47 protein-coding genes and 1 pseudogene are annotated in these 53,973 nt (G+C 29.9%); 40 read left to right on the top strand and 8 right to left on the bottom strand.

The window, feature by feature from the left end:
- Positions 1-354 precede the first annotated feature (354 nt).
- From L1S49_RS18550 to L1S49_RS18500, 11 genes are all read left to right on the top strand, one after another.
- Entirely contained in the window at positions 355-882 is a 528-nt protein-coding gene (locus tag L1S49_RS18550; protein ID WP_238906884.1) for an RNA polymerase sigma factor, read from the top strand.
- On the top strand, positions 869-1,855 hold the full coding sequence (locus tag L1S49_RS18545) for a DUF4179 domain-containing protein (protein ID WP_238906883.1): 987 nt from the start codon (positions 869-871) through the stop codon (positions 1,853-1,855). The genes L1S49_RS18550 and L1S49_RS18545 overlap by 14 nt, the downstream gene beginning before the upstream one ends.
- Positions 1,856-1,961: 106 nt before the next feature.
- Entirely contained in the window at positions 1,962-2,534 is a 573-nt protein-coding gene (locus tag L1S49_RS18540) for a TetR/AcrR family transcriptional regulator (RefSeq protein WP_238906882.1), read from the top strand.
- 131 nt (positions 2,535-2,665) lie between these two features.
- Positions 2,666-3,643: a DUF5692 family protein gene (locus L1S49_RS18535; protein WP_238906881.1), complete on the top strand. Its 978-nt coding sequence runs from the start codon at positions 2,666-2,668 to the stop codon at positions 3,641-3,643.
- A gap of 188 nt (positions 3,644-3,831) precedes the next feature.
- The gene (gene hypB, locus L1S49_RS18530) at positions 3,832-4,503 is read left to right on the top strand and encodes a hydrogenase nickel incorporation protein HypB (RefSeq protein WP_238906880.1); all 672 of its coding nucleotides are present in this window, start codon (positions 3,832-3,834) and stop codon (positions 4,501-4,503) included.
- Positions 4,504-4,527: 24 nt separating this feature from the next.
- On the top strand, positions 4,528-7,209 hold the full coding sequence (locus tag L1S49_RS18525; protein WP_238906879.1) for an FAD-dependent oxidoreductase: 2,682 nt from the start codon (positions 4,528-4,530) through the stop codon (positions 7,207-7,209).
- Between the two features lie 16 nt (positions 7,210-7,225).
- Positions 7,226-7,567, top strand: a complete 342-nt coding sequence (gene hypA / locus L1S49_RS18520; protein WP_238906878.1) for a hydrogenase maturation nickel metallochaperone HypA — start codon at positions 7,226-7,228, stop codon at positions 7,565-7,567.
- A gap of 97 nt (positions 7,568-7,664) precedes the next feature.
- Positions 7,665-8,117 (top strand): pyridoxamine 5'-phosphate oxidase family protein, encoded by a 453-nt coding sequence (locus L1S49_RS18515; RefSeq protein WP_238906877.1) that lies wholly within the window; start codon positions 7,665-7,667, stop codon positions 8,115-8,117.
- A gap of 170 nt (positions 8,118-8,287) precedes the next feature.
- A complete protein-coding gene (locus L1S49_RS18510) occupies positions 8,288-9,088 on the top strand; it encodes an HAD family hydrolase (protein WP_238906876.1) in 801 nt (266 codons plus the stop codon).
- A gap of 161 nt (positions 9,089-9,249) precedes the next feature.
- Positions 9,250-9,804 carry a hypothetical protein gene (locus L1S49_RS18505; protein ID WP_238906875.1) on the top strand — a complete coding sequence of 185 codons (555 nt, stop codon included), beginning with the start codon at positions 9,250-9,252 and terminating at the stop codon, positions 9,802-9,804.
- Positions 9,805-9,943: 139 nt separating this feature from the next.
- Positions 9,944-10,423, top strand: coding sequence for a DUF2798 domain-containing protein (locus L1S49_RS18500; RefSeq protein WP_073016514.1), 480 nt, complete (start codon positions 9,944-9,946; stop codon positions 10,421-10,423).
- A gap of 42 nt (positions 10,424-10,465) precedes the next feature.
- Here L1S49_RS18500 and L1S49_RS18495 read toward each other — a convergent pair whose 3' ends face one another.
- Positions 10,466-11,350, bottom strand: a complete 885-nt coding sequence (locus L1S49_RS18495) for an alpha/beta hydrolase (protein ID WP_238906874.1) — start codon at positions 11,348-11,350, stop codon at positions 10,466-10,468.
- Positions 11,351-11,523: 173 nt separating this feature from the next.
- Here L1S49_RS18495 and L1S49_RS18490 point away from each other — a divergent pair, with 173 nt between their 5' ends.
- The 4 genes from L1S49_RS18490 (at position 11,524) to L1S49_RS18475 (ending at position 14,843) form a co-directional block, all read left to right on the top strand.
- Positions 11,524-11,766 carry a TetR-like C-terminal domain-containing protein gene (locus L1S49_RS18490; protein WP_238906873.1) on the top strand — a complete coding sequence of 81 codons (243 nt, stop codon included), beginning with the start codon at positions 11,524-11,526 and terminating at the stop codon, positions 11,764-11,766.
- A 51-nt stretch (positions 11,767-11,817) separates the two neighbouring features.
- On the top strand, positions 11,818-12,594 hold the full coding sequence (locus tag L1S49_RS18485; RefSeq protein ID WP_238906872.1) for a class I SAM-dependent methyltransferase: 777 nt from the start codon (positions 11,818-11,820) through the stop codon (positions 12,592-12,594).
- Positions 12,595-12,680: 86 nt separating this feature from the next.
- Positions 12,681-13,589, top strand: coding sequence for a LysR family transcriptional regulator (locus tag L1S49_RS18480; protein ID WP_238906871.1), 909 nt, complete (start codon positions 12,681-12,683; stop codon positions 13,587-13,589).
- A 141-nt stretch (positions 13,590-13,730) separates the two neighbouring features.
- On the top strand, positions 13,731-14,843 hold the full coding sequence (locus tag L1S49_RS18475) for a 5-methyltetrahydropteroyltriglutamate--homocysteine S-methyltransferase (RefSeq protein ID WP_238906870.1): 1,113 nt from the start codon (positions 13,731-13,733) through the stop codon (positions 14,841-14,843).
- Positions 14,844-14,932: 89 nt separating this feature from the next.
- Here L1S49_RS18475 and L1S49_RS18470 read toward each other — a convergent pair whose 3' ends face one another.
- Complete coding sequence (locus L1S49_RS18470; RefSeq protein WP_238906869.1) at positions 14,933-15,241, bottom strand: PadR family transcriptional regulator; 309 nt, start codon at positions 15,239-15,241, stop codon at positions 14,933-14,935.
- Between the two features lie 130 nt (positions 15,242-15,371).
- On the opposite strand from L1S49_RS18470, the gene chrA reads away from it, so the two are divergent.
- From chrA to L1S49_RS18450, 4 genes are all read left to right on the top strand, one after another.
- Positions 15,372-16,571: a chromate efflux transporter gene (chrA, locus tag L1S49_RS18465; RefSeq protein ID WP_238906868.1), complete on the top strand. Its 1,200-nt coding sequence runs from the start codon at positions 15,372-15,374 to the stop codon at positions 16,569-16,571.
- A 149-nt stretch (positions 16,572-16,720) separates the two neighbouring features.
- A complete protein-coding gene (locus tag L1S49_RS18460; protein WP_238906867.1) occupies positions 16,721-17,392 on the top strand; it encodes a response regulator transcription factor in 672 nt (223 codons plus the stop codon).
- A gap of 1 nt (position 17,393) precedes the next feature.
- Positions 17,394-18,389: a sensor histidine kinase gene (locus L1S49_RS18455; RefSeq protein WP_238906866.1), complete on the top strand. Its 996-nt coding sequence runs from the start codon at positions 17,394-17,396 to the stop codon at positions 18,387-18,389.
- 150 nt (positions 18,390-18,539) lie between these two features.
- Positions 18,540-18,908, top strand: a complete 369-nt coding sequence (locus L1S49_RS18450) for a helix-turn-helix domain-containing protein (protein ID WP_238906865.1) — start codon at positions 18,540-18,542, stop codon at positions 18,906-18,908.
- Positions 18,909-18,955: 47 nt separating this feature from the next.
- Here L1S49_RS18450 and L1S49_RS18445 read toward each other — a convergent pair whose 3' ends face one another.
- Both L1S49_RS18445 and L1S49_RS18440 read right to left on the bottom strand, forming a co-directional pair.
- Positions 18,956-19,747 carry a 4Fe-4S binding protein gene (locus tag L1S49_RS18445; protein ID WP_238906864.1) on the bottom strand — a complete coding sequence of 264 codons (792 nt, stop codon included), beginning with the start codon at positions 19,745-19,747 and terminating at the stop codon, positions 18,956-18,958.
- Between the two features lie 185 nt (positions 19,748-19,932).
- Positions 19,933-20,484, bottom strand: a complete 552-nt coding sequence (locus L1S49_RS18440) for a TetR/AcrR family transcriptional regulator (protein WP_238906863.1) — start codon at positions 20,482-20,484, stop codon at positions 19,933-19,935.
- A gap of 145 nt (positions 20,485-20,629) precedes the next feature.
- Between L1S49_RS18440 and L1S49_RS18435 the strand changes: the two genes are divergently transcribed.
- The 6 genes from L1S49_RS18435 to L1S49_RS18410 all read left to right on the top strand — a co-directional run bounded on the left by L1S49_RS18435 (position 20,630) and on the right by L1S49_RS18410 (position 25,028).
- Positions 20,630-21,520, top strand: a complete 891-nt coding sequence (locus L1S49_RS18435) for a 2-dehydropantoate 2-reductase N-terminal domain-containing protein (RefSeq protein WP_238906862.1) — start codon at positions 20,630-20,632, stop codon at positions 21,518-21,520.
- Between the two features lie 153 nt (positions 21,521-21,673).
- Complete coding sequence (locus L1S49_RS18430; protein ID WP_238906861.1) at positions 21,674-22,561, top strand: GNAT family N-acetyltransferase; 888 nt, start codon at positions 21,674-21,676, stop codon at positions 22,559-22,561.
- Positions 22,562-22,613: 52 nt separating this feature from the next.
- The gene (locus L1S49_RS18425) at positions 22,614-23,024 is read left to right on the top strand and encodes a peptide deformylase (RefSeq protein ID WP_238906860.1); all 411 of its coding nucleotides are present in this window, start codon (positions 22,614-22,616) and stop codon (positions 23,022-23,024) included.
- Positions 23,025-23,311: 287 nt separating this feature from the next.
- Complete coding sequence (locus L1S49_RS18420) at positions 23,312-23,791, top strand: hypothetical protein (protein ID WP_238906859.1); 480 nt, start codon at positions 23,312-23,314, stop codon at positions 23,789-23,791.
- 28 nt (positions 23,792-23,819) lie between these two features.
- On the top strand, positions 23,820-24,518 hold the full coding sequence (locus tag L1S49_RS18415; RefSeq protein ID WP_238906858.1) for a metallophosphoesterase family protein: 699 nt from the start codon (positions 23,820-23,822) through the stop codon (positions 24,516-24,518).
- Positions 24,519-24,530: 12 nt separating this feature from the next.
- The gene (locus L1S49_RS18410) at positions 24,531-25,028 is read left to right on the top strand and encodes a 2'-5' RNA ligase (protein WP_238906857.1); all 498 of its coding nucleotides are present in this window, start codon (positions 24,531-24,533) and stop codon (positions 25,026-25,028) included.
- Between the two features lie 107 nt (positions 25,029-25,135).
- On the opposite strand, the gene L1S49_RS18405 is transcribed toward L1S49_RS18410, so the two are convergent.
- Positions 25,136-26,569 (bottom strand): PLP-dependent aminotransferase family protein, encoded by a 1,434-nt coding sequence (locus L1S49_RS18405; RefSeq protein WP_238906856.1) that lies wholly within the window; start codon positions 26,567-26,569, stop codon positions 25,136-25,138.
- Between the two features lie 173 nt (positions 26,570-26,742).
- Between L1S49_RS18405 and L1S49_RS18400 the strand changes: the two genes are divergently transcribed.
- Positions 26,743-27,114 carry a pyridoxamine 5'-phosphate oxidase family protein gene (locus tag L1S49_RS18400; protein ID WP_021801885.1) on the top strand — a complete coding sequence of 124 codons (372 nt, stop codon included), beginning with the start codon at positions 26,743-26,745 and terminating at the stop codon, positions 27,112-27,114.
- Positions 27,115-27,192: 78 nt separating this feature from the next.
- Here L1S49_RS18400 and L1S49_RS18395 read toward each other — a convergent pair whose 3' ends face one another.
- Complete coding sequence (locus L1S49_RS18395) at positions 27,193-28,488, bottom strand: MFS transporter (protein WP_238906855.1); 1,296 nt, start codon at positions 28,486-28,488, stop codon at positions 27,193-27,195.
- Positions 28,489-28,691: 203 nt separating this feature from the next.
- Positions 28,692-29,564: a GNAT family N-acetyltransferase gene (locus L1S49_RS18390; RefSeq protein ID WP_238906854.1), complete on the bottom strand. Its 873-nt coding sequence runs from the start codon at positions 29,562-29,564 to the stop codon at positions 28,692-28,694.
- A gap of 121 nt (positions 29,565-29,685) precedes the next feature.
- Between L1S49_RS18390 and L1S49_RS18385 the strand changes: the two genes are divergently transcribed.
- From L1S49_RS18385 to L1S49_RS18325, 13 genes and pseudogenes are all read left to right on the top strand, one after another.
- A complete protein-coding gene (locus tag L1S49_RS18385) occupies positions 29,686-31,059 on the top strand; it encodes a PLP-dependent aminotransferase family protein (RefSeq protein ID WP_238906853.1) in 1,374 nt (457 codons plus the stop codon).
- Positions 31,060-31,229: 170 nt separating this feature from the next.
- Entirely contained in the window at positions 31,230-31,925 is a 696-nt protein-coding gene (locus L1S49_RS18380) for a helix-turn-helix transcriptional regulator (protein ID WP_238906852.1), read from the top strand.
- Positions 31,926-32,223: 298 nt separating this feature from the next.
- Positions 32,224-34,833, top strand: coding sequence for a cation-translocating P-type ATPase (locus L1S49_RS18375; protein ID WP_238906851.1), 2,610 nt, complete (start codon positions 32,224-32,226; stop codon positions 34,831-34,833).
- Positions 34,834-35,557: 724 nt separating this feature from the next.
- Complete coding sequence (locus tag L1S49_RS18370; protein WP_238906850.1) at positions 35,558-37,003, top strand: hypothetical protein; 1,446 nt, start codon at positions 35,558-35,560, stop codon at positions 37,001-37,003.
- Between the two features lie 51 nt (positions 37,004-37,054).
- A complete protein-coding gene (locus L1S49_RS18365) occupies positions 37,055-37,681 on the top strand; it encodes a hypothetical protein (RefSeq protein WP_238906849.1) in 627 nt (208 codons plus the stop codon).
- A gap of 143 nt (positions 37,682-37,824) precedes the next feature.
- A complete protein-coding gene (locus tag L1S49_RS18360) occupies positions 37,825-38,592 on the top strand; it encodes an ABC transporter ATP-binding protein (protein ID WP_238906848.1) in 768 nt (255 codons plus the stop codon).
- Entirely contained in the window at positions 38,585-40,528 is a 1,944-nt protein-coding gene (locus tag L1S49_RS18355) for an ABC transporter permease (protein ID WP_238906847.1), read from the top strand. Before L1S49_RS18360 ends, L1S49_RS18355 begins: the two co-directional genes overlap by 8 nt.
- A gap of 232 nt (positions 40,529-40,760) precedes the next feature.
- Positions 40,761-42,033 (top strand): annotated as a pseudogene (locus L1S49_RS18350) (ammonium transporter).
- 389 nt (positions 42,034-42,422) lie between these two features.
- Positions 42,423-42,878, top strand: coding sequence for a LytTR family DNA-binding domain-containing protein (locus tag L1S49_RS18345; RefSeq protein WP_238906846.1), 456 nt, complete (start codon positions 42,423-42,425; stop codon positions 42,876-42,878).
- Between the two features lies 1 nt (position 42,879).
- Positions 42,880-43,590, top strand: a complete 711-nt coding sequence (locus L1S49_RS18340; protein WP_021801916.1) for a LiaF domain-containing protein — start codon at positions 42,880-42,882, stop codon at positions 43,588-43,590.
- 175 nt (positions 43,591-43,765) lie between these two features.
- Positions 43,766-44,374, top strand: a complete 609-nt coding sequence (locus L1S49_RS18335; RefSeq protein ID WP_238906845.1) for an OB-fold-containig protein — start codon at positions 43,766-43,768, stop codon at positions 44,372-44,374.
- Between the two features lie 5 nt (positions 44,375-44,379).
- Positions 44,380-46,434, top strand: coding sequence for a flotillin family protein (locus L1S49_RS18330; RefSeq protein ID WP_238906844.1), 2,055 nt, complete (start codon positions 44,380-44,382; stop codon positions 46,432-46,434).
- An 11-nt stretch (positions 46,435-46,445) separates the two neighbouring features.
- Entirely contained in the window at positions 46,446-51,365 is a 4,920-nt protein-coding gene (locus L1S49_RS18325; RefSeq protein WP_238906843.1) for a DNA repair ATPase, read from the top strand.
- Positions 51,366-51,418: 53 nt separating this feature from the next.
- Here L1S49_RS18325 and L1S49_RS18320 read toward each other — a convergent pair whose 3' ends face one another.
- Positions 51,419-52,744, bottom strand: a complete 1,326-nt coding sequence (locus L1S49_RS18320; protein ID WP_238906842.1) for a DUF4317 domain-containing protein — start codon at positions 52,742-52,744, stop codon at positions 51,419-51,421.
- Between the two features lie 173 nt (positions 52,745-52,917).
- Between L1S49_RS18320 and L1S49_RS18315 the strand changes: the two genes are divergently transcribed.
- Positions 52,918-53,805 carry a Cof-type HAD-IIB family hydrolase gene (locus L1S49_RS18315; protein WP_238906841.1) on the top strand — a complete coding sequence of 296 codons (888 nt, stop codon included), beginning with the start codon at positions 52,918-52,920 and terminating at the stop codon, positions 53,803-53,805.
- Positions 53,806-53,973 lie beyond the last annotated feature (168 nt).

The raw sequence follows: 53,973 nt of genomic DNA, 5'->3' as shown, positions 1-53,973 counted from the left end.
GCGAGTAGCGCCGCCAGTATCATGCCCTTATAGGGCTTAATCAAGCCTCCGGCTGAGCCGGTGGTACTTGACTCTTTAGGCAATTATAGTTAACTAGAACTGTGGATAACTCTATGAGATGAATTTGTCGTTAGATGTTAATGCTACTTCTAAGAATAAAAAATAGGAATTGAGCGCCTGCCAGATTTTCCTCACATGCGTTTGGAAAGGCAGATGCGCAAAAAAAATCGACGGCTCATAATCGCCTTGACAATTTTTTTATGCAGTTATAAATTTAATAAAATATTTTTTATGTAGGGAACAATTACCCTTTCATGTATGTCTTATTGATGAGATTGGAAAGGAGGGAATTTATTGAATATAGAAAAACTAGTTAAGAAAGCGACTAAAGGAAATAAAGATGCCTTTGTTGAATTGATGAAAATTTATGAAAGAGACATGTACAACCTAACAAGATATATGTTAGGAAATAATGAAGCTACATATGATGTAGTCCAAGATACGATTTTAACTGTTTATGAGAAGATATCCACGCTAAAAAATCCAAGTTCATTTAAAAGCTGGCTATTAAAAATAGTAGTGAATAAAAGCAAAAGTGAACTTTCTAAACAAAACAAGATTATATATTTGGAAAATAGTATTGAAATTCCTATAATTGATAAGGACTTAGAAAAGATTGAGTTAATGAGCTTAGTTTCTGATCTGCCTGATGACTTTAAATCAGTAATAATATTATTTTATTTTAATGATCTTAGTTATAAAGAAATATCTGAAATTTTGGATATTCCAGAAGGTACAGTTAAATCAAGATTATTTAGAGGTAAAGAAATATTACACAAAATTATATATATGGAGGAGGATAAGGCTAATGGAAAAGGATAATTTTCTAGATTTAATTGAAATATCAAAAAATGAAGATATTGATGAAGGATTTCACAAGATATTTGATAAAACCTTAAATAACCTACCAAAGAAGAAAAAGCATACTAAATTATTTAAGATAGCTGCATCAATGGCGTTGGTTGCCATTTTGTCTAGTTATACCATGGCATTTGCAGACAGCCTCCCAATAATAAGTAACATAAAAGATTATTTTTATGCACCAGAAGAGTATGTTAAATATTCAAAAAATATTGATACATCAATTCCATATAAAAGTTATATAGTCGATATCAAAGACGTAATATTCGATAATAACTTTATTATATACTCATATTCAATTACTAGAAAAGATGGAAAAGCATTTGAAGAAATGGAGGAAGAAAAGCTAGAACTTTCAGTTTTAATAGATAAAGAATATTTACCTAAAGATAGTGGATATAGTGGTAGTTGCTTTAACAGAGTAAAAAGTGATACTGAAATATCTTATATAAACTATTATATCGTTAAACCATTAAATCTTCCAGATAAGATAGGAGTTACTTTTAGCCTTTCAGATGAAGGAAAGATAAAAAAATCAGTTAAATATCAACTAGATAAAGGTGAGTTGGCTTCTCAAAATATTGATGTTAAATTGGATAAACAAATTAATACAGAGGAAGGATCAATTTATTACGATTCCATTTCTTTTACACCTTTTGGTGCTGTCTTCTTCTCTCAAAATAGAGGTGGCTGGGACTTCAAAGATAGAGATCCATACTATTTTGCATTATTTGATGAAACAGGTAGACAATTAACCCTACCATCAACTTCTAAGGGATTTGATTATAATAATAAAGTTACTGACATTATTAAAGAACTTACTTCTAGCGAATATAAAGGGCATAAAAGCATAACAATTAAAACCTATGATAGTAGGAATGGAAAAGCAGTTGAGAATTCAGAAGTAACAGTAACTATACCTACAACAAAATAAGGTTCTTATAAGTTTAAGTTTCAATTAATCTAGTTTATTGGTATAATTTTCTATAGTGAATATTCTTTATTATAAAATCTTATATGTTATTTTTATGGAGAAGATTATGAAACAAAACGCCAAAACAGCTATAATTAACTCTTTTAAAGAATTATTGAATAAAAAATCATTAGACAAAATTACGGTTACTGGTATCTGTGAGCATTGTGATGTTAATAGGCAGAGCTTTTATAATTACTTTAGTGATATCATGGATATTTTTAAATGTATATTTTATGATGAATTATCACAAGAAATAGCCCAAAACAGAACCTTTGAAACATGGGGTGGTGGTTTTTTAGCTACCATGCATTATTTTAAGAAAAACTCTAAAATGATTTTACATGTTTATAATTCTTCCTATTGGTCAGAGGCTAATATTTATATATCTGAGCTTTCTAGAAATCTACTTAGTAGTGTTGTTAACGAATGTTCAATTGAGATGGGTGTTAGTTTGAATGAAAATGATCAAAACTTTATAGTTAATTTTTATAGACATGTCTTTAATGGGATCATAGGTGATTGGGTTAGTGAAGGTATGGTGGAAGAACCTGAGATAGTTCTTAAAAAACTTCTTATAATGATAACAGGAAGTATTCCTCGTTCTATAGATATATTTGTAAAAGAAGGATTAAAATAATTAATAGTTTCATATAGTAAGAAAGTGTTTAAAGTAGACACTTTCTTTTTTTTGTCTATTGAAAAACAAATTGCAATAAATGTAAAATTAATACTGAGGGATAATTTTACAAATTATTAGGGGGAGAGATTATGTTTGTTTTTAATTACTCTGAAGGAGCTACTTTTTTAAGTGTATGGGGAGTATGGATATTAATATTTATAGCCCTTTTTGTATTTAACGAAGTTGCTAGAAAAAATAAGTACGTGGGATTATTTTGCTTTGTTGTATTACCAGTAATTATTTCAGTTTTATGGTTTACAGTATTAAGTGATACTACATATACTGACTGGTTTCATCTTGCAAAGGTTTATTCTGCTACAGCTGGATGTATTGGTTTTTGGTGTATAAGACATCTTAAGTTTAAAAATAAGTTTACAGGTAAGGAGTGGAGACTTGCAGATAAAAAATGGGCTTTATGTTTCCCACCACTTATTCTTGCTATAAACATAATGGAAGCTGTTGCCCGTGATTTTCAAGTTGGGTTTCAATATGCTGGTGGCGGTATAGCAGATGGCATGTATGTACTTGGTGGACCATGGAATTTTATGAATGCTATAGCTGGTATTTTAAATATCATAACCATAACTGGATGGCTTGGAATTACTATAAGAAAGAAAACCAAAAATGACAATAGTAGAGACATGCTATGGCCAGATATGCTTTGGTTTTGGATAGTTGCCTATGATCTATGGAATTTTGCATATACCTATAACTGTCTTCCAGGACATTCATGGTATTGTGGTTTTGCTTTACTTTTAGCCCCAACTCTTTGTGCTTTTACATCTGGAAAAGGTGCATGGCTTCAACATCGTGCCCAAACTTTAGCAATATGGTGTATGTTTGCCCAAACCTTCCCATCATTTATAGATAAGGGAGCCTTTGCAGTTGCTTCATCTTATAATCAATTGCCATTAATCACATTTAGTTTAGCATCCTTAGCTGCAAATGTATTGGTATTTATTTATATGATTTATAAGGTTATTAGAACAAAAAGAAATCCTTATCTTGGAGAGTTATATACAGACCTTAGCGAATACAAAGAAATTAAGCAACTTGGGGAATATTAAGTGAAACTTGATTCAGGTGGAGTTTGCTCCCAATCTGAATCTTAGTTGAACTTATCTAGGGTCGTGCCACTGTTATCTCCCGCCTTAATAGAGGATGGGAGTGTTACAGTGGCTAGACATCAGATAAAGTTGTTGTTAATAAATTAAATAACATGAGAGCTTAATAACTAGTAGAGGAGTAAATATTTATGGACGAATATAAAATTCTTGAAATTAAACAAAGTGTTTTTGAAGATAATGATAGACAAGCTGATTTACTTAGAGAAGATTTAAAGAAAGATAAAACCTTTTTATTAAATCTTATGTCCTCACCAGGTTCAGGTAAAACAACTACAGTTTTAAGAACCATTGAAGCCTTAAAAGATGAAATGAGTATAGGAGTTTTAGAAGCAGACATTGATTCAGATGTTGATGCTAACACAGTTTCAAAAACTGGGGTTAAAGTAATACAATTACACACAGGTGGAATGTGCCATCTTGATGCTGATATGACAAAGCAAGGTTTATTAGGACTTGGAACAGAAGGAATTGATTTTGCAATTTTAGAGAATGTAGGAAACCTAGTGTGCCCGGCAGAATTTGATACGGGAGCCTCTAAAAATGCAATGATTTTAAGTGTACCAGAAGGAGATGACAAGCCTCTAAAATATCCTTTAATGTTTTCTATTGTTGATGTTGTTTTAGTAAATAAGATTGATGCTTTAGACTATTTCGATTTTGACTTGGAAGCTGTAAAAGAACGTGTAAAAAAATTAAATCCTAATATTAAGGTTATTCCAATCTCAGCTAAAAAAGGTGAAGGAATGGATGAGTGGATAGAGTGGATACGTAATGAAGTGAAAATGTGGAATGAGAATTAGCAGTTATTTTGGGAGGGTATTAATATGGTAAAGAAAAAAGTACTTGAATTATCTAATAAAATTGCTGCTGGTATTACTGGTGGGTTAGTAAAAGTAAAACCAACAGATCCTGAGTATAGAATTTTAGAACCTGTAACTTCAGATGAGGAAGCTGAAATAGCACTTTATTTAGAAATTCGTAAGCCTAAAACAGTCAAGGAAGTATCAAAACTTTGTGGTAAGCCAGAGAATGAAGTTGAGAAAATTTTATACAAAATGGCTGTAGATGGATCTATTAAGGTTGAAAAAGAAGATGGCGTAGACATGTATAGCCTTGAACTTTTTGTTCCAGGTGTTATGGAGTATATGGTTGACAATAAGGAAAACGTAGAAAAGTATCCAGTAATTGCTGAATGCTTTGAAGAATATACAAGAAAACTTGGGGCCTTAATGGCTGGAAATATTCCAGTAGGTTTAGGTGTAATGAGAGTCATACCTATTCAAAGTGCTATAGATGGAGATACAAGAAAAGCTTCCTATGAAGAAATAGAAACACTTATTGAAAAACATGAGTTATTTGCAGTTACTGATTGTGCTTGTCGTGCTTCTATGAGGGTAATCGGTGAAGGGTGTGGACACACGGTTGAGGACATATGCATACGTCTAGGGTCAGCAGCTGAATATTATATTCGTACAGGAAAAGGTAGAGAAGTTACTAAAGAAGAGGCTAGAGAGATTTGTTTGAAAGCTGAAAAAGAAGGATTGATGCATCAAATTCCTAATCTATCAGGTCCTGGAAATGCTTTAGCTATTTGTAATTGTTGTGGTTGTTCATGTTTTGGGTTAAGAAATGCAAATCTTTATAGAAACCCTGATTGGTCTCGTTCAAATTACGTTTCTCAGGTAGATATAGATAAATGTGTTGCTTGTGGTGAATGCGTTGAGAATTGTCCATCAAATGCACTAACTTTAGGATTAAGTCTTTGCACTAAAGAACCTATTAAAGCTTCAGTTGAAAAAGAAACCCCTTATGATACTCAGTGGGGAAAGGATAGATGGGACTTTAATTATAGAACTAGAAAAGTTGTTGCAGAAAGTGGAACAAGCCCATGTAAATCAGAATGCCCAGCGCATATAGCAGTTCAAGGTTATGTTAAAATGGCATCTTACGGAAAATATAAAGAAGCTTTAGAACTTATAAAAAAGGAAAATCCATTTCCAGCAGTTTGTGGACGTATTTGTCCAAGAAAATGTGAAAGTGCTTGCACTAGATCAGGTGTAGATGAACCACTTGCAATTGATGAAATTAAAAAATTCATAGCTGATCAAGACTTAAAAGCAGAACATCGTTTTGTACCAGATAAAAAAGCAAAAAGAGAAGAAAAGATAGCTATAATAGGTGGTGGTCCAGCTGGATTATCTTGTGCTTACTTCTTAGGTGCTGAAGGTTATAAGGTAACAGTATTTGAGAAGCAAAATAAACTTGGAGGAATGCTTACTCTTGGAATTCCATCATTTAGATTAGGGAAAGAAGTAGTTAATTCTGAAATAGAAGTTTTAAAGGAGTTAGGAGTAGAATTTAAAACTGGAGTAGAAGTAGGCAAAGATATTACTCTTAATGAACTAAGAAATCTTGGTTACAAGGCTTTTTATCTAGCTATTGGTGCTCAAGGTGGAAGGAAATTAGGTCTTGAAGGTGAAGATGCTAAAGGAGTAATAACAGGCGTAGAGTTTTTAAGAAAAGTAAATCTAGGTGAAGAAATAAAATTAGAAGGTGATGCAGTTGTAATTGGTGGCGGAAATGTTGCTATAGATGTTGCTAGAACTGCTGAAAGAATAGGCGCTTCTAATATAAGTATGTATTGTTTAGAAAGTAGAGAAGAAATGCCAGCACTTGAGGAAGAAATAGAAGAGGCTTTATCAGAAGACATTTCAATAAATAATTCTTGGGGTCCTAAAGCAATTATTCAAGAAAATGGTCAAGTAGTTGGAGTTGAATTTAAAAAATGTATTTCTGTATTTGATGAAAATAATAGATTTAATCCTAAGTTTGATGAAAATCAGACTATGTTAGTTAGAACAAATAATGTTCTAATTTCTGTTGGACAAGGTATAGAATGGGGAGATTTATTAAAGGATTCAAAACTTGAGTTAAATCCTAATAAAACTCTAAAAGTTCAGTCTCTAAGTTACCAAACAGGCGAAGAAGATGTTTTTGGAGGAGGAGATGCTGTAACAGGACCTAAATTTGCAATTGATGCTATAGCATTAGGAAAACAAGGAGCAACCTCTATACATCGTTATATTCATGGAGATAATTTAATTATAGGTAGAGAAAGAGAATATCATGCTTTTGATAAAGAAAACCTAGATAAAGATGGATATGATAGTCTACCAAGACAAAGAACTCTTCATGTAGAGGGCAGTAAATCAAAAGAAACCTTTAAAGATTTACGTGTAACATTTACTGAAGATCAAGTAAAAAAAGAAACTGAACGTTGCTTAGGCTGCGGTGCAACTGTTGTTGATCAATATCAATGTGTTGGCTGTGGAATATGCACAACTAAATGTAAGTTTGACGCAATTAGCCTTGTTAGAAAATATGATAGTGCTGGAGTTGAGTTTAAGGATATGAAATCTACTGTCATTAAACATGTTATTAAGCGTCAAGGAAGAATTGCAGTAAAAAAAGTTAAAAAATCTATAGGTTCAGTTTTCTCAAAGTAGAACGAGGTGAGTTTAATTGCATGAAGTTGGAGTTATGATTGAAGTAGTTAAAACTGTAGAAAAGTTTGCAAAACAAAATTCAATAACAAAGATAGAAACCCTAGTACTTCAGATAGGTGAGATTTCATCTATGGTTCCAAGGTATATAAAGGCCTGTTATCCCATGGCATCAGAAGGAACAATATTAGAAAATGCAAAACTTGAAATAGAGGTATTACCCTGTAATGCTATCTGCAAAGAATGCAACAAAGTTTTTAATCTCTTAGAGAGAAACCATAAATGCCCGAAGTGTGGAAATGATGATTTTGATATATTGAGCGGAAGGGAATTTAATATCAAAGAGATAGTTGCTTGTTAAAAAAATTATCTATTCAATTATGTTGAGCTTAACTAAAGTTATATGCTAAAATTACCATTATATAAATATATTTGGAAGTTTAGTGGGAGGTTTTAAAATGACTGATGAGAAAGTAATCTTTGAAAGCAAGGAACTAGTTGAAAATTCAGGAATTGTTATGGTTGGTACAAATGGTGAAGATGGATACCCTAATATAAAATCAATGATGAGACTAAAGTACGATGGGTTAAAGAAGTTTTGGCTTAGCACAAACACATCAACTAAGAGAGTAGAACTTTTAAAAAAAGATAATAAGACATGCTTATATTTTGTTGATGAAAATAAATTTGCTGGACTTATGCTTGTAGGTACAATTGAAATATTACAAGATAGAGAGTCTAAAGAAATGTTATGGTCAGAAGGGTGTGACGTGTATTATCCATTAGGCATAGATGATCCTGACTATACTGTATTATGCTTTACAGCTGAATGGGGTAACTATTACCGTCATCTGAAAAATGTAACTTTCAAAATAGAAGATACTTATAATGTAGTTATAGAAAATATGTAATGTCACTCAAAGGATTAAAAGGCTAAAATTAAGTATAAATCTATATAAATCTACTTCAAAACACTGTAGTATTCAGAAATGAATTTACAGTGTTTTTCATATAAAGAAACGAAATTTTTTATATCTTATGGTAGAATTAATATATATTAACAATGTAGGGGAGTGGCGAAATGGCAAATAAGATAACGTTTTTAGATATTGATGGAACTATGGTGGATGTGCCTTCTGGAATGGTTGAGCCTGCTGAAAGTACTGTTAAAGCATTAAATGAGTTTAGATCTAAAGGAAATTATACTGTTGTAGCAACTGCAAGGTCAAAAGCACCTACAAGTATTTCTAATTTAGATTTTGATGGATATATATTTTGTAATGGAAATTATATAGTCTTTAAAGATGAAGTATTGTATGATAACTGTCTTTCAGTAGAAGATATAAAATATATTATAAATCTTTCTAAAAAATATAATGCTGAATATATATTTAGTGGAATTGATGGTACATGGAGTAATGATTTAGATAATCCTCTGAATATAAAACATAGAGAATTATTTTTAGGTACAAAAGATAAACCTAAAGATGCATTTTTATCATGGGAGATTGAAGATGTACATGCTAACATGTCTACAGTACTATTTGAAACAGAGGAAGACATGCTTTCTTTTAAAGAAGAACTACCAAAAAACTGGAGTGTACATCCTTATGTTGAAGCAAATATCAGAATGGATATCCATCTTCCTGGATTATCAAAAGGCACAGCAGTGGAATTCTTATTTAACAAATTAGGAATTTCAAAAGAAGATACATTTGCCTTTGGAGATGCCCAAAACGATATTGAAATGATTAAGCTTGTAAAACATGGAATAGCAATGGGAAATGGGACAGATGAGATAAAGTCAATAGCTTATTATGTTACTGATGCGGTAAATAATGATGGAATAGCTAAAGCCTTAAAGAAATTTAAGGTAATTTAATAGTTTTTCATAAGTTGATATTTAAGATCACCCCTGATAAGAAATATGAATATATTAAAGTCTTCAAAAATGGACAAGAGTCACATTTTGATTCAGTGGGGGCTTAATGTATTATCATTAAATAAATATTTAGGCGATAATTTTGTTAATGGGGGATGTAGATGAAGCTAGGAATAAATAAGTGGTTTATAATAATAGGAACTGCTATTTTGATATTATTACTTTATTATAACTATAAAACTAAGGTTGATTCTAACGCATATAAAGCACCGACTGATTCACAAGTTCAGGAATTTATAGAAACTAATAATATAAGCTTTTTGGATAAAAAAGATATACACAATGAATATACGATTGTACCATTTTATGATGGCAATCAAGTTGGATTTTATACTTTATATTCAGATCATAAAGGAGAAGTTCAAAGTAGATATATTATGAGTTCTGTTTCTAAAAAAGAAAGTAAAGTTTTTGTTGCTGGAATTTCACCTAAAAATCCATATGCAATCATTATTATAATGGATGAAAGCTTGAAAAAAGAAACTAAAAAAGCAGTAGTTGAATTATCAGAAGGGGTTACTATAGAGGAAAGTGGTGAAAATAAATCAAGCTATATTTTAACTAATAATAAAATAGACGATGAAAAAATCTTTATGGGCGATATAAAATTATATAATTCTTCTAACGAAGTCATTTACTCATTAAATGAGAATTAGAAAAATATAAATTAATTTTCTTGACTTTTTTAAATTTGCATTGATATAATAATCAACGAAACATGTGGTGCTTTGCACGTAAATCTGATTTACGCACAAGCACCACATGTTTTTTATTTTATTATTTAGGAGGGTTAACATGCCAAAAACAAAATTCGAAGAAATAATTTTTACACTAATTATGGTATTTCCAATGGTATATATTATGACTGTTTATAATATTGCTATTGCAACAGGTGGATTACAATATGAAACATTTGTACAAGCTATTCTAGCTATGTGGCCAATATATTTAATAGCTTTTATAGCAGAAAAATTAATAGTAGGAAAATTAGCCAAAAAACTTGCATTTAGAATTGTATCACCAACAGATAAACCAATATTTATAATACTTGCTATATCATCATTTACAGTTTGCATAATGGCTCCTTTAATGAGTTTAGCAGCTACTATTCTCCATAATGGATTAACAATAGATATTCCATTATTATGGTTGACTGCAATAGTTAAAAACTTCCCTATGGCACTATTTTTACAAATTTTCTATGTAGGACCATTAGTGCGTTTGGTTTTTAGAACTATATTTAAGCCTCAAGCTGTAGTTAGGAAAGTAGCTTAAATGCACGCTTACTTCAATTTGATATATAAATAAATTTTATTATCAATTTCGTTCAGAAATAAATGAAGTTATCTTATTTGTATATTCCTCAGGGTTTATAAGTAAGGCAAGATGCCCACCCTCCATGTTACTTATGACAGTTGGGTGTGGCATTAATCTAATTAAAGCATTCTTCAGCTCATCACTAAAGATAGTATCTTCTTCAGAGAAAATAATCATCACTTCATCGTAGAAAGGTTCAAAATCCTCTGGCTTATGAGTTCCATACTCATTCATTAAGTCACCTATTAGTAAATCCATGTGATACCAATATTTTTTTGTTATAGATCCTTTTAATATATCAGCTATACTAGCTAACTTATGTTCAATTTCTTTATTAGGGGCAACCTTTTTAAATGCAAGTTTTAGGAATGGAATTAACAATTTTGTAGGGATACATTTATCTATCATAAGATTCTTTTTTAGTTTTTTGGGATTTATAAATTTCACTATATTAGTAATTCCATTGTACGTCAAATCATTATACATTGAACAAGTACCTGATAATATTAAACCTTTTAATAATCTTGGGTGACGTTTTGCCATAACTTGAGCAAACAAGCCCCCATAGGACTGACCTACCAAATACACATTATGAGCGTCAAGTTGACAAAGTAATTCAGCTAAAGCATCTGCAAGTTTAGCATTTGTATTAAAACCTAGTGGATAGTTAAATGTAAGTAAGCTATATTTACTAATAAATGAACTACAAAGTAGAAAAACTCCATCAGCAAGCCCCGTACCACCAGCTAAAAAAACTAATGTAACATCATTTTCAGGATGTAAATTTTTATAATAACGATATGAAAAATCACTTCCGTTTATATTTGCATTTTGAATTGGCATTACACTATTATATTTTTCAAATTCATTCTTTATATCTATCACAAAATAACCTCCCAATATATTAAATATCCTATGTGCACACTTGTGCCAAGCTCTATAAATGCAGTATAATACTCATAAAGATATTTTACAATATTTAGATAAAAAATGGGCACAATACTTAAAAAGTGTGCCAAAAGGCGTAGAACTTTTTATCGTTACTTTAGAAGTCAAATATGCTATATTTTATTGGGGATAGATTACCTGAATTCATGGTAAAAGTAGCAGTAATGGTAGAACATATTAATCCTGATGAAGTAGCGTTTACAAAAGATAATCAAGATAGTTATTACTATGCTCACTTTTTTAATATTGGTGGTTATTGGAGTATAACAACACGATGGTTAGAAAATGAACATAGAGAGTTACCAGAAGAAATGGCAAAGATAATTGAGGAAATTGTCTATAGAAAACTTTAAGAATATAGTATAATCTTTCTTATAATATAATAATTGATGAGGTACATAAATATGACAATTGAATTAGAGAAACATTATAATAAGTTTTGTGAAGATAAGAGGTTAACTAGAAAATATGCACAAGTAGAGTTTTTAACCTCTATGAAATATATACATGAATATCTAGGGAATAATAAAGAAGCAAAGATTTTAGATGTTGGTGCAGGGACAGGCAGATACTCAGTTGCTTTAGCAAATGAAGGTTACGATGTTACAGCAGTAGAACTTGTTAAACACAATCTTGGTGTTTTAAAGTCAAAAGAAAGTAACGTAAAGGCTTATCAAGGAACAGCATTAAATCTATCAAGGTTTTCAGAAAATACTTTTGATGTGACTTTGGTATTTGGGCCAATGTATCATTTATACACTCATGAAGATAAAGTAAAAGCTCTAGAAGAGGCAAAAAGAGTAACTAAATCTGGAGGAATTATCTTAGTTGCATACATTATGAACGAATATAGTGTAGTTACATATGGCTTTAAGGAAAATAATATTCGTGAAAGCATTAAAAATGGAAAGCTGACTGATGATTTTCATGTTGTAGCTAAACCAGAAGACTTATATGAATATGTAAGAATTGAGGATATTAATAAGATTAATGAAGCTGTTGGTATTCAAAGAGTGAAATTAGTAGCAGCTGATGGACCAGCTAACTATATGAGGTCTACTATAAATGCAATGGATGATGAAACCTTTAAACTTTTTATGGATTATCATTTTTCAACTTGCGAAAGAGCTGATTTACTAGGGGCAAGTGCTCATACTTTAGATATATTAAGAAAAGATTAGAATCTAGAGGAATTTAATGCAACCACTTCATGGTATGCTACAGTAATAAGGTGGACGTTCTAAGAAAAGAATAGGGAGAGAAAAATATGACATTACAGCAGTTAAAATATGTTGTAACGGTTGCGGATAAAGGAACCATTAGTGAAGCTGCTAAGGAGTTGTTTATCTCTCAACCTAGCCTTACTAAGGCTATTAAAGAACTTGAAAATGAAATGCATATTACTATATTTAACAGAACTAATAAAGGAATTGTAGTATCAAATGTTGGGGATGAATTTCTGGCTTATGCAAGACAAGTTCTTGAGCAAGCTAGCCTACTCGAAGAAAGATTTTTGAACCTTAAAAAGCAAAGTCCTAGATTTTCGGTATCTACTCAGCATTACTCTTTTGCGGTAAATGCCTTTGTTGATGTTATTCGAGAATTTGGCGGAAATCAATATGATTTTACCCTTAGAGAAACTCAAACCTATGAGATTATTGAGGATGTAAGCAGATTAAAAAGTGAAATAGGAATTTTATATACTTCTTCTAAAAATCAAGAGGTTATTATGAAACTAATTAAGCAAAACTCACTGGAGTTTCAAGAACTTTTTATAGCAAAACCACATGTATTTATTAGCTCAAAACACCCGCTTTCAGATAGAGAGGTTCTTACTTTAGAAGAATTAGATGACTATCCTTATCTTTCTTTTGAACAAGGGGATTATAATTCTTTTTATTTTTCAGAGGAAATCCTAAGTACCCTTGATCGGAATAGAAATATTAAAGTTAGAGATAGAGCTACCTTGTTTAATCTAGCCATTGGTTTAAATGGGTACACAGTAAGTAGTGGAATAATAAGCAAAGAATTAAATGGAGAAAACATTATAGCTAAACCTCTTATGGTCAATGAGTATATGCGTATAGGAACAATTACTCAAAAGAATATGCCTCTTAGTAGGTATGGAAAGGCATATATGGAGTCTTTAAAAAGACACGTATCTGAATATGTTTAATAGAATATTAATGTGTGCTTGATATAGTTTAAAGCTATAACAAACACACATTTTTTAGTATTTTTAAATATCATAAATATAACTTATACTTATTTTAAAGAGAAAAAACAATTTAATTTAAATAAGTTAGGAGAGGGTAAAATGAGTAATAATGCACCTTTTAAATATGATATTGTAGGAAGTTTTTTAAGACCAGAGGAGTTGAAACAAGCAAGAAGTGAGTTTGCTGAAGGGAAAATAAGTGGAGAAGAATTAAAAAAAGTTGAAGATAAAGCTATTATAGATTTGATAGAAAAACAAAAAGCAGTAGGACTTCAAGTTATAACAGATGGAGAATTTAGAAGAAGTTCATGGCATCTTGATTTTATGTGGGCATTTAATGGAGTTGGACATGCGAAAACTAAAACAGGAATACCATTCCATGGTGAGCCAGCATTAATTGATGACACATTCCTTACTTCAAAATTATCTGTTGAAAATCATCCATTTGTTGAACATTTTAAATTTGTAAAACAATATGAAGATGAGGGTAGAGTTGCACGTCAGACAATACCAGCGCCAGCACAATTTTTATTTCAAATGATAACGGCTGGAAATCAAGAGAGTACTAAAGCTATTTATGAAAATGAAGAAGATTTAATTCAAGATATTGCTGATGGATATAAAAAAGTAATTAAAGAGCTCTATGAAGCAGGTTGTAGAAATATACAATTTGATGATTGTACTTGGGGAGTTTGCGTAGATCCTAATGCTTGTCTAATACTTGGAACTGATGAAGCTGGACTAAAAAAGGTTATTGATAAATTACTGAAGGTTAATAATCTTGCAATTGAAGATAAGCCTGAAGACTTAGTAATTACAACTCATATATGTCGTGGTAACTTCCATTCTACTTGGGCTTGCCAAGGTGGTTATGGGCCTGTAGCAGAAGATCTTTTCCAAAATGAAAATGTTGATGCTTTTTACCTAGAATTTGATGATGAACGTTCAGGTAACTTTGAACCACTTAAATATGTTAACAGTAATAAGAAAGTTGTATTAGGACTTATAACAACAAAATCTCCAGTGCTTGAGGATAAAGAAACTATAATAAACCGTATTAAGGAAGCCTCAAAATATGTTCCATTAGATCGCTTATGCCTAAGCCCACAGTGTGGTTTTGCTTCTACTGAGGAAGGAAACAAAATAACAGAAGAAGAGCAGTGGGCAAAACTTAAATTAATACAAGAAATAGCTAAAGAAGTGTGGAAGTAATTAAAATAATGAATATATAAATTTAGCTATAATAAAATTCCCTATTGGTAATCATATAAGTTATCAATGGGGAATTATTATATTTATGATTACTCTTTTATTTCTTTAAATAACTCATAGGCCTTCTTACGTGCCTCTTGTAATATTTCATCACCTAATTTCGTGCTTTTATAATACTTTCTTATTTTTCCGTCTACCAATTTTTCTTCTTTTTCTAATAATCCTTTTGATTCCATCCCATGAAGTAGAGGGTATAGAGTCCCAGGACTCATATCATAACCATGTTCTCTAAGTTCTTCTATCATCCAAGAGCCATAAAAGGGTTCTTTTTTTGCATGATGAAGAATATGGATTTGAATAAAACCTAAGAAAAATTTTCTTAAAATTTGTTCTTGCATTATATATCACTCCTATGTATAATTTAGATATCGGCACTCGATATCAGTGTCTGATATCATTATATCACTGAGTTATTCTAAATTCAAGTAATATAGAGATACTAAATTAAGATTGGAAGGAGGCTAAATTATGGGATTCAATGAAAATATTAAAAAAGAAAATAGAGTTGGCTGGGGAAGTTTTTTGAAGGATGTATTTATTTGTTCTTTAGGTTCTTATGGAGGCCCAGAAGCTCATTACAGTGTGTTTACAGATCAAATGGTAATAAAGAAAAAGTATTTAAAGGAAGAAGAATTGGTAGAGTTAATTGCTTTATGTAGTATTCTTCCAGGCCCTAGTAGTACACAAACCATTGTAGCTATAGGTTATAAAGTTGGGGGACCATTTTTAGCATTTTTAACAATGTTAGTTTGGGCACTACCAGTAATTACAGTGATGACCTTGCTTTCCTTCATATATCAATTTTTGAATAGCAAAAATATATCTGAAGCTGGACTCCGTTATATTGGTCCAATGGCTGTAGGATTTATTGTGGTAGCAGCATATAGAATTGGTGTAAAAGTTGTAACAGATAAGATTACCATAGGATTATTCCTACTTGGTGCTATAACAACTTATTTTATTCGTGAGGCTTGGGTTTTTCCACTGGTTTTAATTATTGGTGGAGTTGTTAGTATTATAACTTCTAAAGAGAAAAATCTTTGGAATAGAGTTAAAATAAATCCCCCTTGGGTCTATTTAATTGCTTTTGTTGTTATAACATTTGGAAGTATTGCTCTTACATTATTATGGGATAATAAAATAGTTCACTTGTTTGAGAGTTTTTATCGTTATGGTTATTTAGTTTTTGGTGGAGGTCAAGTAGTGGTTCCTGTTATGCATAGTGACCTCGTACAAGTGAATCAATATATGACAAACGAAGAGTTTTTAACTGGTTATGGTCTCGTTCAAGGATTACCTGGTCCAATGTTTAGCTTTAGCGCTTATGCAGGAGGTATGGCAGCACGTGGAGGAAGTGTATTAACTCAAGTTTTAGGAGCTTTAGCAGGGGGAATAGGAATATTTTTACCAGGACTTCTTTTAATCTTCTTTATTTATCCAATATGGGAGAATCTTAAGAAGATTAAAGGAATAAAAGTATCCTTAAAAGGAATAAATGCTGTTGCTGGTGGATTAATTTCAGTAGCTGCCGTAATTTTAATGCAAAAAAGTGGATTAGTAATTGATAATATTATTGTCACACTAATTACCATGGGACTATTAATATCTAAAAAAATACCAGCACCAATTATTGTAGTTTTAGCAATAGTTACAGGATTTATTATATAAATTATGTATCTCGAGAATTTAAAGTCATTACAGGAAATGTTGTAATGACTTTTGGTTATTTTTAGCAAAAAAATCAAGAGAAATTATGTAATGTTATGGTATAATATTATGGAGTTTATATATAATTTATAATTAAACAGGAGTATGGTATGTATAAAATTTTGATTGTTGAAGATGATACGATAATTGCAAAATCAATAAAAAACAGATTAGATCAATGGAGTTACGAAGCAGAAGTTGTTGTTGATTTTAAGGATGTTATCGCTCAATTTATAGAGTTTGATCCACAACTTGTGTTATTAGATATTTCTTTACCTTTTTTCAATGGCTACCATTGGTGTAGTGAAATTCGTAAAATATCAAGTGTACCTATAATTTTTATTTCCTCTATGTCTGATAATATGAATGTTATCATGGCAGTAAATATGGGAGGGGATGACTTTATCTCAAAACCTTTTGATTTAAATATTCTTGTAGCAAAGGTTCAGGCACTTATTAGAAGAACTTATTCCTTTGGTGGAAAAATGGATATCATAGAACACAAGGGAGTAGTTTTAAATCTTAGCAGTACAAGTCTTGAATATAACAATAATAAAATTGAACTTACAAAAAATGAATTTAAAATACTTCAGATTTTATTTGAAAACGTTGGTAAAGCCATTTCTAGAGAAGATATAATGACAAGACTTTGGGAAAGTGATAGTTATATAGATGATAATACCTTAACTGTTAACGTTACTAGACTTAGAAAAAAGCTATCAGATGCTGATATTTTAGATTTTGTTAAAACAAAAAAAGGTATTGGATATATGGTGGAATAAGATGAACATTATATTAGGTTATATTAAAGATCATATAAAAGCACTAATAATTAACTGTATTTTCATTTCTATATTTGTAGTAGTTTTCTATTTATATTCATTACCCTTTGAAACAATTTTCTATGGACTTCTTTTGTCAGCTGTAGTAGGAGCTTTTTTTATTGGTTTCGATTTTAATAGATATTATAAAAAGCATAAAGGGCTAGCTTATATAGAAAAACATGTTAATTTAGGAATCGATAATATGCCTTTAGCTGATAATTTAATAGAAGCTGATTACCAAAATATTTTAAAAAGACTTTATGAGCAAAGTACAGAACTCATCTCAAAAACAGATATTAAACAAAGTGAGATGATTGATTATTATACCCTTTGGGCTCATCAAATAAAAACACCAATAGCAGCAATGAGACTGCTTCTTCAAAGTGATAAGAGAGAAGAAAATAAAGAATTACTAGAACAAACCTTTAAGATTGAACAATATGTAGAAATGGTGCTTAGTTATTTAAAAATAGATGGATCCTATTCTGATTTGGTATTTCAACATTATAAATTATTAAATATAATAAGGCAAAGTGTTAGAAAATATGCTCATATGTTTATAAGAAAAAATATATCACTTGAGTTAATTGATATGGATTGTACAGTACTCACTGATGAAAAGTGGCTTTCATTTGTAATTGAACAGATACTTTCTAACTCTTTAAAATATACAAGAAGCGGCAAAATATCAATTCGTATGCATGAAACCAAAGAAAAAGTTCTTATAATTGAGGATACAGGAATAGGGATAGCTGAAGAAGATTTACCTAGAGTATTTGAAAAAGGATTCACAGGATACAACGGACGGATGGATAAAAAGGCAACTGGAATAGGGCTTTATCTTTGTAAAAAGATTTTAGATAAACTGTCTCATAAAATAACCATTAAATCTAATGTAAATGAGGGGACTATGGTGGAGATAGATCTTTCATCTATAAATACAATAATTGAGTAGATAAATGAATTGAAAATCTTAATGGAGGTAAAAAATGAACAAGGAAATTATTGCGAGAGCAGGAGAGATTATAAGGTATCAATTGAGATGAGAATTTAGTAATAAGATATAAATTAAAAGATAAAGTCAATAAGGAAGAATGATAAATTTATGAAAAATCGAAATATAAAATACCCAATAGAATTGGTGGTTTCATTATTGTGTGATAAGTGGAAATTTATAATTTTGTGTAAGTTAAGAAAGGACAAAAAAAGATTTAGTGAACTCCAAAAAGAAATTGAAAATATAAGTGCGAAAGTTTTGACAACACAATTAAAAGAATTAGAAAGTAATGGATTTATAAGAAGAGATGTTTATTCATCTGAGGTACCAATCAAGGTAGAATACTCGTTAACAGAATTAGGTGAAGGTTTATATCCAGTAATGAAGTCTATGTTTGATTGGGGAATGCAGAACAAAGGTAATTTTACAGAACAGTATAATATTAATATAAATGAGAATTTAAATTTTCCAAAGTAATAAAAAGGTTAATCCGTGCCAAGCTTATAATGGTACAGATTAACCTTTTAAGTTAAGAATAGTTCTGGTTTTCTTGGTTTGTTGGAAAAATTAGCTATAAGCATGTCCTGCATATTTTTATATGCTGTATGTGTCATAGCTTTAGCGTGTAGAGGACACCTCTTTATACAACTATTACATTTTATACATTTAGATGAATCAATAGTTCTGCAGTCAGAAAAATCTATAGCTGAAGTGGGGCAATGTTTTGCACATATACCACATGTAACACACTTTTCATTAGTTTCTGGAACCATTGGTACCATAGGAATATTTTTTATCACAAAAGGTCTATTACCAGGTAATAATAAAGTATCTAAATCTGTTAAAGAATTAATTTCTTTTAATCTTTTTGTAATAGCTAATCCAAAATCAGTTGCAATTTTTAAATCTTCAACATCTGGTCTTCCTGTAGCTAATTTATTTGTTGATGAATGTTCTGTAATAAATGTTGCTGCGCCTAATGCTATAAATCCTTTTGACGTAAAAATATCATATTGTTCTAGAAGTGCATCTTCATAATCTCTATTACCATAAGTAGATATAAATACTCCTAGTGTATTATTAGCAATAATCTTGTCTAAATAATTATGTAGTAATCTTGGAAATCTTCCCGCATAAGTTGGCATACCTATTATAACTAAATCATCACTGGAAAAAGTTATGTTATTAACTCTGTTTTGAGGTAATGTAATATTAAATTCTTCGTAGTTTGAATCTATAGAATTAGCTATAGACTTTACAATTTTTTTAGTTCCATCAGTAGGGCTAAAATATAATACTTTTATATTCTTATCCATGTAAATCATCCCTTCAATTTTGATAAAACTAATATATCAAAGCAATGATAATATAACAATAATGCACTTTAAAGTAAGTTAATTACTTGTTGGTAAGTAGGGTAGTAATTTATAGTATGATTAAATAAAAACAGAGCACTATTAGTTATTATAAGAAACCTCATTTAGCATAGGTTTGTTTCACATCATTTTTTAGAATATGGCGTTATCCCATTTTTATATAGGTTATCTACTAACTTTATCAAATCTTCTTCAGGTAGATCCTTTCCTTGTTGGAGCCAAAGACGAAATAAGGAAAGTGATGTTGATATGTGAAACTCAATCAAGTAGGGGCTTAAAAAATTATATTCTGGTAAGTTCAAGGCTAATCTATCAAATGGAATTTCTTTTTTCAAGCGTGCTAAAAAATGAACACTCCCATAATCACCCAAAAGTGCCTTAAGAGTTGAGATGTGATCACTTTTTTCTAAACAATGCAGTGCATCTTGTATAGGATCAGTAGATGGTTTCTTATTCATAAATTCCTCTTTTATGTAGCTCAATAAATCATTTTCAACAAAGTCTAACAGTTCATAAATATCAGAGAAGTATTGATAAAATGTGCTGCGGTTATATCCTGCCTTGCTTGTAATATCCTTAATAGATATTTTTTCGATAGGCTTTTGACTATATAACTCACAAAAAACATCTATAAAGGTTTGTCTTGTTTTTTCTGTAATTTCGGGTTGCTTTTTCATTTTAGCCTCCTTTAGCAAAAAATCATCCAACAAATAATAAAAATCTGATGGTTGATAAAGCCATAATAAAGATTTACAATCCTATTATACAACGCGTTGTCTGATAGTCAATAGAGAATATTATGAATAAGTAGGAGTGGTTTTTATGTTAGTAAAACAAGATAAAATTTTAATTTTTGGTGCAGGTGTTATAGGAAGCATATACGCAATGAAATTCATTGAAGCAGGGCTTGATGTTACAATTTTTGCACGTTCTAATAGATTTAAATCATTGAAAGAAAATGGTCTACAATATAGTGAAAAAGGTGAGGTTAAATCTATAAAAGTAAATGTCATTGATAAGCTTGAGAATGATGATGTATATGATTTTATTTTCGTTACAGTTCATTACGATCAATCCGAATCAGCTTTATTGGCACTAAAAGACAATCAAAGCAAAAATATAGTTATGATGACAAATTCTTCGATGGGGTTTTCGACCTGGCAAAATATTGTTGGAGATAGGATTTTACCAGCTTTTCCTGGTTTTGGCGGGCAGATTAAAGATGGAATACTGTATGCTCGATTTGCGCCAAAGTTTCTAATAGCTACTATGGTTGGAGAAATTAGTGGCTTAGAGACAGAACGTATAGAAAACCTATCAAAAATATTTAAAACAGCAAAACTTCCCTGCACAATTAATAAGGATATGGAAGCCTATCTAATAACACACTCAATATCGGATATTGCACTTTTGGGCGGTTTATATTTTGAAAATAATATAAGTGATGAAAAAAAAGCACACAAAATAACAACCACTTTAAAAACGTATTTAAGGGCAATACAAAAAGCTGGAGTTGATATTAATCCACCTGTATTTAAAATTATGCTTAAATGTCCTAATTTTGTTCTGGATTTTTTCTTTAATATATGGCTAAGAGCTAAATTTGTGAAGGATATGATGCTACCAGATTATGCAAGTAATGCAACCAACGAAGTTGTGAAGCTGAAGAGTGATTTATTAAAATTTTTAAACCAAAAGGGTGTTACAATATAAGTATGAATAAAGGATAATAATAAAAACAATGGAGGAGGTTCTCCTTCTTTTTTGTTTTAAGAAGAATACAAAACTAATTAATATCTCATTACTTGCTACAAATATAAAAAGAAAGTATAATTATTGATAATATCAACTAATTTGGAGGCAGGTATGAATAAGGAAGAAATAATTAGAAAAGAGGTAAGATTAATAGTGAGAGAATTAGGTTTACTTAATCGCAATTGCTTAAATTCTGACATGACACTTGCTCAAGCTCACATATTAAACTATCTAAAACTAAATGGAAAAACTCCTTTTAATGAACTATTAATAAATTTGGGTATTGATAAGGCTTCACTAAGTAGAATAATTAACAATTTAGAAACTAAAAATTATTTAGAACTGAAAAAGTCCGAAACTGATAAAAGAATGAAAGATATTTGTATTCTTCCATTAGGGATGGCAGCTATAAATGATGGAGATTATAAAGCAAATAAATTTATTAATGAAATTCTAAATTTAGGAGATAGTGAGGATACAGAAGATATTATAAGAGCCTTTAGAACATTTCGTATTCTTGCATTAAAAAATAATCTTAAAAAGAATGATGCTAGAATATTAATAGAAAGAATCTCAGAAAATTATAAGGCAGAGGCAATTAAATTAGCAACAGATGTATTTACTAATGAGCAAAGCATTCCAGCAGAATTGGTTCCAGTTAATGATAACTTAAAACCAGTTTGGTGGTGTGCAAGAGTAGGAGAAGATATTATTGGAGTAACAGCAGCTTGGAAAGAAAAAGATAAATGGCATTGGGGAAGATTTGCTGTTGATAAAAGATTAAGAGGTATAGGAATCGGCCAGAAGCTAGCGATGTTTTCATTAAAAGAAATTTTTAATTCTTATACTGAAGAAATCTATATTGAAGCAAGAGATGCAACTGTAAATATGTTAATGAAATATGGATGTAAAATCATTGGAGAAGCAGAAGCTTTTTATGATGAACCTGTAACTCCAATAACACTAAACAAAAGTGATTTTATGAAGAGATGTAACTAGAGTTAATATCAAGTATGTCAGAAAAAATATAACTAAAAAGAGGTATAAATTTATGATAAAACCAATAGTAAAAGATGTTTTGTTTCTAGGACAAAAATCAGAAGAGGCAACTAAAAATGATATAGCAGTAATTGATGATTTAATAGATACGTTAAGAGCAAATTTAGAGAATTGTGTTGGATTGGCTGGCAATATGATTGGAGTGAAAAAGCGTATATTGGTATTTACTGCAGGAAAACTTATTGTGCCTATGATAAATCCAGTTATATTAAAGAAAGAGAAGCCTTATGAAACAGAAGAAAGTTGCTTATCTTTAATTGGCTTTAGAAAAACAAAGAGGTATGAGACTATAGAGGTGGAATATCTTGATAGAAGTTTTAAGAAGCAAAAGCAAGTGTTTAATGGATTTGTAGCACAAATAATTCAACATGAAATGGATCATTTTGAAGGTATAATAATTTAGTTAAGTAATTAAAACAACTGTGTTGGTTTTGTTGCTACAACCTCAAAGGACATTTTAGAAGAAGATAATCCTGCAAACTCACTTGAAGTTGCTGATAGAAAACAAAACATAGAAAATTTAACCCTTGACTTTCCAATCAGGATTGTTAAGGGTTTATTTATATCTAAGAACAATCAACGTAGGAAAAGCCTAAACAAATTATAATGAATTTACAAAATATGTTATAATGGGAGTAAGAGAAAATTTGAGTAATAGATAAATAGCAAATTTGAAAGTGAGGAATAAGGGTGAATAAAAATAAATATGTGATGATTTTTATACTGATATCCATGTTATTAATTGGATGTTCTAAAAATTATATGACTTCCATTTATAACGATAATGAAAAAATATCAAGTGATACAAATAGTTTTAATCTTGATGTTAAGGAGCAAAGTATTGATGGTCAAAAATTTAAGGGAGTAATAGAAAAAATAGAAGGAATGGATACAATTTGGACTTATGAGGCTGATAAAGATACAGTGTTAGATATAACCTATCTATTAAATGTATCCAGTGGAAAATCAAAATTAGTTTTAATCTATCCTGATAGTTCAGTTACGACTATTATAGAAACTACTAAAGATTCAGAAGTAGTTGATTATGCAACAAATCCTATGCAAATTAAGAAAGGACTTAATAAAATCAAAATAGTCGCTGACGAGAATACAAGTCTTGAATTTAACATAAGTATTCCTAATGGTGAATTTGAAGAATTAGGTATGTAAATTACAAGTTTAAAAGGGGAGAACATAAATGGAGAGAATAGCAGTATTTGCAGACATTCATGCAAATATTCATGCATTGCAGGTTTTTATGGATCACATAAGTAAAGAATGTGAAGTATCAAAGATTTTAAATGTGGGGGATTTTCTTCAAATAGGACCAAATCCGGTAGAAGTTTTTGATATTGTTATGAATGACAAAAGATTTATAAACATTATGGGTAATAATGAACATGTCCTATTTAATAGAGAATTAATGAAGTTTCCTAAAGAGGAAGTGGAGCATCAAGATTGGGTTATTCATAAACTCGGGGAAGAGAGAATGGATAAATTAGAAAAGCTACCTTTTAAAAGAATAATTAATATTAAAAACAAAAAGATTCTTATGCTGCATTCAAGGACAAACAGTATTATTGAGTTTCCACTTTTATATAAAAAGAAAAGTTTAGAAGAATTTATAGGTGATTATGATGAGGATGTTGATTATGTTTTAATTGGACATACTCATCTACCTCTGTATGCTACAAATTGGTCATTAAAAAACATATTAAATCCTGGAGCTTTTGGGTGCGGCAAGGATGGTATAGTGAAGTTCATTATTATGGAGATAGACAATGAACTGGTTAACATTACTTATAAACAGTTAAGGTATGATAAACAAAAGGTAGTTGATGATTTTAAAAGGAATAACGTTCCTTATGGTGAAAAGTTTTGTGAAATATTTTATTAGGGGATCTATATTATGAAGGATAAATTTTTATGTGTTATGGCACAATATGATGAAGAAACTGAACAGAAGCTAAAGAAAATTCAAAATATATTATTAGACAATGGTTTTGTAGGAAAGCAAACGCCTAGTCTTCCTAATCATATTACACTTGGAACTTTTAAAATATCAGAAGAAGAAATTCTAAAAGAAAAAATAAAGAAAGTTTCTAATAACTTTCATAGCTTTGATATAAAGTTAAATAATATAGGATTGTTTGGGCTTGATGTTTTATTTATAGCACCTTTAGTTAATCATGAACTTTTAAATTTACAAAAGTATTTTAGTAGTAACTATGCTGACGATTTAGATTGGACAGCCCATACAACTATGCTAATAGAGAGCCCTGACGTTATTCAAAGAGCATTACCTTTAGTCTCCGAAAACTTTAAAGGCTTTAGGGGAAGGATTGAATCAATTAGTCTTTATGAATTCTGGCCAACTAGATTTATTATAGAAGAAAAACTTATTTAATAGTAACTAAAAGGCTTTAAAAGCGCATTATTACTATATATTCTTATATTTTTTAGAATAAAAGAATAAAAGAAGCTAACTTCTTTTATTCTTTTAAAGATTACTTCTTAAGAAGTTTTATTCTTACTAAACCATGCTTCACTAAGGAGCTGAATACCTTCAATAATCTCACTTTCAGTCATCCTACCGAAACCAATAAAAACCATATTATTAGTGTATTTATTTTTTTGCAACCAAAATATGGACACTGGATAAACTAAAACACCATATTCTTTAGCTTTTTCTATTAGTTCTTCTTCAGATAATCCATTATTTACTTCTAGCAAAACGTGTAAACCTGCATTTTTACCATGAATAATAACATTATCCCCCATAAATTCATTGATGGAATGGATTAAGATATCATGTCTTCTTTTATTTTTAAGAGATATTTTTCGCAGATGACTTTCCCAATGGCCTAAATGCATAAACTGTTGAATTATTTTTTGTTCAACTATTGGAACAGAAGTTTGGTATGTACTAAATAATTTATCATATCTTTCTAACAATGATTGAGGTAATATCATGTAGTTTAATCGTAAGCTTGGAGACAAAGACTTTGAAAAAGTTCCAATATATACGACATAGTCTTTTGAATCAACACCTTGTATTGAAGGTATAGGTCTAGAGTTATAACGAAGTTCACTGTCATAATCATCTTCAATAATAATTCCATTTACTCTTCTTGCCCAATCTAATAGTTGTAATCTTTTTTGAATAGGCATCACTGACCCAGTGGGGAATTGATGAGATGGCGTTACATAAACAACTTTTGCAGAACAGCTTTCCAGTTCCTTAAGATTTATTCCATCATTTTCTAAGCTAATTGGAACGACATCAAAACCGTGGTTATATAAAATCTCTTTCACACCTCTGTAGCCTGGATCTTCTACAGCTATTTTAGAAGAAGTATTTCTAAACATTTGGCATAATAAACTTAAACATTGCTCGAAGCCAGAAGTAATAATAATTTGTTCTGGTGTGCAGGAGACACCTCTAGATTTATGTAAATAATCTATTATTTCTATTCGCAATCCTTCTTCACCTTTATTGTTTGTGTAGGATGTCATCATCTCGGCATCAATAGATACTAAACATTTATTTGATAATCTTTTCCATAGATTTAAAGGGAAATCAGAAGCACTTAGATCTCCATATTTGAAATTATATTTATAATTATTATCATAATTAACATCAGATAATTTAATTTTAGATTCTTCAATATTTATAGAAGGCTCTCTCTTTAACTTAGCAATTAACATACTATCTAGTTTTTCAACTATATATCCGCTACCTGCTTTACTTTTAATATATCCTTCTGAACAAAGCTGTTGATAAGCACTTTCAACTGTATTTCTACTGACATTTAATGATGTAGCAAGGCTTCGTGTTGAATATAGTTTACTGCCCTCCGAAAGTTCTCCTGAAACTATACTTTTTTTTATTTGTTCATATATTTGCAAGTATAATGGGACTGATGAATTACTATTTAAAACAATCATTCTTTAAAACACCCTCCGTACAAACTGTATCCAATAAAATAAAAAGAATTGGCACTTTTGATGATTACACTTTGATTGTATAATTATCTCATAGGAAAGTCAATGTGCACAAATTAAGGCTTTTAAAAATTTTAATGTAGTTAAATTTGCAGAATCGCATAGGAGGAATTTAAATGTTAAATGAAAAATTACTTGAGGTTATATCACATGAAGGGGTAGTAGCTATAGTATCTTGTAGTAACAACGAAGCGCATGTAGTTAATACTTGGAATTCATATCTTGTTGCTACTGAAGATGGAAGACTATTAATACCAGCAGGTGGAATGAGAAAAACTCAAAAAAACATAGAACAAAATAATAAAGTTAAGGTAACTTTAGGAAGTAAAGAAGTAATGGGACATACCCATATGGGAGCAGGATTCTTAATAGAAGGAACTGCTAAATACCTTGAAGAAGGTTCAGATTTTGATATGATGAAAGAAAAATTTTCTTTCATAAGCAGGGTATTAGAGATAACTGTTGTATCTGCTAAACAAACAATATAGTTATAATAGATCAGATCGGATTTTCAAAATTTATAGCCTTAGACATTAAAGTGATTTGTCTAAGGCTATTTTTCTCATTTAATTATCTAAAGATTTTAAATGTTTATCAAATTTAAAGAAACAACATCCTAAAAAGCCTAGGAGAGCTATTAGAATATAGATTAAACCATTACCTGATCCTGTGCCATTACCAACAATATAAGAAAAAAATAATTGTAGAGTTGAAGGCTTGTTCATAAATGGAACTAGTAGTTTATCAGTTAAAACACCACCAAGGATGTAGCCAACTGGTATAGAGAAGTATTGTAAGGTATTTCTCGCTGAAAAAACTCGTCCTTGCATTTCTATTGGTATTTCTGTTCTAATAATATATTCCACGTTAGCTATTAAAAATGGAATTAAACAATTTCCTAAAAAAACAGCAATCATCCATATCTGATAGTTACGACCAATTCCCAGCATACTGTTACATATTAAGAAGGAAAATATCATTGTATTGATAATGGCAGGAATTCTTTTCTTTGGCTGTTTCATTAATGTTACAATGATACTTCCAATAATTCCAGCTACACCTATCATACTGCTAACCATACCAAGTTCTAATTTATTGTTTCCATTCCTAGATAAAATCATAGGTGCTAAGTTACTGTTATATATAGATGCAATAAAGTTTACAAAGGCCATAAAAATTATAAGATGGAAAATATCTTTTCTACCTAGAATATAATTAATTCCTTGTTTGCAGTTTGCAAAAAAACTTTCTTTTTTATCATTATTTTTTATAATATTATTTGGAATACTCACAAAAAATAACAAAGATATAAATGCAAATATAAAGCTGAACAAATCAAAAATAATAATTACTTTTAGCCCTACCAAAGCATAAAGTCCTGTAGAAACAATAGGCACAAATGTGGTACTAAAGGAAGTTGTAAAAGAACGAATACCACTTATCTTTGTGTAATGTTCCTTTGAAACTATTATTGATATCACAACATTTGAGGTTGGTTCTTGAAAGGCATCAACCACGCCTAAGGTAAAGTTAATTAAGTATAAGTAACTAATATTTAATTGATTGAAAGAGATTAATACTAATGTTATCAAAGAAAAAATAGTTGCAATCACATTAGATATGAGCATTACCTTTTTCTTATTCCAACCATCAATAAAACTACCTGCAAAAAAACTAAGTGATATAGACGGAAGTAATGTACAAATGGTTAAAGCTGATGCGGATATCACAGAACCACTATTTTCGTATGTCCACATAACTAATGCAAAACTAGTCATTTTATTACCAAATTGCGAAATAAATTGTCCTAATTGTAATATATAAAAATTTTTTAACTCATTATTAAATTTTAAGTTTTTCATTTTAACTCCACTCCTTAATTATAGTTAGTAATTAAGATGCAAAGTCAAAATTTAATAGATTATTACTCCATGCAATCTCTATTTTTAATGACTTTGCATGGAGTGAAATCAATAGTAAATTTCATAAAATTCACCTCTTTTGCCAGCAATGTAAATTAAAGTTATAAATTTAGTATAACATTAATTTTTATTAACTTACAATGCTATTTAATTGATAGAAGTTCATAATAAGGAATGGCAGCACACTCTTCAAAACCTATACTTTTTGCTAACTTAAATGACCCCATATTTTCTTTATGACAAGCCCAAACAGGCACATAGTTATTATTTTTGCAGAAGTTCAACATCTCAATGCATGCATATTTCCCTAATCCCATACCTCTATAACTTTTTGAGGTTTCTACACCTATCTCTAAATAATTTCCAATTATACAGGAAGAAAAGGCTATAGATACTATATCATTATCTTTCATTAAGGCATATCCAATGCCATCAGCTAGAAATTGCTCTTTAGAATTCCAAAGATATTTGGGTATAACGGCACCTTCAATATTATCATAAATATCTGAGTCTATTTGCTTAATACTATACTTAGCTGGAGGTTCTGAATTTACATTAAATTCTTTATATTTAAGATTTATTCTTGTCCATTTAATCACATGACTTTTTCTATTTTTCTCAATGAGTATATCAAGATTTTTCTTATCATTTGTGTGTTCTAATTCAGAATAATCTATTATCCTATTATTTAATATTTGTTTTAATTTATCATTCCACTTATCAGGATACACTTGAAGCCATTCTGGTTTTATTCTATTGTGAACTACATTTAATATATAATCAGAAAGACTTTGGTTAAAAGCTTCATTTTCAGTTTCTCCAAATAAGAGAGACATTCCGTAAAAATTAGCAATATAAAAAGTTTTAGGTTCGTAAATATTATCAACAAAAACACTTCCAGGGGTTTTGGATTCTAGTACAGCACATGCAAACATTGTATTAAAAGGAATCTCCTTTAACTTTTTTATTATTTCTTCATATTGGGCTACTTGTACTAATATCATTTCATTTTTCATACTAACACCTCTTTTATTCCTTACTATTTTAATTGGTATAGGTTGAGTATATAATATAAAGTATAGTAGTTCAATTATGGAAAATAAAATCTGTACTACTACAGAACTGAGGTGAGGAATTATGAATAACATAAGTAAAACAGATATAGTTAAAGAATTTATATTTAAAGAAATTAAAGAAGGCAAAATAAAGAAAAACATGCGTCTTCCAAGTTGTAGGGAAGTTGCTTCAAAGCTTTCATTAAATAAAATCACTGTAAATAAAGCATACAATGAACTTGAAAGAGAGCATAAGGTATATAGCATTCCACGAGGTGGATTTTATCTTGTAGATTCTGAAAATAATTCTTCTAGGCAAAATAAAAAAATAGATTTTGCTACGGTGAAACCAGATAGTAAACTGATTCCCTATAGAGAATTTGCACATTCAATTAATAATGCAATAGAAGAGTATAAAAGCACCTTACTTGATTACGAATCAACTATTGGATTGCTGTCTTTTAGAGAATCACTTAAGAATGAATTTGAAAGCAAGGGGGTATATACAACTTCAGACAGGATTATTGTGACTCATGGAGCACAGCAGGCTATAAGTTTGGTATTTCAGTCTATTTTTAAAAATAATAAAGGAAAGTTACTTGTAGAAGTTCCTACATATAGCATTGCATTAAACTTAGCTAGTTATTTAGAAGTAGATGTTGTGGGAATTGAAAGAAAAGAAGATGGATTTGATTTTAAGAAGATTGAGATGTTATTTAAGAAAGGTGATATCGCTGCATTTTATGTAATACCAAGACATCATAATCCAACAGGGTATAGTCTCACTGAAAATAACAAGAAAAAAATTGCTGAACTTTGTAATAAGTATAATATCATTGTGATAGAGGATGACTATTTAGCTGATTTAGGATATAAGAAGGGTTCTATGCCTATTCATTATTATGATATAACTAAAAGTACGGTTTATATAAAGAGTTTTTCTAAAACCTTCATGCCTGGATTAAGATTAGGGGTAGCTGTACTGCCTCAAAAATTAGCCGAATCTGTAGTAAATCTTAAATATATAAGTGACCTTAACACCTCAAAACTTACCCAAGCAGCTTTAGATATTTTTATAAAATCAGGTATGTACGAAAAACACGTTAAAAAAGTTAAAAAATCCTATGAAGCGAAACTAAGAAGAGCAAAGGAGATTATAGATACTCTGAGCCCTAATAACCTCATTTGGCATGTTCCAGAGAACGGAATATTTATTTGGGCTAAGTTACCTAAATACATAGATATAACTTTGCTTAAAAATAATCTTAAAAACCGAGGAATATTAATAAGTTCAATGGAAGAGTACTTTTTGAAAGAAGAATGGGAAAAAAGAGATTTTAATTATTTAAGATTATGTATTTCTAGCGTTCCAGAAGAAGATATCAGTAGTATTACTGATATAATTTCAGAAATTCGAGCGTTAATGGAAGCTCATGGTGAGAGGGATGTGACTTAAGGGATTTAATTACTTGAAGTTAAATACACCATTTTTTAAATTAATATTATACTTTAGAAGTTGCAACTTAAGGTTGCAAAGAATAATAAAAAAGAAGTTAAAGGTTGGTGTAAGATAATGGCAAATCCAATTATAATAAGTTTATTATAATGTAAAGGAGATATTAAAATATGAGCTTTGGACAAAACATTCAATTTTTAAGAAAAATGTATAAAGGAATGACTCAAGAAGAGTTGGCAGAAAAAATGGGGGTTTCTCGTCAAACTGTTTCAAAGTGGGAACTTGATTCTACCTATCCAGAGATGGATAAAGTGATATCCCTCTGTAATCTTTTTTCATGCTCAATGGATAAGCTAGTCAGGGAAGATATAAGCATGATAAATGAAGCCTATTCGAATATCAGAGTAAAAGAAGTTGATTCCTTTTCTTTTGTTAAATATGAAATTATAAGTAGAGAACCAGAAGAAAATGCCATGAAATATATAACAGAATGGGCTAATAGTAATGGAATTATTAACCCACAAATTATAGGGTGGGATTTTCCACACGTATCACAGGAGCAAATAAATGTGTATCATATGCATGGATATGCTGCTGCTTGTATTTTACCTTCTAATTTTGAAGTTGAAAGTAATGACTTAGAAATTATTACTCAAATAAAACAAGAATACGCAATTATTACAATCAAAGATCCCTTTATAGAAGCATTTACTCTTATTCCTAATGCATATAAGACACTTATGATATACATGGAAGTAAATTGTTATAAATATAAGAAAACTAAAGATATTCTATCTTGCTTTGAAAAGATATATGATAAAGATGGTGTTTGTTATATGGATGTATATATTGCTGTTGAGAGTTGATTATTAAATGAAAAGAGACTGCATTGTATCATAAAATATAAGTAATAATAAATGTTTTTATTATTTAAACCTAACAATAAAAGTCTACGTTACACCCACATAAGTAACGTAGACTTTTTTTATTTTGGAGAAGATTTTAGTAGAAGTCTTTTGATGGATTAGCTTCTTTTACCAAAATTATATTTAATAAAATAACCTTTATTTATGCTGAATTATGGGGATAATAATTCGGAATTATATTTATCTTATAGAGAAATAATATACTATTTTTGTAGTCATTTTTAAGGAGGCACAGTTCATGGAGCAATATTATAAAAAGTCACAGGAAGAGTCACTTAAAGTAGTGGGTGTTACTAATAAAGGGTTAAATGAAGAAGAAGTAAATAAAAGACGAGAGCAATATGGTTTTAATGAACTAGAAGAAGCAGCAAGAAAAAGTCATGTGCAGGTTTTTTTAGATCAATTTAAGGATTTTTTAGTGATTATATTATTAGGTGCAGCTATTATTTCAGCTTTTCTTGGAAAGTTTGAAAGCACTATTGTTATTATGGTTGTAGTTATTATTAATGCGATATTAGGAACTGTACAGCATATAAAAGCAGAACAATCCCTAAAAGGTCTTAAGGCACTTTCATCACCTATTGCTAAGGTTTTAAGAAATGGTCAAAAACTTGAGATTCCTTCAAGAGAACTTATAGTAGGAGATATTTTATACCTAGATGCTGGAGATTATGTTAGTGCTGATGGTAGAATTCTTGAAAGTTTTAGTCTTCAAATAAATGAGAGTTCTTTAACTGGTGAATCAGAAAGCGTATTAAAGTTTGTTGATGTAATAAATAAAGATGACGTAGCCATTGGCGATAGAAAAAATATGGTGTTTTCAGGAAGCTTTGTAACTTATGGAAGAGGAACTATTCTAGTTACACATATAGGTATGCATACTGAGATTGGTAAAATAGCAAATTTGCTAGAGAGTGCAAAGGAAAAGAAAACGCCACTTCAAGAGAGTTTGGACAGTTTTGGGAAAAAGCTTGCGATTGTTATATTAATCATTTCTGCAATTATTTTTGGTTTAGATATATTCAGAGGACGTAATATTGTAGATTCCTTTATGTTAGCAGTATCTTTAGCAGTAGCAGCTATTCCTGAAGCCTTAAGCTCAATTGTAACCATAGTTCTTGCTTTTGGAACTCAAAAGATGGCTAAGAAAAATGCCATAGTAAGAAAGCTTCATGCTGTTGAAAGTCTTGGAAGTATTTCAGTTATATGTTCAGATAAAACTGGAACCTTAACACAAAACAAAATGACAGTACAGAAGGTTTTTGTGGATGATAAGATAATTGATCATGATAGCTTAGATCACCACAAGGATTTAGAAAGGGAGCTAGTTTTAATGGCATTATTATGTAATGATGCTGTTACTGTAGAAAATAAGGAAATTGGCGATCCAACTGAAATTGCATTAGTTAATCTTGGTGAAATATATGACCTTGATGAATTAGTTATAAGAGAACAATATCCAAGAGTAGATGAAGTACCTTTTGATTCTGATAGAAAGTTAATGAGTACTTCTCATAAGTTTAAAGATAAGTTCACAATGGTAACTAAGGGTGCATTAGATGTGCTTTTGGCAAGAGCCACTAAGCTTGAGACTTCAGAAGGAATAAAAAAGCTTACAGAGGAGCACAAAAAAGAAATAGAAAAAGTAAATAGAGAATTTTCAATGAGTGGACTTAGAGTTTTATCCTTTGCTTATAAGGAAATTAATGAAGGAAAAGAAATTACCTTTGAAGATGAGCATGATTTAATATTTGTCGGGCTTGTAGCAATGATAGATCCACCAAGAGAAGAGTCAAAAGATGCGGTGGAAAAATGTATTGAAGCAGGCATAAAGCCAGTAATGATAACTGGTGACCATAAAATTACTGCATCTGCTATAGCTAAACAAATAGGAATTCTTAAAGATGAATCAGAGGCTATGGAAGGCTTTGAACTAGAAAAAATTAGTGATGAAGAATTAAAAAATAGAGTAGAAAAAGTTTCAGTATATGCTAGAGTATCTCCAGAGCATAAAATCAGAATAGTAAGAGCATGGCAGGAAAAAGGAAATATCGTTGCAATGACTGGAGATGGTGTAAATGATGCACCAGCTTTAAAACAAGCAAATGTAGGAATAGCAATGGGAATAACAGGTACAGAAGTTGCAAAAGATGCATCTTCAATGGTGCTTGCTGATGATAATTTCTCAACCATCATAAAAGCGATATCAAATGGTAGAAGTATATATTCAAATATTAAAAATTCAATTAAATTCTTACTATCAGGAAATACTGCAGGGATATTATCAGTTGTTTATGCATCAATATTGGCATTACCAATACCTTTTGCGGCAGTTCATCTTTTGTTTATTAATCTGGTTACAGACAGCTTGCCAGCAATAGCAATAGGACTTGAGCCCCATAATAAGAATGTAATGAAAGAGAGGCCAAGGAGCATAAATGTTCCTATTCTTAATAAATCATTTGCAATTGAAGTTATAATGGAAGGAATCCTTATAGCGTTAGTAACCATGGTAGCATTTCATATAGGATTAAATAATGGTGGTGCACATGTTGCAAGTACAATGGCTTTTGGTACACTTTGTTTATCTAGGCTACTTCATGGATTTAATTGCAGATCTAAAGAATCAATCTTAAAGATAGGATTATTTTCAAATAAAATCATATGGTTTGCAGTAATAAGTGGTTACTTGTTATTAATATTAGTACTAAATGTTAAAGCATTAAGTGGGATTTTTGAAGTGGTTCCATTAAGTTCAAGTGAATTTAGCTATATCTATGGATTATCAGCTATTCCACTTATAGTAGTGCAAGTTTATAAATTATTATTCGTTAAAGCTGATAAATAGAAGGGTGGATTTTGCAACCTTGAACAAAGATTTAACTTTGTTTGGGGTTGTTTTTTTAGAGAAGAGATAGTGGGCAATTAATCTAAAATGGGATATAATTGAACTCCTTCGGAAAGAAAATTAACTGAATGAATTTGATTAAGCTTCTTTCAGAGTCTTCTATAGGGCAGAAGTTAAAAGGAGTTTAATGAAATACCTAAAGGTATTTCTACAGGTCAGCGGTGCACTTCTATTCTGTAGAAGATTACTTGCTAATCTTCGTTGAACTCCTTTAGAGGAAGGGTTAACAGAATGAATTTAATGGAACCTCTTTGAGGTTCCTACAGAGCAGATGTGTATAAATATTTAAGTAAAAGAAGTTAACTTCTTTTATTCTTAAGATTTTAAATTCTTAACTTCTTGTGTTAAATGAATGAATTTGATGAAGACTCAGTAGGACATCAGTAAGTTGTTCATTTGATTTTCTACAGAGCGGTAGTGTATAATTTTTATATAACTAGTATAAATTGGATACGACGAGAGAACTAAAGATATATATTTAATGAGTTATTTTGGATAAATAGATGTTAATATATAGATTTATATTGGTTATATTTATGTATGTCTCAAAAATAGTAATTTATTAATATTAAGTTGGAAGAAAGGAATGTTGGATTAAGTATCTAGAGTTCAAATATTAAATAGATTAAAATAAGTTGCTTACATTAATAGGGAGATAGGGATTATGTTGGAATTAGAGATAAAATTAAGAGAAATAGAAGAATCAATTAATGAATATATAATAGATCTAGGTGATAATTACTTGAGTGTTCCTGCAAGATTAGCATATTTTGAGTTAGACGAGTATAGTAAAGTTATTATTGAATTGAATAAAGAGCGATATTCTATGAAGTCATATGATGAAAAGAAATATCTAAAGAGTAAATATCAGCAGGTATATAAAGCTAGTAAAAAAATGTACAGTAAACTTCTTAAAAATATCAAAAATAAAACTTTAAAAATTGAATGTGATATAAGATTAGAAAGTAATAAAAATTATCTTTATGAGATACTAGGTAGAAGCTTTGCATTTAATGAAAGGAAATTACTATATGAAAATATATGTATGTATATGGAATTTAAAATAAAACAGAGAATACATGAAATAAACATAGAATTACATAGACTAAAAGATTTTCCTAATACTTATATTAATACTATAAATAAATTTATAGGACCTAACTCAATAACAAAGTATGATAAGGATATATTTTTCTATAAAGATGTTTATATTGCAGTTTCTGAAATGCATCATTTTTCAGTTTTTTATAATGAAAATTCTAAAGAGGAAACGAAAAATGCACTGTTGAATATTATTGCATATTTTAATGGACAACCATACTTTTATTTTACAGAAAATTATAATTTTAATAGAAAAATAGGTAACTTATATGAACAGTTTGACCTATTAGATTTGTTAAGATTAAGAAAGAAAAATTTCTTCGATAGTAAAAGTGAAGAGCCATTTCATCTTGAGTTGCCAATTTTAAGAACAAATGTATATGAGGGCATATATTTTAAAGAATCTAATCATGAGATGCTGTTTGAACTATATCATGCATCACTAAAACAGTTTGAATCATTACCAAGGTGTGTGTTTTTATATAGAGTTTTTGAATATGGTGCAGAATATCATTATCTACCTATGTTTAAGCCATCAGATTATAATCCTGAAGATGCACTCAATTACTATGCTAATGAGGTCTTGAAGTATAACTTTATTCCTTTATACTATGTAGATTTTGGAACTTACGTAAGTAACGATGGCAAGAGTATTACAAAAAAAAGAAAGGCTAAGTATGTTAATTTTATATCTAAACTAAAAACTGAGATAAAAGTTATAAAAAAGGAATGGAGTGTACATTCATATCTTAAAGATAAAAGTATTGGGAGTATTATTTATGGAACAGGAAGAAATGCGACTGCTCATGGAGCAAGTGGTAGAAGAACAGCAAGATATGATTATTCTAAAAATTACAAACATATCAATGACGTAAATATTTTTCTAGAATTGATAGCTAGATATATAGTTGAAGCTTTGAATCCTCAACTTATTAATATCGTTGAGAGAAGAACAAAATATTACATTGAATACAACAATTATCAAAAAATATTTGGTTTAGAAAAGTAGGTACATATAAATCATACAGAAAGAAAACATTTTATGTAAGGAGCTGTTATTATGAGTATTTATAGACTCCCTTTAGGTATAAGAGTACCTGAGCTAGATGAATATCCTGATGGGTATGATGTTCAAAAGATAAATAGTGCTAGGAATTCTTCAAATATTGTTGAAGGTTATAAGTTAACTTCGGTACATAATGAGAAATTTACTCATTATGCTGAGGTTAATATAGATGCAGATAATGTTTGGAACTTATTTGTAAGTTTATCAAATAAGTTATTAGGAGATATTGCTTATGGTATTATTGGGTTTAAAGATGAAAAGCCAATCTTAAGTGATTTTTCTTATAAGCAAAATATTATTGATATCCTTAAGGAGTATAAATTTGAATTAACTAATGATGGGTATATACAATTTGGAATAGCTTATTATGATGAAGCTACAATGGATGAAGTATTTATAACTAGTTTTAAATATCTACAAGTATGGACTTCTAATAAAGATCTACTAGTTGAAGTACTAGAGGATTTTAATTTGCTAGAACAAGAAAAACTTAATTTTATAGATGAATTTCCAGTAGTATCCGAAGTATTATCCACAGATACTATAGAAGGAATTCGTCACTATTCAGAGGTAATAAGTGTGATAGAAGAGGAGTTTTCAAATTTAGAACATGCTCATTAATCTACTTATATAAATAATTATTAATCATATACCTTACATAAATGTAAGGTTAAAAAGGGAAATGTAAGCCTAAGTTATGGCTGTACATTTCTTTTTTTATTACAATTAATGTATAGTCAAATCAATTAATTGGAGGAAGTTTTATGAAATTATTAGAGGTAAATAATTTAAAAAAGATATACACAACTAGATTTGGAGGTAACCAAGTTCAGGCTCTTAGCAATGTAACATTTTCTGTAGAAGAAGGTGAATATGTTGCTATAATGGGGGAATCTGGCTCTGGAAAAACCACTTTACTTAATATACTTGCATCCTTAGATAAGCCTACCAGTGGAGAGATTTTACTTCAAGGTAAAAACGTAGTTTCTATTAAAGAAAGTGAAATAGTTGCATTTCGTAGGGAAAATTTAGGATTCGTATTTCAAGATTTTAACTTGCTTGATACCTTTTCTTTAAAGGATAATATATTTCTACCACTTGTTTTATCAAGAAAGTCTTATGATGAAATGGAGAAAAGATTAACTCCAATTGCTGCGAAATTAGGCATAAAGGATATATTGAATAAATTCCCATATGAAGTATCTGGTGGACAAAAACAAAGAGCTGCAGTAGCTAGAGCTTTAATTACAAATCCTCAGCTTATTTTAGCAGATGAACCAACAGGGGCTCTTGATTCCAAGGCTACAGATCATCTTTTGAAGCTATTTTCTGACATTAATAAAGAAGGTCAAACAATACTTATGGTTACCCATAGTACAAAAGCTGCAAGTCATGCAGGAAGAGTTCTATTTATAAAAGACGGAGAAGTATTTCATCAGCTTTATAAAGGTTCAATGTCTAATGAGGAGATGTTCGAGAAGATTTCAAATACCCTTACAGTCATTGCAACTGGAGGTGTGGTGAATGAATAAACTATTTTATCCAAAACTTGCAGCTATAAATATAAAAAAGAATAGTAAAACCTATCTGCCTTTTATAATAACCTGCATATGCACTATTGCGATGTTTTATATAATGCATGAACTCTCAATAAATAAAGGACTAGACGGTGTATCTGGATCTGAAAGTCTAAAAGTAATACTTAATCTAGGAACTATAGTAATAGGAATATTTTCAGCAATATTTCTTTTCTACACTAATAGTTTTCTAATTAAAAGGCGTAAAAAAGAAATTGGATTATATAATGTACTTGGGCTTGAGAAAAAGCATATATCTAAAATACTATTTTTCGAATTTCTATATACTTCATTATTTAGCTTAGTAGTTGGACTTGTTACTGGATTTATTTTAGATAAACTTATGTTTTTACTACTTTTAAAACTTCTTAAATTTGAGGTTGCCTTTGGTTTTACTATTTCAGTACCATCCATAATAATTACATTGTTGCTTTTTACAGGTATTTTTATTTCAACTTTATTATCTAATTTAGTTCAAATCAAAGTGTTAAAACCTATAGAATTACTAAGAGGTTCAGAACATGGAGAAAAAGAGCCTAAGACAAAATGGATTATGACTATTATTGGATTAATAGCTCTTGGTACTGGCTATGGTCTTGCTTTAAAAATCGAATCACCACTTGCTGCATTGCAAATGTTCTTTGTTGCAGTTATCTTAGTTATGGTTGGAACTTATGCACTTTTTACAGCGGGAAGCATTGTTGTGTTAAAGACACTTAGAAAAAATAAGAACTTTTACTATAAGACTAGTAACTTTATTTCTATTTCTGGAATGATGTACAGAATGAAGCAAAATGCTATTGGACTAGCGAATATTTGTATTTTAAGTACTTGTGTACTTGTAATGATTTCCACAACAGTTTCTTTATATGTAGGAATGGAGGATGTTTTAAGAACTAGATTCCCTAGAGATATAATATTAACAGCTTCACAAGCTACAAAGGATGAGGCAGAAAAGATAGATGAAATATTAGTAAGGGAGTCAAAAGATAATAGTATAGAAACAACAGGTAAATTCAACTACTTTAACAAATACTTTGCTGCTATAAATAATGATGGGAAGTTAGATTTAATCAATAAGGATAGCTTGAGTTCAGATGTTACTTTGTTACAATTTGTATCTATTGCTGACTACAATAGATTGGAAGGTGAGAATATTACCCTAAAGGATAATGAAGCTGTTGTTTATTCAAATGTAAAGAACTTCGATAAAAATAATATTACTATAGAAAATAAAATATTCAATATTAAAGAATCTTTTAATAAACCAATAGAAGCCTTAAAGATTAATATTAATGATGTAATTAATACTTATGTAGTATTCGTAAATGACATAAACGTATTGGAGGCAAATGGAGATGGAGCATATTATGTGGCATTTGACGTTTCTGGCTCAGATGAAAATATAGGAGTTCTCTCAAATAAACTTAATGAGAAATTTAAAGAAAATAATTTACAAGTTCATGTTGATAGTTCTGCTGGAAGTAAAGAAAGCTTCTATTCATTATATGGTGGTTTATTCTTTATAGGTATATTCTTAGGATCGCTATTCTTAATGGCTACAGTTCTTATCATTTACTATAAACAAATATCAGAAGGATATGATGATAAAAATCGATTTGAAATAATGCAAAAAGTTGGAATGAGTAAAGTTGAAATTAAGAAAACTATTAGAAGTCAAGTACTTATGGTATTTTTCCTTCCTCTTGTTACAGCAGTAATACATGTTGGATTTGCATTCCCAATGATAACTAAACTTCTTGCAGTTTTAAACCTTAGAAATGTATCTTTATTTATGGTAGCAACTATAATAACAATACTTGTTTTTGCTGCAATTTACGGAATAGTATTTTCTTTAACAGCAAAGGCATATTATAAAATAGTTGAATAGCTATATACTTAACTTTAGGATATAAAAATCAAAATTAACAAGTTTAATAAATAATGCCACTAAAAATACAAATTTTACAATTGAACCAAAGAAAATATTGATAATTATCAACGGATATGATATCATAAATTTATTAAAAAAGAGAGCAAAGATTACTTCTATCAAGAATGTCTTTGCTCTTTTTTTGTTTTACTCATTTATTTATTATTATTTATTTTTCGGCGGTGTATTAATGGATACTACAATGATTATTGACACGATATGGGTATTGGTTGCTGGAATTTTAGTTTTCTTTATGAACCTTGGTTTTATGCTGCTTGGTTGGGGTCTTATGTTTGGAGGAGACAACCCATTTATTGGGACTCAGAATGTTTTTATTTTGGGAAATTCTGATCTTTCCTTCTACGATGGAACTCTTACATCAAATGTTACCTTTTGGGGAAAATTCTTTTTCCAATTAGTATTCTGTGGTACTGCAGCAATAATTGTTTCAGGTGCAGTAGCTGAGCGTGTAAAATACATTTCATTTATTATCTTCTCTTTTGTACTAACGCTTGTTATATATCCAATCGTAGGGCACTGGATATGGGGTGGCGGCTGGCTTTCTACTCTAGGATTTATGGACTTTGCTGGTGATACAGTTGTTCACTCAGTTGGAGGTTAGGCAGCACTTGCTGGAGCATTACTACTTGGGCCGCGTATTGGAAAGTACAGTAAAGATGGTAAAGTCAATGCTATTCCTGGACACAATATGTCACTTGCAGTTATTGGATTATTTGTTCTTTGGCTTGGATGGTTTGGTTTTAATCCAGGATCAACTATGAGTTTTCAAAATCCAACTGATGTTATGCATATACTAATGACCACTAACACAGCAGCAATGGCAGCAGTATTAACTTCTACAGCTACAGATTGGATTATAATAGGTAAGCCTGATTTAGGTATGACTATTAATGGATGTCTTGCGGGATTAGTAGGTATTACTGGTAGTTGTGCTTATGTAAGCATTGAAATTTAACTTCTAATTGGAGCTATTGCTGGTATTCTTGTTGTTTTTGCAGTAATGTTCTTTGACCGTATAAAAGTTGATGATCCAGTTGGAGCAACAGCTGTTCATCTTGCTTGTGGTGTTTTTGGTACAATCTGTGTTGGTTTATTTGCAAAAGGAGGTGTTACAAGCCTTTCATCTAAAAATGGCTTATTCTATGGTGGAGGATTTGAATTACTTGGTGTTCAACTTCTAGGTATAGTTGCAGTAGGTGCATTTGTATTTGCTTCATCTTTCCTTGTTTGGTATCTAATCAAGAAAACTCTCGAAAAACTTGGAATTACTGGTCTTACAGTTACAAACGTTATGGGTCATGGTATGCAAAAAGGAAATCCTACTTACTTCAGAGGTGCAGCCGTTGATACAAAGTTACTTCCTAAGGTTAAGATTGATGTTGTAATATGTAATTAAAATTCGTACTAAAGAACATGGCTATGATGCATTACAGGATGAGTAATAGCAATATTTTTAGTATATAAAGTATCTTACGATTAAATAATAAATTTTTAAAAGGCGTAAAATAGTCTCTTTAAAAGGCTATTTTGCGTCTTTTCTATATATTTGTTGAAATTCCTCTCTAATCTTTTCTTAGTATTTTTTACTACATATGATTTTGTTCTATTTAAGTGTTGATATTTAAGTTTGGATGCTTGTCTCTGCCTATAACCAATCAATAACTATTATCATCAACACTTTCTTATAACAATGATATAAGGTGTTGAGTTTTTCTATAAAACCACTTCGATAAAAAACAATACCTCTTACTTCTAATAATTTACCACTTACCTAAACGATATTTACAAAGAAAAAGCATCTTAATATAATAAAAGCATGGAGAGTGGCAATATGAAAATAAGAATTGAAGTTGATAATGAAATTAGAGAAAACGAAATTATAATAAGGTGCAATGAGCTTACTGAGGAAGTCAAAAATATTCAAAGTGTGCTTGGAGATTTAATTTGCATTAAGAAAAGCATAACTTTTTACAAAGGAGAAACTGAGTATTATCTAGCTTTAGAAGAAGTTCTTTTTTTCGAAACAGAGGAAAGTGCCGTTTGTGCACATACCACTGATAATATATACAATGTTAAATATAAACTTTACGAGCTTGAAGAAATATTGCCAGGATATTTTATGAGAGTCTCAAAATCAACAATTCTAAACACAAATCATATTTACTCCATAACACGTAGTCTTTCATCCTCAAGTAAGGTTGAATTTCAAAACACCCATAAACAGGTATATGTTTCAAGATATTACTATAAACCATTAAAAATAAAATTATTAGAAAAGAGGAAATAATATGAAAAAAGAAAGAGTTTTTTGGGGATTTATATTTATACTATCTGGTATTTTCTTGATTGTAAGTAAGCTGGGCTACTTCCCAGATGTGAATCCTTTTAGTTTAATTTTGACATTCTTTTTAGTAGTTGTTATAGGAAAGAGTATAGTTCGTTTAAACTTTCCAGGTATTTTATTCCCAATTGCATTTATTTGCATAATGTATGATAAGCAATTAGGAATTACGCAAATAACGCCTTGGACAGTGTTAATAGCAGCACTATTTGGTAGTATAGGTCTTTCAATGCTTTTCCATAAACATGTTAAATTTATTCATCATAAACATTTCCACAAACATCACCACGATGACTATAAGTTTGAAAAAGTTGATGTTGAAGATGATGGCAAAGTTGCATTTAAGAGTTCATTTGGAGCAAGTATAAAGTATATAAATACAAATAAATTTGAACAAGCAGATTTAGAGTGTTCATTTGGAGCTTTAAAGGTATATTTTGATAATGCTGTTATGAGTAAAGACAATGCTGTAGTAAAAATTGATGCATCTTTTTCAGGGGTAGAGTTGTATATACCTAAGACTTGGCGTGTAGATATTAAAACTAATGCTTTTTTAGGAGATGTTAGTGAAAAAAATAGAAGTGGTCAAGTAATAACTAATACTTTAACCTTAGTTGGAGATATAAGTTTTGCTGGAGTAGAGATAATTTATATCTAAAAAATAAGAATAACAATAAGATGAGATTAGCAGTTTCTTTAGACTAATAAGTTTAAAGAAACTGCTTTTTATTTATGAATCATTATTTTTAAATAACTGAACCTGTCTATAAGATGTTATGTATTGTCGTTAATGTTAAAAAATGATAAAATTTACATATGAGGGGGGAGGGGAAATGAGTGAGTTAATAAATAATGCTGTAAAAGGTGTAAATATTATACCTACAGTACTATTAGGATTAGTTTTATTATACTGGATAACTGTAATTATTGGCGTCTTTGACTTTGATTTATTTGAACTAGATTTTGACGTAGACGTTGATGCAGATGTTTTTCAGGGAATATTAGTTTTCCTAAATTTAAGAGATATACCTTTTATGGTGTTTTTTAGCATTTTATCCTTTATATTTTGGATTTTATCAATGATGTTATATAGACTTCCGATAACACCAGGAGGTTTTATAAATGGTTTAATATTAATTCCGATCTTTATAGTTAGCTTATTGGTTACTAAGATAATAACAAAGCCACTTAAGAAACTCTTTAAGAAGGACTATGAAGATATTGCTCCAAATGGTGGAGTAGTTGGACAACTAGTAACATTGATAACCAACATTGAAGATGGAAGATTAGGTCAAGGAGAAATAAAAAGAGATGGCGCTTCTTTATTAATAAATGTGAAAGCAGAAAAAGATGATGATATATTTATTAAAAATGAAATTGCTTATGTTTATAGAAAAGACGAAGATAAAAATATTTATTACATTATAAAGATTGAGGAGTGATATTAATGACTTATGAAATACAACTTTTATTAATTAGTATTGGTGCTGGAGTAATTATTATTGGTGGACTGCTTGCAATGTTTTCTAAATTCTATCATAAGGTAGATCAAGGAAAGGTTGTTGTAAGAAATGGTATTGGGGGGCCTGTAGTATCCTTTGGCGGTATTTTTGTATTACCAATATTACATAAAAGCGAGATTATGGATATCTCTGTTAAGAGAGTTGAAATAGCTAGAGAAGGTAAAGATGGTCTTATATGCAAAGATAACTTAAGAGCAGATATAAGAGTTGCATTTTTTGTTAGAGTAAATCAAACAAGGGAAGATGTATTAAAAGTAGGTCAACTATTAGGCTGTGTAAAAGCATCAGATCCAAAAACTTTAATGGATTTTTTTGATGCAAAATTCTCAGAAGCGCTAAAAACAGTAGGTAAAAAGTTTGATTTTGTTCAACTTTATACTGAAAGAGAAACTTTTAAAAATGAAATTCTTCAAATAATAGGAACTGATTTAAATGGTTATGTTTTAGATGATGCGGCTATAGATTATCTTGAGCAGACTGATATAAAATTATTAAACAGCGATAATATTCTAGATTCAGAAGGTATAAAGAAAATAACTGAACTTACAGCTGAACAACTTATATTAGCTAACCAAATTGAAAGAGATAAGGAAAAAACTATAAAGAAACAAGATGTATCTGCTAGAGAAGCTATATTAGAACTTGAAAAGCAAAATGCAGAGGCTGAAGCTAAACAAAAAAGAGAGATTGCAATTATAACTGCAAGAGAAGAAGCAGAAGCTGAAAAAGTTAGACAAGAAGAGAGATATAAATCAGAAATGGCAAGAGTTAAGTCTGATGAAGAAATAGAAGTTGCAGAACAAAATAAACAAAGACAAGTTATTATAGCTATGAAGTCAAAAGAGAGTACAGAAGCTGTTGAAGCCGAAAGAGTTGATAAAAATAGATTATTAGAAAGAACTGAAAAAGAAAAACTTGTGGAACTTGCAAGTATAGACAAGCAAAAGGAAGTAGAAATAGAAAAGAAAAATATTCAAACAATTATAAGAGAAAGAGTTGCTGTTGAGAAAGATACAGTTATTGAAGAAGAAAAAATCAACGATACTAGGGTTCTTGCTGAAGCTAACAGAGTTAAGTCTGTAGCTATTAAAAAGGCAGAAGAACAATCAGAATCTAAGCTTATAGTAGAAGTTAAATCAGCTGAAGCCTCAAAAGAAGCAGCTGAGAGATTGGCAGAAAAAACTATTATTGATGCTGATGCTAAATATAAAGCATCTCAAAAAGAAGCTGAGGCAATTAAGATACTTGCAGATGCCAATATTCAAAAGGAAGCAACTTCTGGTATTGCAGAATCTAAGGTTATTGAAGCTAAGGCTGTTGCTGAGGCAAAAGCTATTGAATCTAAATCTCTAGCTCAAGCTAAAGCTGATAGCGCAATGGTTGAAGTTAAGGAAAAAGAAGGAACTGTAGAAGCTGATATCATGAAGAAGAAATACATGGCTGAAGCGGAAGGAATAAAAGAAAAAGCTAGCAGTATGAAAGCTCTTGATGAAGTTGGTAGAGGTCATGAAGAATTTAAGCTTAAACTTGAAAAAGAAAAAGAAATTGAACTTGCAAATATTAATATTCAAAAAGAAATTGCTGAAGCTCAAGCGTCAGTTATCAGTGAAGCTCTTAAAGCAGCTAAAATTGATATTGTGGGTGGAGAAACAATGTTCTTTGACCAGATTATAGGTTCAGTAACAAAAGGTAAATCATATGATCGTCTAGTAAAGAATAGTGAAGTTCTTACAGATATTAAGGAAACCTTTATTACTGGTGATCCTGAGTATTTTAAGAAACAACTAGGGGATTTTATGGATAGATTTAATATAACTTCAGAAGATATAAAAAACCTTTCAATTGCAGGTGCTATAAATAAGATGATGACAACTTCAGCAGATGGTGATAAAGCAGTATTAGGAAAGCTGTTAGAAACAGTGAAAAAAGCAGGATTAGCTGATCTACCAGCAAAAACTTTAGAAATCCCTCGTAAATAAGGAGAAGCATTTTGAATAGTATCGAAGATATGGAAAAAGGCACCTATGAGGTTATAAAAAATCGTCTTATTAATCATGGAGCAGATTTAAAAGAACGAGTTAATAAATTAAATATTGCTAGAAAAGAAACCTTTGGCTCCATAGAAACTAAACTTCTAGGAAGTGAAAGGATAATCACTGAAAACAATTGTGTCCCTAGAGATATGGCCCCAGTAGAGGATTTATTTATCTTTGGATACAATGTTCACATTGGTCTTAAATCAAAAACAGAGCTAAGTGATGTTTTTTCAATTTATAGATATATTGATAAAAAATTTATAAAACAGCCTCTTGATTTAATAAGTAATCAGGATTTTATAAATGATTTTGATGAGCTATATAAGTATTATAAAAACACCTTTTTTGCTAAGTTCACTATAATAGATCCTTATTTTTATATGATTTTTCAAACTGGAAAAAATCCTACAGATATTAAGGTGTTTAAATGGGCAATTGAAGGAAATAAACTTATATATGTAGATAGCAGAAGTGACCATGAGGTAAAATTTAAAAATAAAAGTGAATTCAAATTTGTAAAAGCTACTAGAGACGATCAAAGAAACGGTAGATATCCTCATATCTCAATATTGGACAAGGTCTTTGTTGAAACAATAAGAAAAGACTTAACAATTAAGATTGAAGATAATACAGATACAGGCCAGGGAATTTATTCAGAACCTGTAGAGGACATGGATCAAAGTCTTGATGACGCTGAAATATATTATGCAGACTTAGATCAACTTATAATACTAAAAATTAAACCTTACAAAGAAAATGATTTTAGATATTTCATTTTTAATAATAAGCTTAAAACCGTAGTCAGAATAGATTCAATTAAAGATACCTGTATTCTTCTTCCAGGACACCATGGAGTAATATTCCCAAAAGGATATTATCTTCAAACTGGAGAATACAAGATATTCGATATAGAAGCTGAAGGTTCAGTCTTTGATCAAATAATTACCTCCTCAAATGGAGAAGATTATCAGTACATTTTCTACAATACAAATAGTGGGGAATATCAAATTTACTCCTATAACATAATCGAGCAAAAAATTGATGTTCCTATAATTTGTAGTGGTTATTCTCATTTTAATAACGGAGAAATGATAGTAGCTAGACAGGAAAGTGAACCAAGAAAAAATCACATGCTACAACTATGGCAAACCCCTTATGTAGGAAAAAACTACGTAAGCCAAGGAGATAAGGACTCTATTGTATATAAAATTGGGAATAAAGATATTGTTAATGCCATGGCTGATTGTAACTCAGTATGTAAACTTGTTGATAAAAAAGATGGCTATCAAAGTATTTATGTAGATATAGTAAAAGAATGCGAAAGGATAATTGACTCCTACTTCTGGTTAGATAAAGAAGAAACCTTCAATTTAAAAGAAGTTCTTTTAGCTTTAAAAGAATCCGCAACCTTTGCTATTGGTGAATATGAAAAAGTATTAAGAATTAAGGCATCTACTAAAAAGCAGATAGAAGATACTCAAAAATCAACAGAAGAATTGTTAAAGAATATCAAGTATGGAACCTTCGATAATATTGATGAATATGTAAAAGCCTTAGCTGAAATCAGAAATACTAGAGGGAAAATAGCCACACTTAAAGAATTAAGATACACAAACCTTAATGTTGTAAATTCTCTTGATAAGGATGTTAAAGAAAAGTATGATGAATTCTCTACAAAATGTGTTGAGTTTTTATTAGCACCTGAAGGGTTATTACCTTATGATAAAAAAGTTAAAGAGCTACAAGGGGAGATAGTTAAGGTAACTAAGTCTAAAGAAGGTAGAGAACTTGAAGGGAAAATGAATGGGGTTTCAAGTGATTTAGAGCTTCTTATAGATATTATTAGTAATTTTAAAATAGAAGACCCAACAATGACAACAGAAATAATAGAGAAGATATCTTCATTATTTTCTCTTATTAATAATGGTAAGGCAAGACTAAATAATAAAATTGAAGAGCTTACAAAAAATGAAATGACTTCTCAATTTCATTCTCAAATAAAGCTTTTAAGTCAATCTGTAGTAAATTATTTAGATATTTCTGATACTGTAGAAAAGTGTGACGAATACTTAAATAAAGTTATGATTATGATTCAAGAACTTGAGGGTAAGTTTTCTGAATTCAATGATTATATACTACAATTAAGTGAAAAAAGAGAAGAGATTTACAATGCATTTGAAAGTAAAAAACAAGCTATATTAGATAAGATAAACAAAAGAATAATTGGTCTTTTTGATTCTGCAGAACGTATTTTAAATGGACTCAGTAGTAGATTAAAAAGTTTCCAAAGTGTTTCTGAAATTAATGGATATTTTGCTACTGATATTATGGTTGAAAGGGTAAGGGATGTAATCTCAAACCTGAATGATCTTGGAGACTCAGTAAAAGCAGATGAAATAACATCAAGACTTAAAAAGACAAAGGAAGATGCTGTTCGCCAGCTAAAGGATAAACAAGAACTTTATATTAATGGTGAAAATGTAATTAAACTTGGTAGACACAATTTTTCAATTAATACTAAATCTATTGATTTATCTATAGTTCAAAAGGATGATGCACTATTTTATCATATAACTGGTACAGATTTCTGGGAGAAGATCAATTTATCTTCTATTGAAAAATACAATTATGTCTTTAATCAAAGTGTAGTGTCAGAAAACGACAAGGTTTATAGAGGAGAGTATCTAGCTTATTTACTATTTGAAGAAGCTAAAGCTAAGAGATTTGAATCTATCAAAAAGCTAGAAACTAAATCAGAAGCTCAGCTGATTGAAATAGCACAAAAATTTATGGAGCCTAGATATCAAGAGGGATATACAAAAGGTGTACATGATATAGATGCCTCAAAAATCTTAAAAACACTATTAGAATTACATGAAAAAATTGATTTATTAATATATAAATGTGAAGTTAGAGCTTTGGCTAGATTGTATTGGAACTTTCTAGCTGATAAAAAGGTAAAAGAAACATTAAGGAAACGCTTAAAAGAACTATCTAAGGTTAACTTATATTTTAATTCTTCACCAAATTTAGAAAAATATATTCCCTATTTAGTAGGAAAAATGGAATCACAAAACAATCTTATAACCTTATTTTCAGAAAAAGACATATATGAAGCTTCAGAATATCTTTGCCTTGAAATAATGAAAGGGGAAGAATTCATAATAAGTAAAGAAGCTAAAAATGTATATGATGGGTTTATTAAATCCTTAAGAGATAAGAATGTTTTAAATGAATTTTTATCATCAATAGAAAGCAGCAAGAGTGATCTAGAAGGTCTTTATTATTTAATAAATGAATGTATAATAGCCTATAGAGATGAAGTTTTAAATGATAAAAATAAAGAAGATATAAATTTATCAATATTTGAATCATTAAATAGTGATGAGCTAAATGGAGTGCTAAAAGAGGTTATTGTATTATTAATAGAAAACAAACCTGAACTTGGCCGAGTGATTTATTTAGATTCAAAGGTGAAAATATCAGGACTTATAGGGACTCACTCTGTAATTAATAATGGAGATTATATTTTATCCTATATGAGCTTTATGGATAAGTTAAATGGATTTAAATCTAAAGAAGTTATTGATTTTATTGAGTTTCAAGAAATTAAAAAGAATCTTATAAAAGACTTCAAAGCAAAAATTCATCTTGATGATTATAAACCTGATGTTTTAACTTCTTTTGTTAGAAATCAATTAATTGACAAGGTTTATCTTCCTTTAATAGGTGATAACCTAGCTAAACAAATTGGTGCTTCAGGAGACAATAAAAGGACAGATTTAATGGGTCTACTATTACTATTATCTCCACCAGGTTATGGTAAAACCACTTTAATGGAGTATGTTGCAAATAGACTTGGGCTTATTTTAGTTAAAATAAATGGTCCTAGTTTAGGACATGAAGTAACTTCCTTAGATCCTGATAAAGCTAATAATAGTGGAGCTAGAGAAGAACTTAAGAAACTTAATATTGCATTAAAGATGGGTAACAATGTAATGATCTATGTAGATGATATCCAACATTGTAATCCAGAGTTTTTACAAAAGTTTATCTCTTTATGTGATGGACAAAGAAAAATTGAAGGTGTCTACAATGGAGTTAGCGAAACTTATAATCTAAGAGGTAAAAAGGTAGCTGTAGTAATGGCAGGTAATCCATATACTGAAAGTGGAGAGAAGTTTAAAATTCCTGATATGCTTTCAAATAGAGCAGATGTATATAATCTTGGAGATATGCTTATGGAAAATGAAGAAGCATTTAAGCTAAGTTATATAGAAAATGCATTGACTTCAAACCCTGTTTTATCTAAGTTAAGTAATAACAACTCAAAGGATCTATATGGATTTGTTGAAATGGCTAAAGGGGAACCGAGAGAAAATGTGTCTTTAGAAGGCAACTATTCTGTTGAAGAAATGAATGAATATGTAAGTCTTATTCATAAATTATTTAAAGTAAGAGATATCGTATTAAAGGTTAACCTTGAATATATATATTCAGCAGCACAAGCTGAAGAATATAGAAATGAGCCAGCATTTAAGCTGCAAGGTTCTTATAGAAATATGAATAAGATAGCAGAAAAGATCATTCCTGCAATGAATGATGATGAGCTATTCCTTAGAATACTTGCAAGTTATGAAAATGACTCGCAAACCTTAACTACAGGAGCAGAAGCTAATATGCTTAAGTGGAAAGAGCTTGTTGGATGTATAAACGAAGAAGAGAAAAAACGTTATGACGAAATTAAAGCTGTTTTTCTTAAAAATAAGTTAGTAAAAGGTGATGATAAAATAGGGCAGGCTGTTTTAGCATTAAATGGACTTACTGAAAATCTAAGCCTTATAAAAGATATTTTAAACAAAATAAATAATTAAATATAAAAAAACAGCAGTCTTCTTAATTAAGGCTGCTGTTTTTTATACTAAAACTAGATTAAATCATCTTGGCCATTTACTGTAGTTTGTTCATTTTCATTTATAGGAATAACTATACATTTTTGTCCATCAATTATCTGAGATTTAATTTGAGGTATCTTTTCAGGTTTTACTTGAAGTATAACATCATATTTAAAGGTATTTTCTTCATCGTCAGAACCTGTTGCCGAAGCTTCTTCTAAGGTCACAGTTTCTTCATCATTTTCTGAAGATAGAGGAGTATCATTATCTAAGGCAACTTCTTGCTTGACAAGTTCAAGCTTATTTTGAAGAACTTGTACCTGTTTCTTTAAACTTTCTTCTTTATTAAGTTGAGCCTTTACCTTAAGTGCTTTTGAGTCTATAAGGCTTTCAGCAAGAGGAAGATCCTCACCAAAACTTTCCTCATAAGATTTTTCAATCTTAATAGTAACTTCTTCTGGAATTCCGCTTTCAATTAGTAGATTTTGAACGTCTTTTTTATTTAATATTATAGGCTCTGGATCCACATCTTCATAAGTTGCATTATATTCCTCAATCATTGTGTTTAAATTCTCTTGCACTTCCATAAATATTTTATCAGCCTCATCTTCATCAACAAGTAAGGAATCTTTAATGATAGATTGAAAAGCTTCTTTTTGTATGGTTGCAGTTTGCTTTTTATAACATCCTAGAGCATGTTCCATTAACTCTGGATGAGTTTCTTTAGGATTTTTCGTGTAATACATAATGGAGTTAACATCAGTACTACGTTCAATAAAAGCAGGGAAAACAAAACCATTAGTAGGGGCTTCAACCACCCAATCTCTAATACGTGCTTTAATCTTATTTTCTTCTTCAAAATATCTAAGTCCAGGCTCTGACAGAGATACAGGGCATATTGCACATAAAACATATTCGTAAACTTCTTCTGACTCATCAATCTTTATGTTATCTTTAGTTTTAGTTATAACATCATAAGCATCATGGAATATAAGGATTAGAAAATTCCCAGTGTAATCATAATTGTCTATAATAGAGTCATAAAATTCATCTAAAATATTATCATCCTTTAGTTTACTATTTTTAAGCCTCATAAGGGAGATTTGTTTTTCATTTACAAACTCCTCATTGATTGGGAAATTAAGCTCTAGAATATTATTGCCTACAGTTCCAGACAAAACTTTTTTTGCTATTTCTAAAAACTTAAAATACTCATCTTCCTCTAGGTTTAGAAAGGTTTCTCTGAATTTTAAGAGAACATTTTTTTCTCCATTAACATAACATCCGCACATTTTAGTGAAAGTACAGTAATCTTTTTTAAAACGCTTTTTTAACTCAAGGACATCTTTTTTTCTCATATATAAACTCCTTAATTTTAATTTCTATTTATTGGTAAATTATTATTTCTATTATTAAGTATATAATCTTTTTTATAGAATTTAAAGAGCTTATTTATGTAAAGTTGAATATTATGCTATACTGTTTATAGAAATTCAAATGGAAATTAATATAATTAAGAGGTAATTTTTTTATGATTAAAGTAGTAGTAACAGATATGGATGGAACTCTATTAAATGAAAAGCATGAAGTTTCAGACGCTTCACTTGAAGCTATACAAAAGTTATATAAAAAGGATATAAGATTTATTATTTCTACAGGTAGACATTATAAAGGGACAATGAGCACCTTGGAAAAACACAATTTAAAATGCGACTATATAGTAGCTAGTGGTGCAGAGGTAAGAGATCAAGATTCAAAAGTTTTAAAACAGGTTCCAATGGATCATTCTAGCTTCGAAGATATTTTAGATAGAATTAAAGATTTTCCAGTAACAGCAAGATTTTGTTCAGATCAATATGACTATGCAATTGGATCTGAAGAAGAAGTGAAAGAAAGCTTAATTTTAGAGGCACGCCACTTTTTTTATGACGGAAGTCAAGAAGATATTGAATCACTTCCAGAATTTAAACAAAGATTAGATCACGTAAAATGTATTAGTTCAGTAGAGGATTTAAGGAAAGATAATATTTCTATTTATAAGATATTTATTTTTTCTCAAGATGAATCTATTATTTTAGAAATAGATAAAGCCCTTTCAGATGTAGAGGGAATTGTTTCTGCTTCCTCATTTGCATCTAACCTAGAGCTTACTCATATAAATGCTCAAAAAGGAATAGCACTAAAGGAGTACATAGAAATACTTGGATATAATATGGATGAAGTTATGGTTTTAGGAGATAGCATGAATGATTATTCTATGTTATCAATGGACTTTGGAGCTACTGTTGCCATGGAAAATTCTATGGAGCAGATTAAGAAAGTCTGCAAATATATGACTAAAAGCAATAAAGAAGAGGGTTTTGCATATGCAGTTGAAAAGATGCTAAATGATGAGCTCGAGGAATTAAGAATAAAATAATTTAAAATCAAAAGACTGCTATAAACTTAAATGTTTGTTGCAGTCTTTGTTTTACCGATAAAAATAATTTGGGCAAGGAATAAAACTTCTTATATGAGAATGTGAAAAATTTTGTGTGAATTATAAATTATGTTCATTTATATAACTGGAAATTTGCTTTCCAGTTAT

Origin of the sequence: Clostridium sp. YIM B02506 (genome assembly GCF_022324845.1) — a bacterium.
Taxonomy (GTDB): Bacteria; Bacillota; Clostridia; order Clostridiales; family Clostridiaceae; genus Clostridium_T; species Clostridium_T intestinale.
This window is presented reverse-complemented; position numbering and strand designations above follow the sequence as displayed.

Coding starts and splice junctions, on each gene's coding strand:
- L1S49_RS18485 (WP_238906872.1), top strand. CDS start 11,818: ATGACAATTGAATTAGAGAAACATTATAATAAGTTTTGTGAAGATAAG.
- chrA (WP_238906868.1), top strand. CDS start 15,372: ATGGGATTCAATGAAAATATTAAAAAAGAAAATAGAGTTGGCTGGGGA.
- L1S49_RS18385 (WP_238906853.1), top strand. CDS start 29,686: ATGAATAACATAAGTAAAACAGATATAGTTAAAGAATTTATATTTAAA.
- L1S49_RS18320 (WP_238906842.1), bottom strand. CDS start 52,744: ATGAGAAAAAAAGATGTCCTTGAGTTAAAAAAGCGTTTTAAAAAAGAT.
- L1S49_RS18475 (WP_238906870.1), top strand. CDS start 13,731: ATGAGTAATAATGCACCTTTTAAATATGATATTGTAGGAAGTTTTTTA.
- L1S49_RS18470 (WP_238906869.1), bottom strand. CDS start 15,241: ATGCAAGAACAAATTTTAAGAAAATTTTTCTTAGGTTTTATTCAAATC.
- L1S49_RS18510 (WP_238906876.1), top strand. CDS start 8,288: ATGGCAAATAAGATAACGTTTTTAGATATTGATGGAACTATGGTGGAT.
- L1S49_RS18435 (WP_238906862.1), top strand. CDS start 20,630: ATGTTAGTAAAACAAGATAAAATTTTAATTTTTGGTGCAGGTGTTATA.
- L1S49_RS18500 (WP_073016514.1), top strand. CDS start 9,944: ATGCCAAAAACAAAATTCGAAGAAATAATTTTTACACTAATTATGGTA.
- L1S49_RS18425 (WP_238906860.1), top strand. CDS start 22,614: ATGATAAAACCAATAGTAAAAGATGTTTTGTTTCTAGGACAAAAATCA.
- L1S49_RS18410 (WP_238906857.1), top strand. CDS start 24,531: ATGAAGGATAAATTTTTATGTGTTATGGCACAATATGATGAAGAAACT.
- L1S49_RS18515 (WP_238906877.1), top strand. CDS start 7,665: ATGACTGATGAGAAAGTAATCTTTGAAAGCAAGGAACTAGTTGAAAAT.
- L1S49_RS18340 (WP_021801916.1), top strand. CDS start 42,880: ATGAAAAAAGAAAGAGTTTTTTGGGGATTTATATTTATACTATCTGGT.
- L1S49_RS18450 (WP_238906865.1), top strand. CDS start 18,540: ATGAAAAATCGAAATATAAAATACCCAATAGAATTGGTGGTTTCATTA.
- hypB (WP_238906880.1), top strand. CDS start 3,832: ATGGACGAATATAAAATTCTTGAAATTAAACAAAGTGTTTTTGAAGAT.
- L1S49_RS18490 (WP_238906873.1), top strand. CDS start 11,524: ATGCTATATTTTATTGGGGATAGATTACCTGAATTCATGGTAAAAGTA.
- L1S49_RS18535 (WP_238906881.1), top strand. CDS start 2,666: ATGTTTGTTTTTAATTACTCTGAAGGAGCTACTTTTTTAAGTGTATGG.
- L1S49_RS18525 (WP_238906879.1), top strand. CDS start 4,528: ATGGTAAAGAAAAAAGTACTTGAATTATCTAATAAAATTGCTGCTGGT.
- L1S49_RS18360 (WP_238906848.1), top strand. CDS start 37,825: ATGAAATTATTAGAGGTAAATAATTTAAAAAAGATATACACAACTAGA.
- L1S49_RS18365 (WP_238906849.1), top strand. CDS start 37,055: ATGAGTATTTATAGACTCCCTTTAGGTATAAGAGTACCTGAGCTAGAT.
- L1S49_RS18335 (WP_238906845.1), top strand. CDS start 43,766: ATGAGTGAGTTAATAAATAATGCTGTAAAAGGTGTAAATATTATACCT.
- L1S49_RS18370 (WP_238906850.1), top strand. CDS start 35,558: ATGTTGGAATTAGAGATAAAATTAAGAGAAATAGAAGAATCAATTAAT.
- L1S49_RS18375 (WP_238906851.1), top strand. CDS start 32,224: ATGGAGCAATATTATAAAAAGTCACAGGAAGAGTCACTTAAAGTAGTG.
- L1S49_RS18390 (WP_238906854.1), bottom strand. CDS start 29,564: ATGAAAAATGAAATGATATTAGTACAAGTAGCCCAATATGAAGAAATA.
- L1S49_RS18355 (WP_238906847.1), top strand. CDS start 38,585: ATGAATAAACTATTTTATCCAAAACTTGCAGCTATAAATATAAAAAAG.
- L1S49_RS18405 (WP_238906856.1), bottom strand. CDS start 26,569: ATGATTGTTTTAAATAGTAATTCATCAGTCCCATTATACTTGCAAATA.
- L1S49_RS18540 (WP_238906882.1), top strand. CDS start 1,962: ATGAAACAAAACGCCAAAACAGCTATAATTAACTCTTTTAAAGAATTA.
- L1S49_RS18455 (WP_238906866.1), top strand. CDS start 17,394: ATGAACATTATATTAGGTTATATTAAAGATCATATAAAAGCACTAATA.
- L1S49_RS18440 (WP_238906863.1), bottom strand. CDS start 20,484: ATGAAAAAGCAACCCGAAATTACAGAAAAAACAAGACAAACCTTTATA.
- L1S49_RS18330 (WP_238906844.1), top strand. CDS start 44,380: ATGACTTATGAAATACAACTTTTATTAATTAGTATTGGTGCTGGAGTA.
- L1S49_RS18460 (WP_238906867.1), top strand. CDS start 16,721: ATGTATAAAATTTTGATTGTTGAAGATGATACGATAATTGCAAAATCA.
- L1S49_RS18545 (WP_238906883.1), top strand. CDS start 869: ATGGAAAAGGATAATTTTCTAGATTTAATTGAAATATCAAAAAATGAA.
- L1S49_RS18505 (WP_238906875.1), top strand. CDS start 9,250: ATGAAGCTAGGAATAAATAAGTGGTTTATAATAATAGGAACTGCTATT.
- L1S49_RS18345 (WP_238906846.1), top strand. CDS start 42,423: ATGAAAATAAGAATTGAAGTTGATAATGAAATTAGAGAAAACGAAATT.
- L1S49_RS18430 (WP_238906861.1), top strand. CDS start 21,674: ATGAATAAGGAAGAAATAATTAGAAAAGAGGTAAGATTAATAGTGAGA.
- L1S49_RS18395 (WP_238906855.1), bottom strand. CDS start 28,488: ATGAAAAACTTAAAATTTAATAATGAGTTAAAAAATTTTTATATATTA.
- L1S49_RS18415 (WP_238906858.1), top strand. CDS start 23,820: ATGGAGAGAATAGCAGTATTTGCAGACATTCATGCAAATATTCATGCA.
- L1S49_RS18380 (WP_238906852.1), top strand. CDS start 31,230: ATGAGCTTTGGACAAAACATTCAATTTTTAAGAAAAATGTATAAAGGA.
- L1S49_RS18315 (WP_238906841.1), top strand. CDS start 52,918: ATGATTAAAGTAGTAGTAACAGATATGGATGGAACTCTATTAAATGAA.
- L1S49_RS18480 (WP_238906871.1), top strand. CDS start 12,681: ATGACATTACAGCAGTTAAAATATGTTGTAACGGTTGCGGATAAAGGA.
- L1S49_RS18400 (WP_021801885.1), top strand. CDS start 26,743: ATGTTAAATGAAAAATTACTTGAGGTTATATCACATGAAGGGGTAGTA.
- L1S49_RS18445 (WP_238906864.1), bottom strand. CDS start 19,747: ATGGATAAGAATATAAAAGTATTATATTTTAGCCCTACTGATGGAACT.